Raw genomic sequence first — 57,671 nt, 5'->3', positions numbered from 1 at the left:
GATTTAGATCGTTGAGGGCAAATCAGACCTATACGAACAATTGCAAGCAATGGTTAACTGTTAATCAGAAAGCTGTCATAATAGAAGTAAGGTTCAACTGATTTAGCCTTATATTTCAGTATCATTTAGCCAGATTGAATACATATTCATCGAGCTCAGCTTAAGTTGGAAATAAAAATGCCTGACTATCGTTCGAAAACATCAACACACGGAAGAAATATGGCGGGTGCACGTGGCTTATGGCGTGCAACTGGAATGAAAGACGAAGATTTTGGCAAACCAATTATTGCAGTAGTCAACTCATTCACACAATTCGTACCGGGTCATGTGCATCTTAAAGACTTAGGTCAGCTTGTTGCACGTCAGATTGAACAAGCGGGTGGTGTAGCTAAAGAATTTAATACAATCGCAGTAGACGACGGTATTGCAATGGGTCACGACGGAATGTTGTATTCATTACCATCGCGTGACTTGATTGCTGACTCAGTTGAATACATGGTCAATGCACACTGTGCAGATGCAATGGTTTGTATCTCGAACTGCGACAAAATCACACCGGGAATGTTGATGGCGGCAATGCGCTTAAACATTCCTGTTGTGTTTGTTTCAGGCGGTCCAATGGAAGCTGGTAAAGTCCAAATTCGTGGTGGTGAACAAGCAATTGACCTTGTGGATGCCATGATTGTTGCTGCAGATGACAACTACACAGATGAAGAAGTAAAAGCATACGAACGTTCTGCATGCCCGACTTGCGGTTCATGTTCAGGGATGTTTACTGCAAACTCAATGAACTGTTTGACAGAAGCATTAGGTTTATCATTACCGGGTAATGGTTCAACACTTGCAACGCATGCCAACCGTAAAAAACTATTTGAGAGTGCGGGTCAGTTGATTGTTGAAATCACAAAACGCCATTACGAACAAAATGATTACAGCGTATTACCACGCAACATTGCCCCTAAAGCTGCTTATGAAAATGCCATGACTTTAGATATCGCGATGGGTGGTTCTACCAATACAGTACTTCACTTATTAGCGGCTGCGCATGAAGCAGAAGTTGATTTTACAATGGATGATATCGATCGTTTATCACGTAAAGTGCCTGTACTGTGTAAAGTTGCTCCTGCGGTTAAAAATGTTCACATGGAAGATGTCCACCGTGCAGGCGGTATCATGTCGATCCTTGGCGAACTTGACCGTGCAGGTTTACTCGATACGTCTGTACCAACCGTACACGAAAAAACATTAAAAGACGCTTTAGATAAGTGGGACATTATTCGTACTGAAAATGAAGAGGTATATAACTTCTATAAATCAGCACCGGGCGGTGTACCAACACAAACAGCATTCTCACAAGACCGTTACTACACACGTCTTGATGGCGACCGTGAAAATGGCGTGATTCGTAATGCAGAACATGCTTTCTCTAAAGACGGCGGTTTAGCAGTTCTTTACGGTAACATCGCACTTGATGGCTGTATCGTAAAAACGGCTGGCGTTGATGACTCAATTTTGAAATTCAACGGTACAGCACGCGTATTTGAAAGCCAAGATGATGCAGTTGAAGCAATCTTAGGCGGCAAAATCGTAGCAGGTGACGTGGTTCTGATTCGTTACGAAGGTCCACAAGGTGGTCCGGGTATGCAAGAAATGCTGTATCCAACAAGCTACTTAAAATCAAAAGGTTTAGGTAAAGACTGTGCGCTTGTGACTGATGGTCGTTTCTCGGGTGGTTCATCAGGTCTTTCAATTGGTCACGTGTCTCCAGAAGCGGCTGAAGGCGGTGCAATTGCATTAGTTGAAGATGGCGATCGTATCGAAATTGATATTCCAAACCGTACGATTCACTTAGCAGTTGCTGATGATGTATTGGCAGCGCGCCGTGAAGTGCAAGAAGCTAAAGGTTGGAAGCCTGCGAAAGAGCGTCCACGTAAAGTATCTAAAGCACTGAAAGCGTATGCAATGCATGCAACAAGTGCTGCAAAAGGTGCGGTACGCGATATCTAATCTGCTTATAAACTAGATCAATCATGATTCAAAAGCATCCTTCGGGATGCTTTTTTAATCACGAAAAGTTTGAATTTCATCTGAAAGCGTCAATTACATTAATGACAATATTTGATAGAAAGGTCATAAATATTGATCAATTCTCTTTGTCTTGATATAAGTTTTGCTCGCGTTCAAACTTTTTTAGTTTTAGAAAAAGCGATGAATTCGATACTTTGAGCACATAATTTACCAGTAAAATCATCTGAGGCACATCTCATGTCATTGTTACGCCGTTGGTTTGATCCGCTACGATCGAGTTGGTTTTATCAGAAACCAAATCGTCAAGAGGTCTTGTCAACTGAGCAGGGTTTAACGATCTATCTTCGTTTAGATGATGTGTATAGTTATCTTGCAGTCCAGCAATTGGCACAATTAAATGACATTTTAAAAGATGAAATTAAGCCTTTAAAAATTGTTATCTCAGATACTGCTGCTGAAGCTCCAAATGATATGAGTCCTGAAGAGTGGCAAGATTACAGTCTACGTGATGCCCAAATTTTAGCGTACCAGCATCGTTTCGGATTCGATAATGATAAGCCTGAAATACCAAGTGCTGAAGCGATTCAACAGGCAGAAACGATTTTACGAAATACCCCATTAACAGGTGAAAATTTTCTCTATTTATTGGAAGATGTCTTCCATATGTTGTGGCAACAGCAGTATGGAAAATTACGTACTTTGTATGTCATGGCTAGTCGACATCGAAAAGAACAACAAATCGCTGAGCGAACTTTTGATCACACGCCAGTTTTAGCAAGTTTTTTTGAGCTCGGTAATCGTCGGTATCATGCGGTAGATGATTTATTAAGATTGACCCGCCGTTTAAAACAACAAAGACTCTTGACCGGTAATCCTATTTTTCTCATCAATCATATTGAGTGGCGGGAACACCTAATGAATGATGCTGAAGAATTATCTGAGATTCAGGCGATGAATCCTGAGTTAGACCTCTATATTGCATTAGAAGATCCGATCTCTTGGTTATTATTAGCTTATATTAAAGAAGAACTTGCCGATTATTACGATATCCAACTTACCGTTTATCCATTGCAATATCAGGGACGAGATTTATTTGATTGGAGTTTGGCAACGCGTTTATCTAAACGAACAGAAGTAAAATTTACGCCGTTTTGCCGACCGACTCAGCAGGCGACATATGAAATAGCACGATTGTTTTACAGTGTGCCTGAGGATCAACGTCTTGATGCAATGTATGAAATCTTGCAGGCTGTTTGGAGTAAAGGGAAAGATCTATCGTATCGACCTCATATTCAAGCCTTAAAACAGAGCTTGAATATCACGACGCTCACTGAAGAGTCGATCAGTCAAAAGTTAGAAGAAAATCAATTACTCTGTGAGATGAAATCACAACCTGATTTACCAGTGCTTGAGCTTCGTATCGATGGAAAGAGTTATGTGTTTAATAGCTTATATCGTGTATGGATGATTGAAAGTATTTTCAGTAATGTGTTAGAACAAAAGTACAAAAGTGAAAATGAATCTGAACACAGGGATACCGAATCAATTGAAAATCAATAAAGAAAAATGCGAAACCCTTCAGCAAGCTCGAGCACAAATAGATTCAATTGATCAAGCTATAACAGAATTAATTGGTTTACGCCAATATTACGTAGATCAGGCAGTGCGATTTAAAAGAACTATCCAAGATGTACAGTCACCTGAACGTGTTGAAATAGTGATTGAAAAAATACGTGAATTGGCTACAAAGAATGGTGTGGATCCATTACTGATGGAAAAAATATATCGAGAGATGATTCAACACTTTATTCAAAGAGAGTTAAAAGAAATACGACCATAACAGTCGGAATTCTTAATAAGAATGAGGAAATTAGTTTCCTCTTTTATTCATTGAAATTTACAAAATATATAGCCGATTTGTGAACTGGTTCAACAAAGCTTAGTGTTACAAAAAATAATATTAAGTTAACATTTGGATACATCACTTTTTAGACTGACGGTCGAAGGCGCTATGGATACCCAGTTACAATTAGAAAAAATAGTCAAGGATCTTGAAAACTATAAAGTAGCCATTGATGCACATTCAATTGTAGCCATAACAGATGCACGTGGCGTCATTACTCATGTCAATGAGAAGTTTTGTAATATCTCACAGTATTCTTATGAAGAGCTGGTCGGATCAACACATAAAATTATTAATTCAGGCTATCACCCGAGAAGTTTTTTTAAATATATGTGGAAAGCCATTTCGAGTGGAGAAATTTGGAAAGGCGAAATTTGTAACCGAGCTAAAAATGGTTCTTTATATTGGGTTGAAACCACGATTGTGCCGCTTAAAGATAATAATGGCGTTTTACAAAACTATATCTCCATTCGAACTGATATCACACAGCTAAAAAATTCCGAAGACCATGCACGTTATATGGCATTACATGATGAATTAACGGGATTGCCTAACCGCCGTTTTATGCAAGAACGCATGTTGGAGGTGATTGAATCATGTAAACAAAATGGTACACATAGTGCACTCATGATGTTGGATTTGGATAACTTCAAAAATATTAATGACACGTTAGGACACGATCGTGGAGATGACCTACTCAAAATGGTCTCGGTGCGCCTTATGGAGTGTGTGGCACAGCAGAATGCAATTGTCCGTCTTGGTGGAGACGAGTTTTTAATTATTCTTTCAGATTTAGATCCAGATGAAACGATTGCTAATCAAGCAGTGATGCAAATCGCTGATAAAGTTCGTGCTGCATTAAATGAGCCTTTCGTATTAAAGGATAATAAAATCCATACTAGCTCTAGTATCGGAATTTTTATTTTCCGTAATTCAAAATTGCCAAAAAATGAGTTGCTTAAGTACGCCGACATGGCGCTGTATCAAGCTAAAGAAAATGGTAAAAATTGCATATGTGTTTTTGATCCTGAAATGGAACAAAGTGTTATTGCTAAAGCTGCTTTATTAAATGATTTAAGATTAGCTTTATTACGAGATGAGTTCCAACTTTATTATCAGATTTTAGTAAATCGTGAAGAGGAAGTGATTGGGTATGAGGCCTTGCTACGTTGGAGTCATCCTGAACACGGTTTGATTTTACCAGGTCGATTTATTGAAGAAGTGGAGAAAACTGATCTCATACATGATGTTGGTAATCGTGTATTAGTATTAGCATGCCAACAGTTAAAAGATTGGAGCCAATACCCAGAATCTTCAAACTGGACGATTTCAGTCAATATTAGTGTTGAACAATTCCGTAAGACTGACTTTGATAAAAATGTGCTTCGGATTATTGATGAAGCAGGAATTGATCCAACATTATTACGTTTAGAACTTACTGAAAGTATGTTCTATACCGATATGCATAACTCAATTGAGAAAATGAAAAAGCTCATCGAGCGTGGATTAAGATTCTCTATGGATGATTTTGGAACAGGATATTCTTCATTGAATTACCTCAAAATGCTTCCACTGGATCAACTCAAAATTGATCGTTCATTTGTAGAAAATATTGTCGGTAATCCACGCGATATTGCTATTGTGAAAACGATTATTGATTTAGCACAAATTCTCGATCTGAATGTGGTGGCAGAGGGTGTAGAAACTGAAGAGCAGTTCCAAGTTCTGAAAGAAAATGGCTGTAATACGTTTCAAGGCTATTATTTTGGTCGACCTCAACCGATTGAAAAAAATCTTAAAATACTTAATTAGAATAAAAAATTAAAAAAGAGAGCATTAAGCTCTCTTTTTTTATATGCGATAGATTTTTAGTTAGACTTTCCACCTAAGCTAAAGAACCAATTCAGGAATAATGCAGCAAAGGTAGCCGTTCCAATACCACCTAAATTGAAGCTACCAAATTGAAGCGCAAAGTCACCAGTACCTAAGATCAGCGTGATCGCAGCAATCATGAGGTTTTTATTTTTAGAGAAATCGACACGATGTTCGATCCAAATTTTAGCACCAGCTATGGTAATTAAACCAAACACCACAATTGATGCACCTGCAAGAATCGCAGTTGGAATGGTTTGAATAATTGCACCAAATTTTGGTGATAAGCCAAGGAAAATTGCGAATACACCTGCGATGGCGAAAATAATCGTGGAATAGACACGTGTCACAGCCATCACGCCAATATTTTCCCCATAAGTGGTCATGCCTGGAGCACACCACCGGCTAATGATGTTGCAACACCATCGGCTACAAACGCTTTACCAATATGTGGGTCTAGATTTTCACCAGTCATGGCAGAGACTGCTTTGATGTGACCTAAGTTTTCAGCCACTAAAATTAAAGCTACAGGAGCAATGATGAGCATCGCGTCCGTACTCAACTCAGGAGCATGAAAGTTAGGCAGACCAAACCATGCAGCTTGTGTAATCGGCGTGAAGTTAATTGGAGTACCGTAACCCATGATATTCGTAATAACAAAGTATACGATATAAGACAGCACCAAACCCACAAGTAAAAGTAGGCGTTGTAGCATCCCTTTGGTGAATACTGCAATTGAAGCCATACACATGACAGTAATCAATGCCATCCACATATTAAATGGATTACCCGCGACACTTTTTACCGTTACCGGTGCAAGATGCAGACCGATGATCATGACCACAGAACCTGTTACGACAGGAGGCATGAGCTTTTCAATCCATCGAGTACCTGTTGCCATCACCAGAAAACCAATTAAGGCATAAAGGACACCACAGGCAATAATTCCCCCAGCAGCTAATGCAATATTCGCATTTGCTCCAGCACCGGCATAGCCCGTTGCCGCGATGACTACACCAATAAAAGCAAAGCTTGAGCCTAAATAACTGGGCACTCGACCGCCAGTGATGAGGAAAAATAACAGGGTACAAATACCTGACATTAATATAGCAAGATTAGGATCAAAACCCATTAATAATGGTGCTAAAACTGTCGCACCAAACATGGCAAAAGCATGTTGAATGCCAAGAACTACACTTTGCGCAGGAGGTAAATATTCGGTCGTGCCAACAGGACGCGTATCAATATCATCCGTGAAGGGACGCCATTTAGGAAACCAACTGGTCATAAAGTGAGCACTCAATAGTTAAATTGTGCACATCATACGCCTGTTTTATGAGAAATCATCTGTTTCTTGAAAAATTATTAAAACTAATGGTCTGACTTTTATTGAATTTTTACCCATCGGTAAAAAAAATATGTTTTAAAAATAAAGTAAAATCAGCCTATTGCAATTCAGCTATATCAAAAAAATCTATATCCATATTGAGTAAAAAATTTATAGGTGCTTTGTTGTTATTACTGAAAATTAGAATAAAGTCTTTAAATTGCTCAAGCCCATAAAGGTACTTGAGCATAGACAGTCGTGAAATCAACCCGTATTACGTAATCCAGCAGCAATACCTGCAATACTTACCATTAATGCATGGTCAACCTCAGTTTGTTCGACAGTTCGTTCAGCTAAATATTCGCGACGTCTTTTCATGAGTTCTGCTTGTAACAGGTGTAATGGAAGAAGATAGGGTTTACGAATCTTCATGGCTTGATCAAGAACTTCATTAGAACTGAGTAATTTAGATTCACCTTTCATTGCCAATAAAGTTTGTACTGCGTCATGTAAGCGTTGGCGTAGTTCCGCACCCAATACTTTAAGATTTTCATCTTGGGTGAGATGAGATTCATAATACAATGCGACATTGCTATCTGATTTAGATAGCACCATCTCCAACATATCAATTAAAGTTTGGAAATAAGGCCATTGTTCTAACATTTCATCTAGCTCAGCTTTGTGACCTTCTGAAATGACTTGATTGATGGCTGCACCAGTACCTAACCATGCTGGAAGCATTAATCGAATTTGAGTCCATGCAAATACCCATGGAATTGCACGTAAGGATTCAATACCACCGCTGATTTTTCGTTTCGCTGGTCTTGAACCCAAAGGTAGCATCTGTAATTCAAGCTCTGGCGTCACGGTTCTTAAGTATTGGACAAAATGAGGGTTTTCGCGGACTGTTTGACGGTAAACATTCACAGAGAGTTCCGTCATTTTGTGCATCAACTCGCGCCATGCTGCCTTGGGTTCTGGTGGTGGGAGTAAAGTCGCTTCTAAGGTAGCTGCGGTATAAATTTCTAAATTTTGCAGTGCGATTTCTTCTAATCCAAATTTGAATCGGATCATTTCGCCTTGTTCGGTCACACGGATTGCACCTGAGATTGAGCCAGGTGGTTGTGAAAATAGTGCTTGTTGGGTTGGAGCACCACCACGACTAATTGAGCCACCACGACCATGGAACAAAGTGAGTTGTATACCATGTTGTTTGGCAATAGCTGTTAACTCTTCTTGTGCACGGTACTGAGCCCAATTCGCAGACATGAAACCTGCATCTTTTGCTGAGTCAGAGTAACCAATCATGACCTCGTGCTTGTTTTGAATATGTTGTTTGTACCAATGCATACTGAATAAAGTATTCATGGTCGAAGCTGCGCCATCTAAATCTTTTAACGTTTCAAATAATGGAACTACACGCAGAGGTTGCTTAATACCTGCTTCTTTTTGGAGTAATAGAACCGCCAAAACGTCACTTGGATATTCTGCCATTGAAATAATATAAGCACCTAGACTTTCAGCAGGTTGTTCTGCCAAAGTTCGCATGGTAGCGAATACTTCTTGAACATCAGGATGCTCAATAAGACTTTGAGCAGATTCATTAAGATGTTTAGGAAGTAAAGGGCGTTTGCTTTGCAGTTCTTGTAATAAGAAGTTTTGACGGGCTTGTTCAGTCCATGTCTCAAAATTGCCAAGTCCAAGATACTCAGTAATCGCTGAAATTGCTTGACGATGACGACCTGACTCTTGGCGAATATCTAGTTTTAATAACTCAATACCGAAACAATTCACACGATAAATAAAATCGAGTAACTTTCCTTGAGCGATACCAGAAAGGTTTGAATCGACTAATGAGCGATAACATAACAATAATGGCTGCAACAACTCATTTTTGTGATGAATAATCTGGCTACGATCCACATCAGAATGTTGACCTTGTAATTTTGCAGTGAGCCATTCTCTGGTAATTTTTAAGCGTTCACGTGTTGTTCTTAAATATTCACGATAAGGCTCTGGATGAGGCTGACCTAAGGCAGTCTTTAGTTCATCACTGCACGCCTGAACAGAAAGCTCCCAACGTAAATCTTCAATATCTCGGAGGTAGAGATCCGCGGCTTTCCATCGAGATAACCATAAAACTTCTTGAGTCACTTTGTGTGTGACATTTGGGTTTCCATCTCGGTCACCACCCATCCAAGATGCAAACCGCACAGGTGCAATATCTAAAGGTAAAGCTTGAGAACAATGCTCTTGAACCAATTGATTCAATTCACGGACAAACTTAGGAATAGCGTTCCATAAAGTTTGCTCAATGGTGGTAAAACCCCATTTTGCTTCATCAATTGGGGTTGGACGATGTTGGCGAATTTCATCGGTTTGCCATGCTGAACAAACCAATTGTTTTAATTCAGAAAGAACTTGAGCGCGCTGTTTGGGGGTCAGCTTTTGCTGATCAAACTTAGATAAACACTCGTTGATCCCATCATATTTTTGGATCAAGGTGCGACGACTAACTTCCGTAGGATGTGCGGTGAGTACAAGCTCAATATTTAGCTCACAAATTTGTTGATAAAGGGTTTCCGCTGAAATCAGCTGTTGTTGAAATTTTTCAAAAAGGGGAATAAGGACATTCGCTGCAGCACCGTTTTCATCAAACTCATTTTGGCGACGGCTACGTACTACATGATATTGTTCTGCAATATTGGCAAAGTTCAGAAAATGTGAAAAAGCGCGTGTGAGTGGAAGAATCTCATCATCTTTTAAACTTAAAAATAAACTTTCTAATTGTTTTTCAGCTTCGCTATCACCATCACGTGCACCTTTCGCGAGTGCACGAATTTGTTCAACTTGATTAAACAAATCTTGTCCAGCTTGTTCTTTTAAAGTCTCTCCTAAAAGATTACCGAGTAAGCGTACGTCTTCACGTAATGGAGCATCAATTTGTTGAATCATTTTTTTCTCCTTTTCTTGTTCTTTTGACTATACCGCTTATTCATGACATGCCAAGCGATTGCAAAATAATTTAAAGAAAATTAGGTGAAAAATACGCCATTTAAGAATGGAGAGAGCTATTTTTTTGTATTTCAGCATAAATAATTCGATGGCTTGATGAATAATTTCATCACATTCTGCTTCACTGGGAACCTGACGAACACCTAATAATACTTCATGATGTCGATGCCCTAAGAGTAAAGAAAGGAGCAAATGTGTTTGCTTTTCAGCATCATCTTTCTGGATAAATCCGTGCTCAATCGCTTGAGCAAAAAAATCAGTCCATACCACAAATAACCGCTTATGAGATGCATTATAAAAAGGTTCAGCCAAAGGATTTTGCTCTGCTGCCAATTCTAATAATAAATGCTCAAGCTTAATGGCTTCAGGAAGATTGACAATTTGCAGCGCTAAACTACATACCTGATAGAAGTCTTCTAAAAAATTGGATTCAGGGTGTAATTGGATTCGCCGAGCATTGATTGATTCTTCGCACGTTTCTGCAATTGCATAGGTAAATAACGATTCTTTATCTTGAAAATGGTTATACACCGTCAGTTTAGTCACGCCAGCTTCTTTGGCAATTTGATTCATGCTTGAACCATGAAAGCCCTGTTTTAGAAACAAACGTTTAGCTGCCTCTAATATTTGTTTCTTTTTAACTAAATCCTTAGGACGTCCAATATTCATTTGCACAAAAAAATCCAAAAAAAACAGTTTAGGTCATACCTTGAAAAATGATTTTTAATTACTGTACCATGCGGTATATTAATTAAAAAATAATCAAATTAATATCCCTAATTTGATTTGCCTAAAAATTGACATAAGAGCAGTGCACATGAGTCCTCAAAAATTTGCCACATACAGTCTAATGCTCATTTGTAGTGTGATACTCACCGCGTGTAGTAAGGATAAACCCACAGAGGAACAAATTCCATTTGTGATGGTTGCCCAGCCGAATACTTCCCAAGATGAACTGAAAAGTTATGCAGGAGAAGTTCAGGCGAGACAGCAAACGGCATTGGCTTTCCGTGTTGGAGGACAAATTACTGAACGCTATGTTGATGTAGGGGATCGAGTCAAAGTCGGGCAAGTCTTAGCAAAATTAGATGTGAAAGATGCTCAACTGCAGTTAAATGCTTCAAAAGCTCAGTTAGAAAGCGCGCAATCTGCAGCCAAAATTGCCGAAGAAGAATACAAACGCTTTAAGCAGTTATTACCTATTAATGCGGTGAGTCGTTCGCAATATGATGCCGTAGAAAATCAATATAAATCGGCCATGTCCAATTTAAAACAAGCACAATCAAATTATGCAGTGAGTAGTAATCAGACGGGATATAACCAACTCATTGCCAATAAAAATGGCGTCATCACTGAGCGTAGTATTGAAGTTGGTCAAGTGATCGCAGCAGGGCAGGCAGCATATCAACTGGCGATAGATGGTGATCGTGAAGTGGTGATTGGTGTGCCAGAACAAGCAGTATCAGAAATTAAAACAGGTCAAAAAGCTTGGGTTACGCTATGGTCAAAACCAGAGGAGCGTTTCGCCGCATATGTGCGTGAAATTTCACCTGCTGCCGACCAATCTAGAACATTTAGTGTCAAAGTTGCTTTGACTGAAGGGCGTTCAGCAATTCAACTTGGACAAAGTGCGCGAGTATTTTTTTCAAATACCAGTTCAAATGTGATTAATGTTCCTTTGACCAGTGTATCTGCAACAGAAGATCAGCCTTATGTTTGGGTTGTGAATCCAGATCACAGTATCCGTAAGGTGAATGTTCAAATAGGTGCTTATGGTCGTGATACGGTACCTGTGACCCAAGGTTTAAAAGCTTCTGATTGGATCGTGGTTGGCGGTGTACACTTACTGCGAGATAAACAAAAAATTAATCCGATTGACCGTCAAAACCGTGCAGTCAATGTGAAAGCAGGACAAGTTGGAGCGAAAATATGAACTTTAACTTGTCAGAATGGGCGTTAAAAAATAAGGGACTGATCCTTTATTTCATGATTTTGATGGGAATATTGGGTGTTTATTCCTACTCAAAACTATCACAAAGTGAAGACCCTCCATTTAGTTTCAAAGTAATGGTGGTTCAAACCTATTGGCCAGGTGCGACAGCGGAAGAAGTTTCATTGCAAGTAACTGATCGCATTGAAAAAGAATTAATGAGTACGGGGCTCTATGATCGTATTGCAGCCTATTCTCGTCCTGGTGAATCAATGGTGACCTTTGTTGCCAAAGACTCGCTGCGTTCCCATGAATTACCGAATGTTTGGTATCAGGTTAGAAAAAAAATTGGAGATATCAAACACCAACTTCCTAGCGGTGTTCAAGGTCCATTCTTTAACGATGAATTTGGTGACACCTTTGGGAACATTTATGTCTTAACGGGTAATGATTTTGATTATGCCGTGATGAAGGAATATGCCGATCGCTTACAGCTGCAACTACAACGTGTACAAGATGTCGGTAAGGTTGATTTAGTTGGCTTGCAAGATCAAAAAATTTGGATAGAAATTTCAAATACGAAAACCGCTCAATTGGGTATTCCAGTTTCTGCAATTCAAGAAGCACTACAAAAACAAAATACCATGGCGAGCGCAGGTTTCTTTGAAACAAGCTCAGATCGTATTCAAGTGCGTGTCAGCGGACAATTGAAATCAGTCGAAGATCTCAAGAACATGCCATTACTGGTTGGTGATAAGACCATTCAATTGGGCGATGTGGCTGAAGTTTACCGTGGCTTTAGTGAGCCAGCTCAACCACGTATGCGCTTTATGGGCAAAAATGGTATTGGTATTGCGGTGTCTATGCGTAAGGGTGGTGACATCATTGCGCTAGGGAAAAATCTAGAAAAGACCTTTAATGATCTACAACAAACTTTACCTTTAGGGATGGAACTTAAAAAAGTTTCAGATCAGCCTGTAGCGGTGCAACGCAGTATTCACGAATTTATCAAAGTGCTCGCAGAGGCCGTGATTATTGTCTTATTGGTCAGCTTCTTCTCTTTAGGTTTCCGTACAGGATTAGTGGTCGCTTTCTCTATTCCCTTGGTCTTGGCAATGACGTTCGCAGGCATGAATTTCTTTGATGTTGGACTGCACAAGATTTCTTTAGGCGCATTAATCTTAGCACTTGGACTTTTGGTCGATGACGCCATCATTGCAGTTGAAATGATGGCCATTAAAATGGAACAAGGATATAGCAGATTAAAAGCCGCAGGTTTTGCTTGGAAGTCGACCGCATTTCCAATGTTAACGGGGACGCTGATCACTGCAGCTGGATTCTTGCCGATTGCCACTGCTGCGTCGAGCACAGGTGAATATACTCGCTCAATCTTCCAAGTTGTAACCATTGCTTTGGTGGTGTCATGGTTTGCAGCGGTACTGTTTGTTCCTTATTTAGGTGACAAATTACTGCCTGATTTTAATCAAATGAATCAGAAAGCCCCGTGGTATCAACGCTTATGGGCAAGATTACGTCAACAACCAGAGCCACAACCCGTCGTTCAACACCATGGTGAGCATCACGATCCATATCAAACCAAGACGTATCAAAAATTTAGATCTTGGGTTGAGTTATGTATTACTTATCGTAAAACCGTTATTGCTGCGACGGTTGCAATATTTGTCTTGTCAATTTTGATGTTCAAACTTGTTCCACAACAATTTTTCCCACCATCAAACCGTGCTGAAATTTTAGTAGATCTAAAACTAGAGGAAGGCGCTTCACTAACAGCGACAGAAAATGCGGTTAAAAAAGTAGAAAAATTCTTGTCGACTCAAAAAGGGATCGATAATTACGTCGCTTATGTTGGTACAGGTTCTCCACGTTTCTATTTGCCTCTTGATCAACAATTACCTCAGGCGAGTTTTGCACAATTTGTGGTTTTGGCTTCCTCATTAGATGAGCGAGATGAGATTCGCAAGAATCTGAGTGAAGAAATTAGCAAGTTATTGCCTGAGGTACGGACGCGTGTATCGCTATTGGAAAATGGACCACCAGTCGGTTATCCAATTCAATACCGTGTTTCTGGTGAAGATTTAAATACTGTTCGCCAACGAGCACAATTAGTGTCACAAGCAATCAGTGAAAATCCAAATACCACCAATGTTCATTTAGATTGGGGTGAGCCGAGTAAAATTATTTCACTTGAAATTGATCAAGATCGAGCGCGTCAGTTAGGCGTATCTAGCTTAGATTTGGCGAATTTCTTAAATAGTTCAATTACGGGTGCTGCGATTAATCAGTATCGTGAGAAACGGGAGTTGATTGATATTCGTTTACGTGGCGATCAAGCGGAACGTGTTGATGTGGCATCGTTACAAAGTCTCGCTGTACCGACGAGTCAGGGTACAACAGTTCCATTGGCACAGATTGCGAATATCCAATATAAGTTTGAAGATGGTCTGATTTGGCATCGTAATCGCTTACCGACGATTACTGTGCGCGCAGATATTCGGACTAAACTCCAACCAGCTACTGTGGTTGGTGAATTAACTGAATCTATTGAGAAAATTCGTGCCGAACTTCCAAGTGGTTATCTGGTAGAAGTGGGAGGCACTGTGGAGGAATCTGCACGTGGACAAACTTCAGTAAATGCTGGCATGCCGTTATTTTTGGCTGTGGTCTTTACCTTGCTCATGATTCAGCTCAAGAGTATTTCACGTTCGTTTATTGTTTTCTTGACCGCGCCTTTGGGTTTAATTGGCGTGGTATTGTTCCTGTTGATATTCAATAAGCCTTTCGGATTTGTGGCGATGCTAGGTACCATTGCTTTATCTGGAATGATTATGCGTAATTCGCTTATCTTGATTGATCAGATTGAGCAAGATATCAAAGCGGGTCATTCTCAATGGGAAGCGATTTTAGAAGCGACAGTACGCCGTGCCCGTCCAATTATTTTGACTGCATTGGCTGCTGTGTTGGCGATGATTCCGCTTTCACGCAGTATCTTCTTTGGTCCAATGGCAGTAGCAATTATGGGTGGACTCATTATCGCAACGCTATTAACGCTGTTCTTCTTGCCAGCACTCTATGCGGCGTGGTTTAAAGTGAAAAAAGAGTCAAAAACCGCGTAGTTTTATGTGAATACTAGGTGCGAACCATTGAAAAATTCAATATAGTAGTCCCTAGTTTTTAACACAAAATAACACAGTGGGCTGAGTACATAAAAAAACTGAATGTGCACTCGGTTGAGGTATAAAAAAGCATCCATGGGGCGAGACAATTTAACAAGACATCGTCGATTAATTACGATGTCTTATGTATTCATGTTTCTTGCATTGTTCACTGGTATCAGTGCTGCAATCGCCTATTTTTTAGCGCAAAAAGTGGCTCAAGCGCAAGACGCTGAAGTCTGGATCCATGCTCAAGCGTTATGGATTGCACGAAATGTTGTGCTATTCATGATGATGGCTGCATTTGCTGCTCTTTGGTTTATTCCTGCCTGCTTTATCTATTGGGATAGTGTGTTATGGGTAAAAGGGTGTACGGTGATTGGTGTCATTTTTACCACAATTGCATGGCTATTTCTCCTAAATGCATGGCTTAAAGGCTTAGTGAAATATCTCCAGAAAAAAGCCGCTTTTTAAAATAATGATTTAATTTACTTGTAATCTCGGAATATGACCCCAACATATTCCGCAGAGAAGTCATATCAAATTTTTTTGTGGAGCATCGCCAGACATGGCTAAACGTGATTATTATGAGGTTTTAGGGGTTTCTAAAACAGCTAGTGATGATGAAATTAAAAAAGCCTACCGTAAGTTGGCGATGAAATATCATCCAGACCGTAACCCTGATAATGCTGAAGCAGAAGAAAAATTCAAAGAAGCTGCTGAAGCGTATGAAGTTTTATCTGATAGTGAAAAACGCAGCATGTATGACCGCATGGGACATAATGCGTTTGAAGGCGGCTTCGGTGGCGGCGGCGGTGGTTTCGGTGGCGGTTTTAGCGCTGAAGACATTTTTAGTCAGTTTGGTGACATTTTCGGTGGCGCGTTTGGTGGCGGCGGTCGCCAACAGCGTCAAAGACGTGGTTCAGACTTACGTTATGTGCTTGAGCTCAGCTTAGAAGAAGCTGTACGTGGCGTAAAAAAAACAATCACTTTTACTGCGCCAGCACCATGTGAAGTGTGTGATGGTAAAGGTTCTAAAAACCCGAATGATGTTGAAACCTGTAAAACTTGTCACGGGGCTGGCCAGGTCCGTATGCAACAAGGTTTCTTCTCAGTTCAGCAAACGTGTAGCACTTGTCGCGGACAAGGTAAGATTATTAAAAATCCTTGTGGCACTTGTCATGGTTCAGGTGTTAAAGATCGTCAACAGACACTTGAAGTTACCATTCCTGCAGGCGTAGATAATGGCGATCGCGTTCGTTTAACTGGAAAAGGTGAAGCGATTCGTGATGGTCAATCAGGTGATCTATACGTAGAAGTTAATGTTCGTGAACATGAAATCTTCCAACGTGATGGCGCGGACTTGTATATGGATGTGCCGATTAGTATCGCTGATGCTGCATTGGGTAAAGAAATTGAGATTCCAACCCTTGATGGTCGTGTGAACTTGAAAGTACCTGAGGGAACACAAACAGGTAAAATGTTCCGTCTACGTGGCAAGGGTGTAAAACCAGTACGCACAAGTATGCAAGGTGATTTACTTTGCCGTATCGTGATTGAAACACCAGTCAACTTAACTGCACGTCAACGTGAACTTTTAAAAGAGTTACAAGAATCTTTAGATGGTGCGGACAGTAAATCTTCACCTAAAAAGAAATCATTCTTCGATCGTTTATTTGACTGATCAGAATGAAATAAAAACCCGACATTATTGTCGGGTTTTTTATTGAGTGATATAAGTTTCAGATATTTAAAGCTAGATAAGTGATACTACCATTAGATAATTTCTTAGTTTATGGGTGTATTCAAAAGTTGTTGAGACTTATTTGTTTAAGCTTTTAAAATCTAAAGGTAAATTTTTTAATAGGTTTTGTTAGAACTATAATTTAAAAAAAGAGGATCTGACGATCCTCATCATGTAATTTTGAAAAAACTAATCCTGAGCATCAATACTCTGACCATTCATACCTATACTGTCTTCGCCCATTAAATATAAATAAGCTGGCATGATTTGTTCAGGCGTTGCCAATACTTTCGGATCTTCATCAGGATATGCTTTAGCACGCATAGCTGTTCGTGTTGCACCAGGATTAATGCAGTTATAACGGATATTTGGATAGACATTTTCTTTTGCAAAAATTTGACTGACCGCTTCAATGGCAATTTTTGAAACTGAGTATGCGCCCCATTTCGCACGTGCTTCACGACCGACACCTGAGCTTGCAAAAACAACAGAGGCATTTTGAGATTTTTCTAATAATGGAAGTAAATGTTGGGTAAGAACAAAAGGTGCTCTTAAATTTACAGCCATTACATCATCCCACACTTCAGCAGGGTAGTGGGCCAATTCAACGCGCTCACCTAAAATCCCAGCATTGTGCAAAATCCCATCTAAACGACCAAATTGTTGGTCAAGCGTTTCCACAAGACGTTCGTAATCATATGCTGTTGCAGTAGAAAGTTGCAGTGGCAAAATTGCAGGTTGAGGAGCACCTAAACTTTCAATTTCGTCATAGATCACTTCTAACTTGTTCAGCGTTCTACCATGAAGAACGACGGTCGCACCATGTAAAGCATAGCTCAACGCTGCTGCGCGTCCAATGCCATCACCTGCACCCGTAATTAAAATTACTTTATCTTTCAATAAATCTGGGCGAGGCTGATATTCTGAATATTTCATGTGCGACCTCCTTCATTGTTCTAATTAAGCTGTTTTTTGGTGAGATTCGATCAATTCGATTAAGTGTTGATGTAATTCTTGTACATCATTCACTATACAATCTGCCTGCCAAGAATCTAAGTCATCTTTGTGTTCTAATGGTAAATATCCGTAAGCAGCCAAAATCGTGTACATATTTGCGCTTCGACCTGCATCAATATCACGTGGATGATCACCAACATAAATGCATTGTTCAGCTGGAACATTAATTTGTTGAGCAGCGAGATACATTGGTTCTGGGTCAGGTTTAGTGTGCTTAACATCTTCTGGGCATACGAGAACGGCACAACGTTCAGTTAAGTTTAAGGCTTGAAGTAGTGCCTCACTCAGCCAACGAGGTTTGTTTGTCACAATTCCCCATGGAATATCCCGTTGTTCCAAGTCCTCAATTAAAGGATACATTCCTGCAAAAAGGTCTGTATCCACAGCAATATCAGCACCATAGATATCTAGAAAGCGCTGACGATGTGCAAGGAAAATAGGATCATCAACCTGTAATTCAGGATAAACCAATTTCACCATCGCCCGAGCCCCCTCGGAGACCTGAGTTCGGATCAGGGCTGCATCTAAGATCTCTCGACCTTCTTCACGACACATTGCTTGAATAATACGAATAAAATCCGCAGCAGTGTCAATTAAAGTCCCATCTAGGTCGAAAAGTACGGCCTTCATTCATTCACCTCATTATGGGTGTAAACCATATAGTTCACATCGACATTTGGGGCTAACCAATAATGTTTAGTTAATGGGTTGTAATGTAAGCCTGTCATATCTTTAAGTTTTAAACCTGCGTTACGAATATCATGCGCTAATTCAGAAGGTTTAATAAATTTATGATAGTCATGAGTTCCTTTTTTCAAAAGACGTAACACATACTCTGCACCGATAATCGCAAATAAATATGATTTTGGATTACGGTTAATTGTGGAGAAGAATACATGACCGTTTGGTTTCACCAGTTTTTGGCATGCTTGAATGATTGACGCTGGATCTGGTACATGTTCCAACATTTCCATACAAGTTACGACATCGTATTGACCAGCTTGTTCTTCAGCCAATTGCTCAACTGGAATTTGACGATATTCGATATTGGTTACGTTTTCTTGTTCTGCATGCAGACGTGCGACATTTAATGGTGCTGCGCCCATATCGATACCGAGGACATCGGCACCACGGCGTGCCATACTTTCGGCCAAAATACCGCCGCCACAGCCCACATCTAGGACTTTTTTGCCACTAAGACCACCTGCATGTTCATCAATCCAATTCAATCGTAATGGATTGATTTGATGGAGAGGGCGAAACTCAGAGTGTTGATCCCACCATACTGCAGCAAGTGCTTCAAATTTAGCAATTTCTTGTGGGTCAACATTCAGTTGAGTCATTACAGCCACCTTAGCAAAGTTCGTTTTAATGGGTAGAATTTATATCAGATCTTAGTGTATCGCTAATTCCAAAAAAAGCGATAAATCTTGTAAAAAAGTTCACAGAATCAAAACGATTTTCTCATATTTGTTTTATAGTGAAACCATATGCTAATCAGAATGATTTAGAGGATAAAAACTTAATGAAAAAGGTGGTTTTTAGTGGCGTTGCCGCTGCGGTGCTGATGGCACTTTCAACAGGTGCAATGGCGAACTTTGTTGAAGGCAAAGATTATACGGTCGTGCAAAACCCAGGAAAGGTTGATGTCGCTGGTAAATTGGAAGTACGTGAGTTCTTTTGGTATGGCTGTGGTCATTGCTTTACTTTAGAACCTCATATGCAATCTTGGTTACGTAAAATTCCAAAAGATGTGAATTTTGTCCGTACACCTGCTGCAATGAACAAAGTATGGGAACAGAATGCACGTGGTTACTACATTTCTGAAGCACTTGGTGTTCGTAAACGTACCCATTTGCCTTTATTCCACGCGATCCATGACAAAGGTCAGCAGATTTTTGACCAAAAATCACAAGCACAATTCTTTACGAAGTATGGTATCCCAGAAGCGAAATTCAATAGTTTATATAATTCTTTCGCAATTACTGCCAAAGTCTCTCAAGCGAATAAATTAGCGCAGCAATATCAATTGACGGGTGTGCCAGCTGTTGTAGTAAATGGGAAATATGTCGTACAAGGTGATAATGGCCGCGTGTTACAAGTGGTCGATTATCTATTGGATAAAGAGCGTAAAGCTAAATAATAGAAAACCCGCATTGAGCGGGTTTTTTTATGCCTCAGTAGTATTCCAATTCAAAATCCCTTTAAAGATTAATCGTATTTGGGTAATGGACTGTTTTTTGAGTACCAGTTTTTGTAATTCAAGCTCCATACCTGAATATTGACGGCCCAAGCTAATCCAAGACATTGCCCATGTGAAACATAAATTAATTAAAATATTCGACAACATTTTTAGGTCACCAGCATGATGAAAATTTTGTACGATTTCGAATTTTTGTAGGTCATTGGCCAAATCAGAATTTAGAAACTCAATTTCACGAGCAATCGCACGTCTTACCACTTCAGAACCCCCCCAGCGCTCTGCGATCATAAAAATCCAAGGTTGGGTATTTAAATCGATGGCTTCAAAAAAAAGTTCCATGCTGGTTTCGGCTTTCGCATCAGGGTGGGCCAAACCTTGACCGAGCTGATGAAGTACGGTTTTCAAATATAACGCGACTTGATCCACCAACTCTTGGCCTAATTCATCCATATCTTGAAAATGTCGATAAAAGGCTGTTGGCACCAAACCAACCTCACGTGCAACTTCACGCAGACTAATACTGCTAAATGAACGGCCAGATGTGCTTAAGCGCAAAGCGGCATCCAGTAAAGCCTGACGACTTTGTTGTTTACGTTCATCGCGTATAGACATCTTAAAACCTGAGAAGTGAAGTCGAGATGAGTCTATCAAAAAAATATAAAAATTAAACGACGAATGTCAGTGAACATGTGTTGACTCAATTTCAAAATCAATATAGTGTACACATGTTCACTATTAGAACACTTGTTCACTCAATTAAATTGAAATACAAAAGAGGAACGTTTGAGATGAGTAGTTATCTGTCATATCGTCCTGAATGGATTCGAGAAGATTTCGTCGATTTTATCGCTGAAAAAATACATCCCACTTTGGCTTGGAAAAAAGTCAAAGCATCGCTCGTGAGTCGTCAGGCACTTAGTCACGATTTCTATGAGATTCATTTATGTCCAAATCACAATTTCGATTTTCAACAGATTGAGGCAGGGCAAAGTGTTTTAGTGACAGTTGTAATTGCAGGCGTGCGTCTACAACGTAGTTATTCGATTGTGGAAATTTCTGCGACAGGTAATCTGGTGATTGCTGTCCGAGCTCAAGGAGTAGTGTCGAATTGTTTAAGCCAATTGGCGATAGGTTCTGTTGTGGAAATTTCTCAAGCGCAAGGTGAATTTACGCTTGAGCCGACTCAACAGCCAATTGTGTTATTGGCGTCGGGGAGTGGCATTACCGCCATTTATGCATTGCTTACGAAGGCTTTAAACACATTATCTGTACCTATCTATTTGATTTATTTCTGTCGAGATGACGCGTTCCACGTGAAACTACAACAGCTCGCTTCAAAACATGATCATTTTAATTATCACTATTTTAATACACGCCAACATAAACAATATCTGACATTGGCGTTGTTAGAGCAGTTAATGCCAAGTTTTAGGCAAGCACAGATTTATGCATGCGGTGCAACTTCGATGATGCAAGCTGTAAATCAAATTTGTCATGAAGAGGGGATCAGCAATCAGCTCAAACAAGAGTTTTTTCAAATCCGTGTAGATGAAGAAATTGAAAAACAATCTGTCACGTTTATCCGCAGTCAGAAATCGTTTGAAGCTCAAAAAAGTTTGTTGGTGAGTGCTGAAGAGGCTGGATTAAGACCCGCTCATGGATGCCGAATGGGTATTTGTAATGCATGTGTCTGTAACAAAGTGAGTGGCGCTACTAAAAATATGCTCACAGGTGAAATTGAACATGAGCCAAATCGACAAATTAAATTATGTATTAGTCAGGCAGTAAGCCCTGTTGTGATTAATTTGTAATTTAACGGTATCGTATAAGACTGGAGAAAAATAATGAATATGTCACTTAATACAACATGGCAATCAAAATCTAAACATCTGACCGCTGAGCAAATTGAAGCATTTGGACAACGCGTTGAGCAGATCCGACTCAGTATTATGAATGATTTGGGTGAACAAGATGCCAAATATATTTATAAGATTCGTAACTTTGTTCGCTATAGCGAGATTGGCTCACGTGCATTGCTGATGTTTGGTGGTTGGATTCCACCTGTTTGGTTGGTAGGTACAGGATTACTGGGCGTGTCCAAAATTGTTGAAAATATGGAGCTTGGACATAATGTGATGCATGGTCAATTTGACTGGTTGAATGATCCTAGTTTAAACGGTGCGACATATGACTGGGACACCATCTCAACAGGCGATGACTGGAAATATACCCATAACTATGTACATCACACCTATACCAATATTGTGGGTATGGATCATGATGTGGGTTATGGTCTACTTCGTGTTTCAGCATCTCAACCGTGGGAACCAAGATTTTTGTTTAATATTCCATTAGCAATTCAATTGATGGTGTTTTTTGAATGGTATGTCGGTGTTCAAAACCTACACTTGGAAGACGCGCTTGTTTATAAAACCAAATCTTGGAAACAAGTGTGGAAAGATGCTGAAAAATTAAGAAAAAAAGTACGACGTCAGGTGGTGAAAGATTATGTCTTTTTCCCGATTATCGCTGGTCCAAATGCGCTTCCTGTCTTCGTAGGCAATGCAGTTGCAAATGTGATTAGAAGTTTATGGTCATCTGCAGTGATTTTTAATGGTCATTTTACTGAAGATACAGAAACATTTGAGATGGATAACACCGAAAATGAAACGCGAGCAGAATGGTATTTACGTCAAATTCGAGGTTCAAGTAACTTTACCGGAACATCATGGCTGCATATTTTGAGTGGTAATTTGAGTCATCAAATCGAGCATCATTTATTCCCTGATATGCCTGCAAATCGCTATGCAGAAGCTGCGCCAAAAATTAAAGCGTTATGTGAGGAATATGGCATTCACTATAATGAAGCAAACTTTATGAAACAATTCTGGAGCGTTTGGGTTCGTTTAGCTAAATGTTCTTTACCAAATGATAAGACAGCTAAAATTTCTCAATCTATAAGAAAATTAAGAGGAATATTTGCTTGAGTACCACTATTTAGTTTAATTCATGAAAGGCATGGAGCATTGAACAAAGTTTTAAGCGTGGAACGTGAAGAGTCAACAAAAAAGCCCGATTGGTGAGGATCGGGCTTTTGAATCAAATAAAGGTACTTAAATTAAAAAATGGGTATTACGTTAATTGTAAGAAATCTAAAGTTACTCAGAAGACAAAAATATTATTCCAACATCTAGTTGTTCTAACTTATTAGGATCAGAATTAGAAACTTGTTCCTGAAGTTTTTCAGAATAATCATATATTTTCGTTCTATAACCAGGAAATTGAATATAAATATGTGCAGCACTCATATTCCAATCTTTTAAACTTGGTTTTATCAAATAATATTTTAGTGTTTCAGGAGAAATTTTAAACTTACCTTTGCTATCGGTTGTAATAGAATTATGACTATCTCTAGCTGTATCATATCCAATATAGCCATGATAATTGGCAATAGGTTTTTTGCTTTCAATACTATATATATAGCCTGTAGTTTCAGGAGTTAAATATAAAGTCTTTTGAGTGCAAGCTACTAAAAAAGTGGATATAAATATTATAAGCAAATGACTAAAAAAAAATTTCATTTTGTAATTCCAGAAATAAATAAAAGCCCAGCTACGTCTTCTTGACTTGCTACAGATCGTTCATGAAATAGAGTTATATTATTTTCATTTTCATCTGCATATTTCATTAAATCAATTTCTCCACTTTTTGGATAAGTAGTACCTGCTTTTGGACTTTGATTAATAATTCCAGAGGTGGATTTATGCCCTTTTGAATGCTTTTGACCGCTATAAGCTAACAATAATTCATGTCCCATTTCATGTGCAAATGTAAGTCTAAATTGTTTATTTGCTTTTGATGCATCCCAAAATTGCCATATAGCCCCTCTCGATGTGTTAAATAACATATAACCAGTATTATAAAATGTACTCCTGTAAAGCTCCCAATTAGCACTTCTACTTGGACGCCAATTAGTAGCAAATATTAACTTCATCATAGGCATCATATTTACTGTTGACTCTTGAGCAGTTAGAAAAACCTCATAATTTTTTCCATCTAACAATATACTTTTTCCAACTGGATGAGAGCCATTTCGACTCCAGTAATATTTCATTCCATCTAAAGCCATTGTTTTTAATTGTTCATAGGAAACATTCCTTGACCGATATGGAGGTTTTCCTATGAGAATCTGATTTGGTGGGATATATTTCCAAGAATCAATACCTTGTTCCCCCCCATCTGACAGACCAATTCTTAATATAATTGCTATCTTTAAGGTTTTTTTATTAATTAAAATGTCTATCCAATCTTTATCTTTATACTTAAATTTTACATTTTTAGTCTGACTACATTGCTCTTTATCAAAGGCATAGCCTTTTATTCTAAAATTAATGCCATCTTTTGAAGTAAATTTTTTGCTATCATAGATATCATTTACGAACCCGTCCCAATCAACTTTTATTTTTTTTCCTGGGTGATGTGGGCCTGAAATTCTTTTTATTAACTGATATTTCCCAGGTTCCATCTCTATCTCTAATTTTAGATATTCAAAAATTCCAGCCTTAATTTTGATTTCATAATCAATTTTATCATTTGATTTTTTTCCTTGATAAGAAGGAACACCACAAGGTATAAATAAATCTGTTTTAATACTGATTTTACTCAACTCAATATCGAAATTATTTTTGTCAGACAAAAAGTTATTAGTAAGTTGGTTATTAGTCGTTTGCAAATTAGAAATGGTCGAACTACTGGAACCATTTCCACTTGTCCCAACAACATGAACTTGTTTTGGCATCAAAGTAGCACCACACGTGAACTTATCACCGACATAAGCGACTGCTTTACCATCAAAAATTACATGGTCATTACTCTTAATCAAAGTTGACCACGTTTTACATTTTGGACAAGCAAAACCATCTCCCGCACGAAGAAATAGGTTTCCCATTTGAGAACTTCGCGATTGAGTGGATAACACTGTTCCACCATGACTTGTTGTAGAACCATGTATGCCAAAACCTTTAGACACTCTTTGATCCTCCAATCATTGAAATCATGAAATCTTTGGGTAAAGCGGCATCATGATACAAACGTAAGACATGAGCTGTTATTGGACTATCGATAATTTCATCACCATTTTCTAATAGTGAGCCAATAAGTGCTGCGGATCGATTATGAACAGTGATGGCACTACCAGCACCAGAGATAATTTTTGCTGTTGAACCATCAGTGTATATCGCTTCATCACCTACTAAAGCTAAAGAAATACCTTTGACCTTATAGGTATCAGTAGAGGCTCTTACTAAACCACCTTTTTTCGTTTTAGAACCATTAAATGCAGCATAAACTTTGGTATACGGCTTATTATTCCAGTAGAGTTGCTCTGCTTGGTGAATCTTTTGAATATCATCTTGGGAAAGCTTTTTTAGCTGCTCTTCTGGCAGTTCATGCAAAAAAATAGGGCTAGTCATGCTAGATCCAATTATTCTAATTCAATAAAGAATAACAAAATACAGAATGAAGAAAAAGTTCAAAATGTAATCACACATTATCAAGAATAGTGATCATTTTACATATGGGCGTTATACGAAGTCTGATCATTTTTTATGTCAACTCAGTTCAAACCAATGTATGTTTTTAAATGAAACTGCAATTTTAAAACACGGACTTATAACAAAGTTAGATGCCATCAATCTGCTATAATGTGCCCAATCTTTTTTTAAGTAAAAATTAGGACGTATTATGCGTATTGACCAGCGTGCATTAGACCAGTTACGTGACGTTAAAATTACTCGAAACTATACACGTTATGCAGAAGGTTCAGTTTTAGTTGAATTTGGTCATACCAAAGTTCTTTGTACTGCCAGTGTTGATAATTCAGTACCGCGCTTCTTGAAAGGAAAAGGCCAAGGTTGGGTGACTGCTGAATATGGCATGTTGCCACGTTCAACCCATACACGCAGTGACCGTGAGGCAGCTCGTGGTAAACAAAGTGGACGTACTCAAGAAATTCAACGCTTAATCGGTCGTAGTCTACGTGCCATGGTGGATTTGAAGAAATTGGGTGAGAACACGATTACAATCGATTGTGATGTTATTCAAGCCGATGGTGGTACACGTACAGCGTCTATTACAGGTGCTGCGGTAGCCTTGATTGATGCTATGAATTCATTACTTGAGAAAAAGAAAATCAAACAAGATCCACTCAAAGGATTGGTGGCTGCAATTTCTGTTGGTATTTATCAAGACGAAGTACTACTCGACTTATGTTATGAAGAAGATTCAAACTGCCAAACAGACTTGAATGTGGTGATGACTCAGGCGAGTGAGTTTATTGAAATTCAAGGTACTGCAGAAGATAAACCGTTCACGCGCACGCAATGTAACGCAATGCTTGAAATGGCTGAGAAAGGCATTCAAGAGTTAATTCAAAAGCAACAACAAGCACTAGGCTGGTAATTCGCATTTGATTGCATGCGTTGATTGTAAAAAAGCACCTTGATAGAGGTGCTTTTTTTTATTTCATAGATTTGCAATTGAAGCTTCATTGCAGCGTCACGAAAAAAGCGTATCACTGAGTTCGCATAAAACGAGAAGGATAACTACATGCGAGCTTATTTTTTTATACTCATCCTTACACCGAGTATTTTGTTAACAGCTTGTGGGGGAGATGATGATCACCAAACATCCAAACCGCAACCTTCAGATCCAAGCTGTGAAATCCACTGTGCTCCATAACCATAACAAGAATAAAAACAGGATAATTGTATGAACCGTCGTGACTTTATTTTAAATTCGACCAAGACATTATTGGGTGCATCTGCATTAGCGAGTTTTCCGCTGAGTATTCAAAAAGCTTTAGCAATTAATGCAAAAGTCGAAACTGGCACTATTCAAGATGTGAAACATGTGGTGATTTTGACTCAAGAAAATCGTTCTTTTGATAACTATTTTGGAACATTCAAAGGAGTACGTGGTTTTGGTGATCGATTCACCATTCCATTGAGTGGCAAAAGAGCGGTGTGGGAACAGTATGATGCCAACAAAAATAAAATTTTGCCTTATCACCTAGACAGTTCATTGGGCAATGCTCAACGTGTTTCGGGCACACCTCATTCATGGAAGGATGGTCAAGCCGCTTGGGATTGTGGGCGTATGGGCAATTGGGTGGAACATAAACAACCCCAATCCATGGGCTATTTTAAGAAACAAGAGCTCGAGTTCCAGTTTGCACTAGCAGAAGCATTTACTTTATGTGATGCCTACCATTGCGCTATGCACGCGGGAACTAATCCCAATCGTAAATTTATTTGGACAGGGACCAACGGGCCAACTGCTGCAGGTGTCGCGAGTGTAGTCAACGAGTTTGATAGTATTGGCTCATCAATGATCGGCTACGACTGGACCACGTATCCTGAACGATTACAGCAAGCTGGGATCAGTTGGAAGGTTTATCAAAATATGCCCGATAATTTTACGGATAATCCTTTGGCTGGATTTAAGCAATATCGCAAAGCCAATGAATTATCTGGTAAGCCGGTTAGCCATGCCAATATTTTGTCGCCTGAATATGATGAGCGTATTGATCAACGACAACCTCTCTATAAGGGTATTGCCAATACGATGCCTAAGGACGGCGGTTTATTAGGACAATTTAAACAAGATATCTTAGAGGGTAAATTGCCACAGGTGAGCTGGGTGGTCGCACCGGCAGCGTATAGTGAACATCCGGGACCATCAAGTCCTGTTCAAGGCGCGTGGTACATTCAAGAACTGTTAAACACTTTAACGGCAGATCCAGAGTTATGGAGTCAGACGGTTTTACTGGTCAATTTTGATGAAAATGATGGTTTCTTTGATCATGTACCATCGCCCTCTGCACCATCAAGAGAAATCAATGAAGTAGGTGATATCGTTAAAGTTCATGGTAAAACCACGTTATCAGAACAAGAGATATCATATGAATATTTCAATCACCCACCTGTATCAGGTTCGATAGCACAGCCTGAATTAAAATTTAAAAATGGTAAGAATGAAAACTTCTGGCATGGTGTGTATGGTCCAGGAGTACGTGTTCCAATGTATATCATTTCACCGTGGAGTCGTGGGGGATGGGTCAACTCTCAAGTCTTTGATCATACTTCAATTATTCAATTTCTTGAGCAACGTTTTGGCGTGCAAGAGCCTAATATTAGCCCTTATCGTAGAGCAGTCTGTGGTGACCTTACGTCGGCGTTTGACTTTAAGACACCTAACTTTAATGTTCTGCCAACACTCCATGGGCAAAGAACAAAACAAGAAGCTGACAATACGCGTCGTTCGCAAGAGCAACTTAGTAAGGTTCCAGTCCCATCAAATCAACAATTTCCTCTGCAAGAAACTGGAATACGTCATTCTCGAGCATTACCTTATTTATTACATACCAGCGCGCGCGTACAGGTTGCAACCCGAAATATTCAACTGATTTTCGCAAATGGTGGAGAACAAGGTGCGGTTTTCCATGTCTATGACAAACTGGATTTAAATGCCATTCCTCGACGTTTTATGGTGGAGGCTGGAAAACAACTTGAGGATGTTTGGGAGCTAGCAGATGATCAATATGATCTTTGGGTGCTTGGGCCAAATGGTTATCATCGAGCATTCAAGGGAAATCTTCACCATCAAATTGAAAGAGATCATTTGCCAGAAATTCGAATTTGCTATGAAGCTTGTCAACCTAAAATAATTTTAAAAATACGGCATGATGGGGCTGAAACTGTGGAGATGATGGTCAAGGACAATGCGTACTACAATCAAAAAGTGTGGACTGTCAAAACTCAATCGAATGAGGCTGAACTTCATCTCGATTTAACGGAGTCTTGGGGATGGTATGATTTTAATGTGGTAATCGCCCAACAGCAGGGAGAGCAGGCTTATGAACGTCGATTTGCTGGACGTATTGAAACAGGGCAGCATACATGTACTGATCCTATGATGGGATTATTGCAACCTAAATCTTAAACACGAAGTAAAAAAGCCGTGAATGTTCACGGCTTTTTTCAGAATTGAAAAATTCAGGTATTAAGACAGTTGAAATGAATTAGAGATCCAACCCTTCGGAAGTTGAGGCATTATAAGCTCCTCAGGGCGATTTGGATCTTCATCCAGTTGTTTACCACCATAAATGACATCATTAATCTGCCCATTTTGATTTTGATAGGTTAACCAAGGATAGGTTTTACCAAACCCAACAGGATCTTGGGTGTAATCACAAACACCATCTGGAAAAACTTTTTGTAATCGAGTCCATTGCTCATCTGTAAAGTTAATATTGGGGTAAAGACGACGTGTGAGTGGTTGTAGTTTACATTTATTGGCGTAGGTACTAATTTGATCACCTGCTACCATTCGCGGTGTTTTATAGACCGGTACACGAAGGTTATTGCAGAACCCAGATCTTCGAATCGTTCCTAATGTGATACATGAGTCGTTAAGATTTACTTTATTGCGTGTGAGTTTCTGTGGCAGAGGTAAATTGCTTGTATCATTTTTTACGCGATCCAACCATTGGTTCATATCATTGAAACTGATTTCTAAACATTTAAGATCGCCAATCATAATGGTATCACCTCCATACAGAAGCTGATTGTGATGATGTCCGTGTGCTTTGTCTAAACGTGCTCTAATCGCGAATGCTCGGTAAGCATCATGGAAGATCGCTGGATCTGGACCACGACAATCAATAATCGCCACTTGATCTAAATTATTGGCAACATTGATTAAACCAGTTCGATAAGCATTTTTTAAACCTTGCTCCGTGGCATATAACCGTTCGGGAATTGGATTAATATCAATATCAACTCCACCGAGGCGTTCATTTAATAAAACAAATTTTTCAGCATTGATCACACCATCAAATAAGGTTTGAAGCCCGTATTGCACACCGACATTATCAATTGGTAGGTTAGCAAACCCAATATTTCGCTGGTTTTCGACAGGACTCCAAATTTGTCTAAGCTGTTGTGTATTTGGATCAACTTCAGTTGGATTTCTGAGACCCAACAAATTTACAGCAGCCTCTTGAATTGAACAGCGTGTCCCATTCGGATTTGAGGTGGCATTGTACAGTTGTGTTTCTGATATTCCGCTACAAATGGTATTTGGTCGAGCAACATCGAATTGCGCAAGTTCACTGACATAACCATTAATCTCAGAAATATGACCTTGAATATGGTTAATTTGATGAGGGAGGAAAGAGCGGCCTTCTGCTGTTTTAAAATAATTGATCATAATATGATAATCAGCAAACTGAGACGCTGTACTCCATGCATCAGGGAAGGAGCAGGTTACTAACAAACCTTGGTATACACCTGGATAAGCGTTAGCTACCCATTGAGATGCGAGCGCGCCACCTGAACAGCCTTGTCCAATCGTGTAGTCTAAAGTGCCGTATTGTTCGATAAAACGTTCTTTGGCCATAATGATTGATTCAGCTTGAACCGCCAAATTACAGTTATGTCCACTGTTGGATAGCGCCGTAGACATGACGCCATAACCTTTGCCCAAAGCCTTGATGGTAATATCTGGCAAAATAGAAGTTGATGTCGCAACCACGGTAGGTGCAGTTGCAGACTGATAATCATTTCCGCAACTTTGCCCATGGGTTACTAACAGCTTATTATTAAATTGGGGTTGTGGATTCAGCGCAGTCCAAGGCTGATTAGGATTAAACAATACAGCAAACCGATATTCATCACGATTTTGATAGCCGACCTCCTCTCGAATGATAAATGGCACTTCTACGCCTGTATCGGTCTTAATTTTGGAAATCAGACCCGCCGAAGGTGGTTTATCAGGATTATAGGTTTGTAAAGTTCCGATTAAATTCCGATAGTAGTAATTATATTGAATAGGTTTACGGCAAAATAAATCAGTCGAGCCGTTGGTACAGGTCCATGGATTAATTTGAGGTCCAGATAAAAGAGGACCTGTGGTACTGAAATTTTTTAAATATAAATTTTGAATTGCGTTTGGTGTTTCAATTTTTAGTAGATTTTCCCCTAACTGTAATCCATCCAATAGCACTCTATTTTGAGCATTGGAAAAGCGAGATTTGATGTCCTGTCCATTTAAATGAATGCTTATATTTGCGTCATTAAAATTAATCGATGAGTCTAATTCGATCAATACATCATTATCTGTCACAAGATCGGGGCGAGTAGATAAAACAGTCACGAATTCTTTTTCAAGTTTATTCGTTGGATTGTCAGGATCAGTTGGATTGGTCGGAGTTGGCTGTGATCCATTACCACCGCCTGAATTCCCCCCAGATTCGTTGGAGCTTTTACAACCGACGAGTAAGCTGCTACTAATCGCGACGCTTAAAAGCGTATAGATCATTTGCGTTTTCATGTGATTTCCCTAATGTACAACATGGTGGATGCAATCGATCCGATGACTGCATTTCTTTTTATTTATTCACTGACATTCAGCATGGTCTATGCTCTGACACCCTCCTATTATTTAGACAATGCGAACTCATGGGATTAATTGTATTTATTGGCTTCACTATGAATGAAAATCGAACAGTATTCCATGACAGAAAATTGAATAATTGTAAAATTACGGCAAATAAATAATTGAAATTTAATGATTTATTTTGCAATTTATTTGTTTAATATGATTTTGATTAAAAAATAATCTTAAAGCGCGGAAGGTATCAATAAGTTCTACATAAATTCAAATTTTTTTGTATTTATGAAATAAAGTTAATGTAGCATCACAGTTTTAAGCAAATAAAAAAGGAGCAAAGCCCCTTTTTTATTGAGAGATAGGATTGAATCGATTAAGCGTTAAAGCGCATAGATAAATCGATGGCTTTGACATCTTTAGTCAGTACACCCATTGAAATAAAGTCGACGCCTGAAGTAGCAACTTCACGTAAGTTGTCGATGGTAATATTACCTGATGCTTCCAGTTTACAACGACCAGCCACATGCTTGACTGCATCAATCATTTGTTGTTGGCTGAAATTGTCCAACATGACGATATCGGCACCAGCATCTAAAGCTTGGTTTAATTCATCCCAAGTTTCAACTTCGACTTCCACAGGTTTACCTGGTGCAATGGCATGTGCTTTGTCGATTGCTTGCTGAATACCACCTGCAGCCATAATATGGTTTTCTTTAATTAAAAAAGCATCGAATAAACCTAAACGATGGTTTTGACCACCACCTACACCCACCGCATATTTTTGCGCAATACGTAAGCCTGGTAATGTTTTACGTGTATCAAGCAGTTTGGTATTTAAACCTTCCAAATGTTTCACATATTCAGCCGTTTTTGTAGCAACAGCAGAAAGGGTTTGTACAAAATTAAGTGCTGGGCGTTCAACGGTTAACAGACTGCGTGCTGAGCCGGCAAGTTTTAAAAATGCCTCATTGGCTTGAACTTGATCGCCATCTTGCTTTAACCAAATCACATCAACGCTTGGATCATAGGCTTTAATTAAAGCATTCACCCACGGTTGCCCTGCAAGAATCATCGTTTCGCGACTGATAATGGTTGCTGTTGCTTGTTCATCTTCAGGTGTCAGCAATGCGGTGATATCACGCTCACCAATATCTTCTTGCAATGCTTGTTGGATATTGATTTGAATTGATTGTTCAAGCAAAGATTGCGGTATGCTCATAAAATCCCTATTGTAGGCACCAGAAAAATGAGCAATATATTACCATTGCACCTCAAGTAATGGTGCTGTTTTTTTCGTCCAAGTCTTTTCCAAAGATGAGCGTGGATGAATTGTCATAAGTTGCAAACACGGATTGAGATCACACATGTCGAATGTACCCAAGCTTCAAGTGGTAGATGGTGTATTACAAGGTGCAAGATTTATTGCTTCACCAAATTTTAATCAAAGACCAGACCATACTGACATTCAACTGGTGGTCATCCACAATATTAGCTTACCGCCCTCACAGTTTGGAGGAGGCTATATTGAGCAGTTTTTCCAAAATAAATTAGATTGGAATGCACACCCTTATTTTAAAACCATTGAAGGGATGCAGGTCTCAGCACATTTATTGATTTTAAGGTCAGGCGAAATTTTACAGTTTGTTAATTTTAAAGACCGTGCTTGGCATGCGGGACGCTCTACGTACATGGCAAATCCAGAATGCAATGATTATTCGATTGGCATTGAACTCGAGGGTAGTGATGATCAAGATTTTACGGAACAACAATATCAAGCTTTAGTTGAGGTCGTGGCAACACTTCAACACGCTTATCCTAAAATTAAAAGTCATATCGCAGGGCATTCAGATATTGCACCTGGACGAAAGACCGATCCAGGACCGCATTTTCAATGGTCTTATTTTAGAGATCAATTAAAACAACGAAAAATATGATGCTTTGTCGAATGAAATAACAATTTAAAAGCGAAGTTTTATTACAATATCGTCAATCTTTTTAAGTGGTGAATATGATGGCGCTTTGGCGATCCACCTTTATTGTGAGTGCAATGACCATGTTGTCTCGTGTCATGGGGCTTATTCGAGACATGGTGCTGTTAAATGTGTTCGGGGCAGGTAAAGACTTCGATACTTTTGTTGTAGCGTTTCGTATTCCCAACTTTTTTAGGCGTCTTTTTGCCGAAGGTGCATTTTCCCAAGCATTTATTCCTGTTCTCACAGAATATAAAACCACCAAACTCCATGCTGAAGTTCAGATCCTAATTAGTCGGGTATTTGGATGTTTGCTTACCGTGATGACTGCATTAACTTTGCTGTGTATGATTGTTGCACCTGCGATATTGTATGTTTATGCGCCAGGATTTCATGCCGATGCAGCCAAATTTGATTTGTCAGTCGACTTATTCCGTCTCACCATTCCCTACCTGATGTTTATGTCGCTGACGGCATTTGCCAGCAGTATCTTAAACAGCTATGGCTCATTTACCACACCCGCATTTGCGCCAGTGTTGTTGAATATTGCAATGATTGCAGGGGCTTTGTGGCTGTCTCCATATATGGAAACACCCATTATGGCATTGGGTTGGGCAGTGGTGTTTGCTGGCATTTTGCAATTAGCCCTACAAATTCCGGAACTGTGGCGCAAAAAACTCCTGATCCCCCCTAAAGTTGATTTTAAGCACGAAGGTGTCGAGCGTATTTTAAAATTAATGTTGCCTGCACTGTTTGGGGTTTCAGTCACACAAATTAATTTACTGCTCAATACCATTTGGGCGTCTTTTATGCAAAATGGTTCTGTGTCATGGCTTTATACTGCAGAGCGGATGACCGAATTGCCTTTGGGCTTAATTGGTGTAGCCATCGGAACGGTGATTCTACCTGCACTCTCTGCGCGTAAAGCGGAACAGGATCAAACTAAATTTAAGGCCATGTTAGATTGGGCTGCACGTGTTATCGTATTTGCAGGTATCCCAGCCAGTATCGCTTTATTTATGTTGTCTACACCGATTATTCAAGCGCTGTTCCAACACGGTGCTTTTGATGCACGAGCGACAGAAATGACCGCTTTGGCATTACAATGTATGAGTGGTGGTGTCTTGGCATTTATGTTGATTAAAGTCTTTGCTCCTGGATTTTATGCGATTCAAGATACCAAAACCCCAGTACGTGTTGGCCTAATGGCAGTTGCAGCAAACGCCATCCTCAATGTGGTTTTTATTGGTATCTTCAAATGGATGGGCTGGGAAGAACTCCATATGGCATTGGCGTTGTCATCTACAGGTTCTGCTTTAGTCAATGCAGGGATGCTATATTTCTATTTACACAAACGTGAAATATTCCGATTTGGTCCGCACTGGAAAAAATTATTTTTCCAATTTATGGTCGGTAACGCCGTGATGATCGCAGCTTTATGGTATGGTCTAAGCTGGTATAACCCAGATGTAGCACCGTGGATTCGTGTATTTGAAGTGCTTGGTCTCTGTGTATTGGGTGTGGTTGCTTATGTATTGGGTTTATTTACGACTGGCTTTAGACCAAGACAGTTAAAACACGGCTAATGCTTCAAACAGACTCTCAATAAAAACATAAAAAAAACATCGCGGAAGCGATGTTTTTTTATAAGTCATGTGAACATTAAGGCAAAACTTTTAAAAGTTCGACATCAAAGATTAAGGTGCTGTTCGGCTCAATCGCATCGCCCGAACCGATCTCACCATAGGCCAAATCAGCAGGAATAAAGAAGCGGTATTTAGCACCTTCCTTCATGAGTTGTAAGCCTTCAGTCCAACCCGGAATGACTTGACTCACTTGGAATTCAACCGCTTGATTACGCGCGATCGAACTATCGAATACTGTGCCATCGATCAAACGCCCTTCATAATGAACTTTCACTTTTGACGTCGCTTTAGGTGTTTTGCCTTGACCTTGCTGAATCACTTGATATTGCAGCCCTGTTGGTCGTGTGACAATACCTGCTTTTTTGGTATTCTCTTGTAAAAATTGCTGCCCAGATTTTAAATTTTCTGCAGCCAATTTTTGAAATTCGATCAGCTGTTTGGATTCACTCTGCTTTTTGTATTTGGTTAAAGCCTGCGCCATTTCTTGATCGGTTAAACTCGATTTTTGACCAGTTGAGCCTTGTTTCAATCCTTCAATAAAGGCATCTAAATTGATATCTTTTAATGTATCCGCATTAGTGCGTCCCATCACATAGCCATAGCTATATCCGAGCTGATCTTTCTCAGTACTTTTATTGCTAATGTTTGCCGCAAATGAGCCAGAGCTGAGGATTAGCAGACTGCTTAATATAGAGATTTTTTTCATCTTTCAAATCCAAAAAAGGAGAGCTGAAGGCTCTCCTTTTGATTAATTTATTTGACTTCGATTAATTCAACATCAAAAATGAGTGTGCTGTTTGGTGGAATCGTACCAGGAACACCCTGTTCACCATAAGCCAGATTCGATGGAATATATAAGGTTGCTTTACCGCCTTCCTTCATCAATTGTAGGCCTTCTGTCCAACCAGGGATGACCTGATTCAACGGAAATTCAATTGGTTCGCCACGTTCAACCGAGCTATCAAAGACTTTGCCATCAAGTAATTTACCGGTGTAATGCACTTTAACCACAGAACTTGCAGCAGGTTGTTTGCCTGTACCTTCTTTGCTGACGAGATACTGCAAACCAGAGGCAGTTGTTTTAACATTCGGTTTTTTGGCATTTTCAGCAAGGAAGCTATTGCTTTGTGCATTGGCAGCTTTAGAGTCTTCGACTTTCTTTTCTTCTAATTCTTTTTGTAAAGCGACGTAGGCAGTTTGCAGTTCCTCATCGGTATAGGCACGTTCTTTTTTAGCATGCGCTTCACGGACACCGACAATAAATGGATCAATCGCGACTTCAGGAGGAGTTTGGCTGGCAACTTCATAACCGAGTGCATAACTGATTTTATCAATCGGTTTTGCATCAGCAGTCATGCTAGAAACTGTCGCAGATGTTGGATGTTGACTTGCATAATAAACAGGGACGAGCGCAGCACCGCCTAAAACGACAGCAACAGCGATGGGTAAAGCTTTACTCATGAGATTTCCAATTTTTTTCAATTATACGTGCGACATTCTAAAATCGCGGAACCAAAACAGCATAGCGTCAATTCACTTTCAGCGATATAGAATTTCAATGAAATCAACAAAATTTCACAAATATACAGTGCTTGATCGGCATAAAAAAAGCCTGAATAGATCAGGCTTTTAATCGACAATAATTAATCATTGTCCTTTGACGCTTTATACGCATACGCATAGTTATAACCATAGCCATAACCTGCCGCATTACGTTGAATGTCATTTAAAATAAAGCCATTTACTTTCACACCGGCTTGTTCGAAGCGATTGACTGTGATTTCGAGTTCTTTCATTTGTGTCTTCGCATAGCGAGCAATGACGATATTCACACCTGCATATTGCGAAATGATAATACCGTCAGTCACTGCAAGCACAGGTGGCGTGTCAATAATCACATGATCAAACTGTGTTGAAAGTTGTTCAAGCAATTGTTTGAATTTTTCAGAACTCAACATCTCAGATGGATTGCTCGGACTCTTACCACGAGTGATCACACTTAAACCAGCGACTTCAGTGTCTCGAATAATATTTTGTAGAGAATGCTGATCAGTCATGTAATCAGTCAAACCTGGCTGTGTGTCAATATTGAAATATTTGTGTAGATAACCACGACGTAAGTCAGCATCAATAATCAAAACACGTTTGTCGGCTTGCGCTAATATTGTTGCTAAATTGGTTGAAATAAATGATTTACCCACTTCAGGTGCAGGACCAGAAATCATAATCACATTATTTCGAGCTGAACTCAGCGCAAAATGAATCGCCGTGCGCATACTGCGTAAACTTTCAATCGCAATATCATCGCTATTCTTAATCGCGAGAATTGGGATTTTCTTATGCTTTTTCAGCATCTTAATGCGGCTTTCTTGTACTGGCGAACGCGGTACTGTTGCATACACTGGCAGATCCAATTCATTTTCAATTTGACTTGAGTCTTTAATGCCTGAACGCATCATATTACGTAACAGCGCCAAAAGTGTTCCGAGGAAACCGCCGAGAAATATCGATAACACTAAAACAATCAGTTTCTTAGGTTTAATTGGTTCAATTGGTTCTACTGCAGTATCAACAATTCGAACATTACCAATTTCACCCGCTTTTGCAATGCGAAGTTGTTGGTATGAATTCAGCAAAGCTGTATATAACTGTTGTTTGACTTCAACTTCACGGAATAACTGTAGATAGCGACGTTGCAAGTCAGGGAGTTGTTTTAATGTGCCATCCAATTCATTAATTTTTTTATTGATCGCGCCAAGTTGAGCGTTCATCTGTTGCATGATTGGATGTTCATTGGTGTATTTAGCACCCGCTTCAGCCACTTTTTGCTCAAGTTCCGCTTTTTGTGTTTCTAAGGCAACACTTTGCGTGAGATACAATTCAGATTCTTTAGTGACATCAACCGTATTAAAGCCTTGACGGAATTTGTTAAATTCACGTTCGGCGACATCCAGTTGTTGTTTGAGTTCTGGGAGTTGTTCATCCAAGAATTTGAGCGTTTGCGCAGTTTCGGCAGAACGACGTTCTACATTTTGCTGACTATACGCATTTAAAATCGTATTCAGGACTTTTGTAATATGCTCTTTATCTTGACCTTGATAGTTTAATCCTAAAACACCAGTCATTTTCCCTTTTTCAGCCACTGAATAGTTAGCCAAAAGTGATTTCATCGCAGCAGGCAAAGACTGCTTGGTGATGATATAGCGGTCATTTAATTGATCTTGTGTGCGAATCTCAACTTTCCATACGCCATCACGGGTAGAACGTTGATTGAGTTGGTTCAGTGAACCTTGGAGGACCACTTCTTCAGTTCTTAAATCCGTCAGGGTAAATTGTTTCTCCGTAAAATTAAGTTCTAATGCACGGTCACGAAATTTCTGAGGAACATGGAAATGGGGAATAGCAAAAGATTTTTCGTCATCGTTAAAAATTACGGATTGACGTGAATAACTGGTTGAATAGTCATGTGGTGAAAATAAACGATCAAAGAAAGAGTTTTGCGTACCAGACACTCTAAGATCTAAATTTAAATTCTCAATCACTGAACCGAGGACTAATCGAGATTTCAAGATTTCAATTTCTGCTTGAGCAGGTTGTTTCTGCTCAATCATACTTGAGAGATCACCCAAAAGTGCTGCTGAAGTCCCTTTACTTTCTTCAACTTGGACCAAAGCATCAACAGCGTAGGTGTCTGGTGTTGTACGCAAGTAGAGTAGGGCACAGACCAGACTCAGAATTACACACAGGGCAATCAATTTCCATTGTGCGATTAATGAAAAAAATAATTCTTTTAAATCAATTGTATCTTCGGTATTCGCGGTTTGACTCATAATCTTTATTCAAAATATTAAAGGTGTTTTTTCCAATCAGCGATACAATCCTGAATCAACTGACAGGTGTCATTAAAGAATGCTTGATCGTGTTGGTAAGGATCCGCAATATTTTTTTCGCGCCAGTGCCCCAAGCGAAAGGTTTTTCCTTTTGCGTATGGCCATGTTTGTTCGATATGCTTCTGTTGGTTCTGGCTCATGACAAGAATCAAATCGGCATTTTTGACCAATTCAGCATTCAATTTGCGCGCCACATGATCTTGCATATTTATACCGAAATTTTGCATACATTGTAATGCTTTATCATCTGCTGGATGGCCAACTAGACCAGAAATACCAGCAGAGTGAATTTTTCGATCAGGGTATGCATCTTTTAGGAAATACTCTGCCATCGGACTTCGACAGATATTGCCAATACAGACCACTAAAATATTTTTAAAATTCATCAATTCCCCAAACGATCTAAATTATATAATGCATTTGAGAAAGGAATAACCTGGTTGACCACACGTTGCCAGCGCGTTAGACCCGTTGCATCGACATAGACAATATCATTACTTTGCATTTTAAACTGATTGGCGAGACCAAAATTGGCAATGCTAGACAGATCCATATGGAAGATTTCAGTTATCGGAGAGTCAGCTTGACTTCTGACGACGTAAATTTTACTACTGCTTGCAGATAATGGATTTAGCCCTAAGCTCTCCCCAATCACATCACTTAAAGTCATACCTTGATCACGCATTGGTAGAGATTGGTTTTTACCTGACTCACCCATGACATAGATTTTTTGGTTTTCACGCGAGTTTACATAAATCGTATCATTGGCTTGTACCAAAAGATTGTGTAGTGAAAACCCAGCTTTTTCGAGCTCAATTGAATTTAAGTTATAGGTTTGACCATTGCGAACCAGACTAATCGACGTATTTGCACCAAATTGTGTGTTGACACCACCGGCTAAACCAAGCGCTGTATAGATACTGGTGGGTTGGTCATTCAGCGTATATTGACCACCTTTCATGACATTGCCTTGTACTGAATAGCGTTGACCTTGGTAAGACAAAACTCGCGCGATGACATCAGGTGTTTTTAAATAACGGGCAAGTAACTGACGAAGTTCTTGATTCACTTGATCTAAACTTTTGCCAGCCGCTTTATAACGTCCAATAATCGGAAATTGGATATAGCCACGAGAGTCGATTTGATAACCATTGGATTTAATCGCTTCTTCATTATTAATGGTATTGGTGGGTGGTGTAATTTCTGGATATGCCCATAGATAAATGGATAATACATCGCCAGGGCTGAGTAGATATTGTTTTTGATTTTGTAGAAACAAATGCCCCAAATCATGATGGACATTGACTTGAGCAGGTTGAACAGCAAAAAGGGACTCTTGAGTGAGTTTGATGACATTGACTTGAGTCCCCAAATCCGTCTGAAAAACACCTTCTTCTGGCAAATCATACGTTTGCAGACCTGAAGTTACAGCGCAACCTGTAAAACTTAAGCTGAGTGCTAATAATAAACTATAGCGGTAGTAACTCACTCGAATTCCTATCATTTTTTAATTAGTAGAATATTTAAAATAGATTCAAAAATCTAAGCTGATATTTGTTGAGCTATATTATAGGAATAAACCTATAACGCCTAGCGCCAATGTGAATATAAAACCCTTTTTTGTTGCTTGATTGTGATTAAGATCATGGAGTTATGTAATTATTTTTTTCAATTGTCATTATTTTACATCAATATTTAATCTGGGATCTGTTATATTAGGCGCCGTTAAATTGATATTAAATACTATAAGGTATAACGGATGCTGAATGTATCGAATTTAAAAATAGCAGTGATTGGTTTAGGTTATGTAGGCCTGCCATTAGCAGTAGAATTTGGAAAGAAAATACCTGTTGTAGGATTTGATATTCATCATAAACGCGTTGATGAGTTAAAAAGTGGTCAAGATCACACATTGGAAGTTTCACCACAACAATTATCGGAATCAAAACAATTAAGCTTCTCAGCGGATTTAGAAGACTTAAAACAATGTAATTTTTTTATTGTGACAGTCCCAACGCCGGTGGATGAAGCAAACCGTCCTGATTTAACTCCTCTAAAAAAAGCCAGTGCGAGTTTGGGGCAGGTGATTAAGAAGGGGGATGTAGTTGTCTATGAATCTACTGTTTATCCAGGAGCTACAGAGGAAGTTTGTATTCCAGTATTAGAGCAAGTGTCTGGCTTGAAATTTAACCAGGACTTCTTTGCTGGTTATAGTCCTGAACGTATTAACCCAGGCGATAAAGTAAATACGCTGACTAAAATTAAAAAGATTACCAGTGGTAGTACCCCTGAAGTAGCTGAATTTGTTGATCAAGTCTATTTGTCCATTATCACAGCGGGAACACATAAAGCATCAAGCATTAAAGTGGCTGAAGCAGCGAAAGTCATCGAGAATACACAACGTGATATTAATATTGCTTTGGTCAATGAGCTGTCAGTGATATTTGATCGATTAAATATTGATACTCTAGATGTATTAGAGGCCGCGGGAAGTAAATGGAATTTCTTACCTTTCCGTCCAGGTCTAGTTGGTGGTCACTGTATTGGTGTTGATCCATATTATTTAACACACAAAGCGGAAGAAGTGGGTTATAACCCGCAGGTGATTTTAGCGGGGCGTCGTATTAATGACGATATGTCTCGTTATGTTGCTCACTCTACGATTAAACGCATGATTCAAAATGGCATTGATGTCACTACAGCGACGGTTGGTGTTTTAGGTGTAACTTTTAAAGAAAATTGTCCCGATATTCGCAATAGTAAAATTGCAGATGTTATTAATGAGTTTAAACAATGGAATGTCAACGTGGTTGTTTGTGATCCTTGGGCGGATGCAGAAGAAGTTAAGCATGAATACGGTATTGAATTAGGAATGGTTAACGCTGAAAATCAGGTGGATAGTTTGGTTGTCGCTGTGGGACACAATGAGTTTCGTAATATGACAGCTACACAGCTTCGGGAGTATGTCCGTGGAGATAAGCCTGTTTTAGCAGATGTAAAAAGCTTATTTGATCGCGGGCAATTAACTGCTGAAGGCTTTACTGTATTCCGTCTCTAGTTTTACTTAAACGATTGAAAGAAGTTTATAGAATGAAAAAATTTGCCCTTATCGGTGCTGCTGGTTATATTGCTCCACGTCACTTAAAAGCGATTAAAGAAACAGGTAACACCTTGGCCGTTGCAATGGACGTAAATGATTCAGTAGGGATTATGGATAGTCATTTCCCTGAAGCTGAATTCTTTACTGAGTTTGAAGAGTTTGAAGCTTATGTAGAGGATCAAAAGCTCAAAGGTGAAAAACTGGATTATGTTGCGATTTGTTCACCGAACTATCTACATGCACCTCATATGAAGTATGCCTTAAAAAACGGCATCGATGTAATTTGTGAAAAACCATTGGTTCTTAATTCAGAAGATCTTAATTTATTGTCTGAATATGAAAAACAATATGGTGCTAAAGTAAATTCAATCCTTCAGTTACGTTTACACCCATCCATTATTGCTTTACGCGATAAAGTACAAGCTGCGCCAGCAGATAAAGTATTTGATGTTGATTTAACATATCTGACTTCACGTGGTAAATGGTACTTAAAATCTTGGAAAGGTGTTGATAATAAATCAGGTGGGGTAGCAACCAATATTGGTGTGCATTTCTACGACATGCTGCATTTTATCTTCGGTAAAATTGTAAAAAATGAAGTTCATTACCGTGATGAAAAAACTGCATCAGGTTATTTAGAATATGAACGTGCTCGTGTTCGTTGGTTCTTGTCTATCGATGCAAATAATTTGCCGTCGAATGCTGTAAAAGGTGAAAAGCTTACTTACCGTAGTATTACGATTGAAAATGAAGAATTAGAATTTTCAGGTGGCTTTACAGATTTACATACGCAGAGTTATCAACGTATTTTGGAAGGCAAGGGCTACGGTGTGGAAGAAAACCGAGCAGCAATTGAAACTGTGGAAGTCATTCGTGTCGCTCCTATTGTGGAAAATCCTGCCAACCCACATCCATTATTAGCTAAAGTAAAATAAATCAGGGAATGATTATGAGTTTTTATCAACATGAAACAGCGATTGTTGATGAAGGTGCGCAAATAGGAAGCGATTCTCGAGTTTGGCATTTTGTTCACGTATGTGGCGGTGCCAAAATCGGTCGTGGCGTATCTCTAGGACAAAACGTATTCGTTGGCAACAAAGTCGTGATTGGTGACCATTGTAAAGTTCAAAATAACGTGTCGGTATATGATAACGTGACTTTGGAAGAAGGTGTATTTTGTGGACCAAGCATGGTCTTTACCAATGTGTATAACCCACGCTCTTTAATTGAACGCAAAGACCAATATCGTAATACATTAGTTAAAAAAGGTGCCACACTAGGTGCAAACTGTACGATTGTTTGTGGTGTCACGATTGGTGAATACTCGTTTGTTGGTGCTGGTGCGGTAATTAATAAAGATGTACCAGCGTATGCATTGATGGTGGGTGTTCCAGCAAAACAAATTGGTTGGATGAGTGAGTTTGGTGAACAATTGGATTTACCTTTAACTGGTCATGCAGAATCTGTGTGTTCACATACAGGTGCAATATATCGATTGTCTGGTAGCACTGTAATCAAAGAACAGGCATAAACATGATTGAATTTATTGATTTAAAAGCTCAGCAAGCTCGCTTAAAAGATAAGATTGAAGCGGGTATTCAAAATGTATTAACCCATGGTCAATACATTTTAGGTCCTGAGGTAAAAGAGTTAGAAGAAAAACTTGCTGCTTATGTCGGTGCTAAATATTGTATTAGCTGTGCCAATGGTACAGATGCTTTACAAATTGCCCAAATGGCGTTTGGTATCGGTCCAGGTGATGAAGTGATTACGCCCGGGTTTACCTATATCGCAACCGCTGAAACAGTTGCAATATTGGGTGCGACACCCATATATGTTGATGTGAATCCAAAAACATATAATTTGGATGTTGAGCAACTAGAAGCAGCGATTACCCCGCGTACTAAAGCGATTATTCCTGTTAGTCTATATGGTCAATGCGCTGATTTTGATGCAATCAATGCAATTGCCGCAAAGTATAATATTCCTGTGATTGAAGATGCTGCTCAAAGCTTTGGTGCAACGTATAAAGGTCGTAAAAGCTGTAACTTAACTACTGTAGCGTGTACAAGTTTCTTCCCAAGTAAGCCTTTAGGTTGCTATGGGGATGGCGGTGCGATTTTTACCAATGATGATGAACTTGCTAAAGTCATTCGTCAAATTGCACGTCATGGTCAAGACCGTCGATATCATCATGTTCGTGTGGGAATGAATAGTCGTTTAGATACTTTGCAAGCTGCGATTTTATTACCAAAATTAGAAATTTTGGATGAAGAAATGCAAGCGCGTCAGCGTGTAGCTGAAATTTATACAAAGCTTTTTAATGAAGCGGGGATTAATACTACACCGTATATTGAAGACCATAATCAAAGTGCATGGGCGCAATATACGATCCAGGTTGAAAGCCGTGATGATGTGCAAGCGAAGTTAACAGAGCAGGGTATACCAACAGCTGTACATTATCCAATTCCATTGAATAAGCAGCCAGCTGTTATGGATTTAAATGCAGTTTTACCTATAGGTGATGCAATTGCAGAGCGTGTAATGAGTTTGCCAATGCATCCTTATCTAGCTGCAGAAGCACAAGCAAAAATCGTAGACTCATTTGGAGCTTTGAATGGGTGATAAGAACATTAGAGTTTTACTTGTAAGTGATATGAGTAAGGTGGGTGGGACTGAAATAGCTACATATATTACCGCAAAAGTACTTAAGCCTTGTGCTAAGGAAGTTTATGTCTTAGGTAGTAAAGGTCCATTGTCAGAATCGATTGAAAAATTAGGTATTGAGAACTTTGATGGTATATCGCATACAAAGAATCCTATAAAAATTTTTAAATTCATATTCAAGCTTATTCATCTAATAAATAAGTATGAAATTGATGTAATACATGCTCAAATGGCTAGACCTGTTCCTATGGCATGGTTAGCAAAAAAAATTTCAAAGCGAAAGAGATTAAAAATTTTTTGGACATCAAGAGGATTACATCATTCTACATATAAATATGTGGTACCTATATTTAATAAGATGAATGTTAGAGGATTAGGTAATTGTAAATTGGAACAGCAAAAACTAATTCGATACGGGTTTGAACCATTAAAAACGTCATATGTTTATAACGCATATCGTTTAAATCCAATAACTGCACCCAGACCTAAACTATCTAAAGAAAATATTACAATTGGTACTTTATCTGCTTTAAGACAAGATAGGTGCGTGGATTTATTTTTAGATATAGCCAAGTATATAAGTGAATCTAGTCAATTTCCACATAATATTGAATTTATTATTGGTGGTGATGGAGCTTATAAAAAAGAATTAGAAAGCTTAGCAAAAAAATATAATATTGAAAAAAAAGTTAAATTCTTAGGAAATATAGTTGATGTTGAAGAATTCATGCATAATATAGATATATTTGTAAGCCCCATTGTGGTTGATGGGGATTCTGGGGCAGGTATATCTAATGCAATTGTAGAAGCAATGTTAACGAAAACTCCTGTATGTGCATATGATGCTTCAGCTATTGGTGAAATTGTGATTAATAATCATACTGGATATTTGGTTGAGCCTAGAAATGTAGAAGCCATGGTTAATGCGATTTTTCAAACTATTGAAAATAAAATACAGACACAAGATTATGTGGAAAATGCATTTAATTTGGTTATAAAAGAATGTGATCCACAAAATTATGCAAAAAAATTAATTTTATTATATCGAGAGTTATAAATTTTTTGGAATTTATAAATTTATTATCAGGAATTAGATTTGATTAATATTGTTAGGAGTAAAATACACTCTTCAAATGCAATGTTGAAATCTGTAATGATTTTAATGAGTGGAACAGCATTTTCTCATATAATATTCATTTCTACATTGCCAATAATTACTAGGTTGTATACACCTGATGATTTTAAAGTATTGGCTATATATAGTGCAATTTTGAGTATTGTTAGTGTTTTAGTGTGTTTGAGGTTCGAAGTGGCTGTTCCTCTGCCTAAGTATGACAGTCATGCATGTATTCTAGTTGTATTGTCGCTTATAAGTACTGTAATAATTAATATTTTAATTTTTTTGAGTTTATTTATATTTCAGGATAATCTTAAAAGTTTTTTTAATGATAGTCTGGTTAATTATTTTTGGTTAATACCAATAGGTGGAGTTTTTATTGGTTTTTTTAATGCTTTTCAGTATTGGAACACTAGGAAAAAGGATTTTTTAATAATATCTAAAACTAGAGTTATTCAAACTAGTTTTAGTTCAATACTTCAAATAATCTATGGGTTGATTTCTCCAGCATCAATTGGTTTGATAATAGGGTATATAATTAGAATTAGTTTTGGATTTTTTATTACAGGTAGAAAATTTTTTAAAGAGAATTGGTATAATTTAAAACGTATTAATAAAATCAAGCTGATAGTAATATTTCGAAAATATAAAAAATTCCCAAAATATTCTGTATTGGAAGGATTGTTTAATTCTTCTTCAATACAAATTCCAGTTTTATTGATAGCATTTTATAGCGCGGGTCCAGAAGTTGGTTTTTTAATGCTTGCAAGTCAATTATTATCAGCTCCAATGTCTTTAATTGGTCAATCTGTTGCACAAGCTTACTTGAGCGAAGCTAGAAATGAATATCAAAGAAATAACTTAACAGAATTTACTCATAAAATAATTATTATACTTTTAAAGTCAAGTGTAATACCATTATTTCTAGGTTTTATTCTATTTCCATATCTTATACCCATATTTCTAGGTGATGAATGGTCTAGAGTTGGAGTAATGATGAGTTGGATGGTGCCGTGGTTTTTTATGCAGTTTATCACATCTCCTATTTCTATGTCTTTACATGTGACAAATAATCAAAGTACTGCACTTTTGTTGCAAATTTTTGGTTTTTTATTTAGGAATGGAATGGTAATTATTGCAGGATGTTTTTTATCTGAGTTTATATTTGAAATTTATGCTGTTACAGGGTTTATATTTTATTCTATTTACCTGTTTGTTGTATTACGTGTGCTGGGTAAGAGTTGATTGAAAGATGATTAAAGAAAATAATGTTATAAATAGTTGTTCTAGAGGAAATAGAAGCGACTATTTAGGTTTAACTTTAATTGTTTTGATACTCCCATTTAAGTTAGTTACTGATATTTTAGCTTATTTATTTAATTTATCAATTCCTTCTGGAACAATACTATCATTCCCTATTTTATTATTGATTTTCTTTTTTTTTCCATTAAAAGTTAGTAAAATTAACAAAAAACCAAAATTAATATTGATTTTCTTTTTTTCTTTTTTTCTTCTTTCTATTGTTTTTAATTTTATTATCCATCACTTTTCTAGGCTTAATCTTGTTATTTTTAATTTGTTTTTGTCGTCCTTTTGCATGTTTTTTTTATACTTTTTTTCTGGAATTTATTATATAAAATTCAATGAGACTTTAAACAGTATCTTTTTTTTCATTATTTTAATAATTACAAGTGTTATTTTATACACTCAGTTTTTTCTAAAGAATGTTTGGGAGCAGTTAAATGAATATGGTGCATATCTTAGAGTTGCTGATGTTTATGCTTTTATTTTATTATTTATTATACCGAATTTGAAATATAAAATCTTAAAATTTGGATTATTTTTTTTGGGTATCCTATCTCTATTGTATATTGGCTCAAGATCGTCTTTGATATTTTATTTGATGTCCTTTTTTCTATTTTTTATCTGTGGTTTATTTGGTCTAAAAATAAAAGTTGCATCTGTATTTTCATCATTGATTTTATTTTTGTCTTTGATTATTTTTTTGACTAGTCTAACAAAAAATTATATTTTTGATTATTTTGCTGATACGCGAATTGGTTATACTTTTACTTCTTCATCGGGAGGAGATGGGGCTAGAGATGATTTTTTTAATTCAGGATTAGAGCGTATTTATGCTAATCCATTGACTGGTAATATTTACTCTAGGCTACACGAAGATGAAGGTGGTGGTAATTATATTCACAATTTTTTATTTTTGCTAGATGATTATGGGGTATTTGTTTTTTTGCCTTTTATTTTTTTAGTTGTTTGGACATTAAAAAGAGGTTTGAGTGAAAAAAAACATTTTTATTTGCTTCTTCCTTTAATTTTTTGTTTACTATCGATGTCTTTTTCAAGAGCGTATGCTTTTCCATATTTTTTCTTTTTGTTGGGTATTTATATCAGCTTAAAACCCCAAAAAAATATTTAGTTGTCAATTTTTATAATGGTGTTGGGTTTAAAAATATCTTAAATTGAGGAATTTATGCAAGCAAGAAAAAAGGTTTTAATCGTTGCACCATATGTGACTTTCCCAGATGAGCCAGGGGCTAATCGTTTTATAACGATTGCAAAAATGTTAAGTCAGAAGCATGATGTAACTTTAGTAACGAGTAGGTTTTGTCATATTTTAAAATCTAGGCGTATAAGAAGTAAAAATTTAGATGGGATAAGTGTAATTTTTCTAGATGAGCCTGGATACAAGTTAAATGTTGGCTTTGAAAGATTAAAAAGTCATCACGTATTTTGTAGAAATTTTGAAAAATTTATTTTAGAAAATCATTTTAAGTATGATTTGGTCTATTCCGCTTATCCATTGATAAAAACAAATTATATTCTCGGAAAAATGAAAGAAAAATTAAATTTTAAATTAGTTATAGATATACAGGACATTTGGCCTGAGTCAATATTTGGTCCAATGCCATTTTTGTCAAATAATTTTGGAAAATTAATTTTATTTCCTATTTCTAGATATGCAAACCAAGCTTACGCTTATGCTGATGCATTAGTTGCTGTGTCTGAAACTTATATCAATAGGGCTGATGTAAATCAATTAGATAGTAAATATAAAGAAGTAGTTTATATTGGTGCTGATAGTTTACATTTTAACTTAAAATCCGATAAATTACATCGTGAAAAAATTATGGCTACTTATATAGGAACGATGGCTGGAAGTTATGATTTGGAAACAATAGTCAGAGCATCTACTATATGTAAAGATCAAGTAGAAATCCAATTTATTGGGACTGGGCCCCATGAAGAACGTTTAAAAAAATTAAATTCAGAATTAGGTGGATATGTAAATTTTAGAGGTACTCTGCCTTATGATCAAGCAATGATGAGTTTGAAATGTTCAGATATTGCTATAAACCCGATTGTTTCGACGGCCCAACAATCAATTACTAATAAATTATCAGATTATTTTTGTTGTGGTTTGCCGATCTTAAGTTGTCAGGAAAATTTAGAGGTCAAGCAATTATTAGCAAGTGGAGGAGGAGTTCATTATCAATCCGGTAATTTTAAAGATTTAGCCCAAAAATTAATTTTACTTGCGGAAGATAGAGTCAAATTGAGTAGAATGTCTAATATCAACAAAAAAATTGCACAAGAATTTTTTCTACGTGAAAAATCTTACATGAAAATTATTTGCTTGGTTGAGAGATTACTTAGGTGAAATATCTCTTTAAATTTATAATATTAAATTTGATATATATTAATTTAGGATAACCATGCTTAAACGCTTTCTCGATATAACTATTGCTTCAATTGCCTTAGTTCTGCTTTTTCCTTTATATGTACTTGTTGCTTATAAAGTGAAAAAAAATCTAGGCTCTCCGGTTTTATTCCGTCAAGTTCGGCCTGGCCTAAATGGCAAGCCTTTCGAGATGATTAAATTCCGCACCATGAAAGATGCTGTAGATGAGCAGGGTGATCAATTACCTGATAGTGAGCGTTTAACGCCTTTTGGAAAAATGCTGCGTTCAACCAGTTTGGATGAAATGCCCGAACTATGGAATGTCATCAAAGGCGATATGAGTATTGTTGGCCCGCGTCCGCTATTGATGGAGTATTTGCCTTTATATAGCGAAGAGCAGGCGAAGCGCCATAATTTACGCCCTGGGATGACAGGTCATGCGCAGGTCAATGGTCGTAATGCTATTAGTTGGGAAGAAAAATTCAAACTTGATACATGGTATGTAGAAAATCAATCGACCTTACTCGATTTTAAAATCATGTTTAAAACAGTACATAAAGTCTTGGCAAAAGATGATATTAGTGCTGAAGGTGAGGCGACGATGACCAAATTTACAGGTACACCGGAACATAAAAATGACTAAGCTTTATGCCATTTACGGCGCTGCAGGATGTGGACGTAGTCTGATGCCTGTAGCTCGTCAACAACTGGTACGTGAAGAAAATGCATCCGAAATAGTATTTATTGATGATTCTTTAACAGAAATTAACTTGATAAATGGTCATCGTGCAATGAATTATCAAGTTTTTTTAAATGAATCTGCTCCTGAAAAATATGTACAAATTGCAATTGCCAATAGTTATATACGTGAAAAAATTGCAAAGCGATTAGAGATGGATGGCATTAGACTTTGGTCGATCTCGGCAGATAACATCATTTGCATGGACGGCATTGAAATAGCTGAAGGTGCCGCATTAAGCCCTTTTGTCTCAATTACATCTAATGTAAAAATCGGTAAATGTTTTCATGCTAATTTATATAGTTATGTTGAGCATGACTGTGTGATTGGGGATTTCGTTACTTTTGCGCCAAGCGTAAAATGCAACGGTAATATTCATATTGAAGATCATGCTTATATAGGAACAGGTGCTGTCATCAAACAAGGTACACCAGACAAGCCTTTAGTGATTGGAAAAGGGGCGATTGTCGGTATGGGTGCTGTCGTAACGAAAAGCGTACCACCAGGTGTCACAGTTGTTGGTAACCCTGCAAGAATTTTAGAGAAAAAATAATTTTTAGCTTTTGAACAATACTAGGAATCATCATGTTAAACACTGCATTTGAACCGTGGCCAAGCTTTACGCAAGAAGAGGCAGATGCTGTATCAAGAGTATTACTGTCAAATAAAGTAAACTATTGGACAGGGCAAGAATGCCGTGAGTTTGAAAAAGAGTTTGCACAATTTGCCGAGACTCAATATGCAGTGGCACTGGCTAATGGTACCGTCGCGCTCGATGTTGCATTAAAAGCATTAGGCATCGGGGCAGGGGATGATGTGATCGTAACATCACGTACGTTTTTAGCGTCTGCAAGCTCTATTGTGACGGCTGGTGCAAACCCTATATTTGCAGATGTAGAGCTAGATTCACAAAATATTTCACGCCGTACCATTGAAGCAGTACTCACGCCAAACACCAAAGCGATTATTTGTGTGCATTTGGCAGGTTGGATGTGTGATATGGATCCGATTATGAAATTGGCTGCCGAGAAAGGCTTATTTGTGATTGAAGATTGTGCACAGGCACATGGCGCAAAATATAAAGGTAGATCTGCGGGTTCAATTGGTCATATTGGTGCTTGGTCTTTCTGCCAGGATAAGATCATGACAACTGGCGGTGAGGGTGGTATGGTCACTACCAATGATGAAGTGTTATGGAAAAAAATGTGGTCTTATAAAGATCATGGCAAAAATTTCGACAGTATTTATAACAAACAACACCCACCAGGTTTCCGTTGGTTACATGACTCATTTGGCACCAACTGGCGCATGATGGAAATGCAAGGCGTTATTGGCCGTATACAGTTAAAGCTAATGCCAGAGTGGACTGCAAAACGTACGGCAAATATGCAAAAAATTTATAGTGCTTTTGCCAACAGTCCATATTTTACAGTGTATCAAGCCGCAGAAGATTATGTACATGCTGCATATAAGTGCTATGTTCAAGTGAATAGCGAACAATTGCCATCAGGTTGGTCGCGTGATCGTATTATGGCAGAAATCAATGCACTGGGTGTGCCGTGCTTTAGTGGTTCATGTTCTGAGGTGTATTTGGAGCATGCATTTGATGATACACCGTGGCGCCCTGAGACTCGATTAGAAAATGCGAAGAAGCTAGGTGAAACGAGCTTAATGTTCTTGGTACATCCAACCTTGAGTGAGGATAGTATGGCCAAAACAGTAAATGCCATTAAAGACGTAATTAAAAAAATATCGGGATAAAAGTGATATTGTAATATCTAAATTTGAAGGCATGAAGGGATATTCTCAATACCCCTCCTAAATAGCGATCATATAGAGTGATAAGATCTAGACTGTGAAATCAACGATTATAAATTTAGCATCAGCACCAAGGGGGACCAAACAACTTTTTCTAGTCTGTTTGGATTTTTTAGTATTTCCAATTCTGATTTGGCTATGTTATGCCATTCGCCAATTTGACTTGGGTGCTGAAGTAGTGCCGAATCTGGCTTTTGGATCTCTTTGGGTGTCGTTGATTGCGGTCAGTGCACTCGGTTTAGCACGAATCTATAGTTTTATTGTAAGAGCTTTTAACGAAGCCTTCATTTTTCAGTTGGGTTTAGCGACAACACTCACTGTTTTGGCACTTTATGCTTTAGCTTATTTTACTCATGCATTTATTCCGACCTCAATTCCGTTGATGTTTGGGTTTATGATGTTCGCATGGATTTGGTTCAGTCGAGGGATCATTAGAGCTTTAGTTAAATATGTATTGCATGCAGATATTCCGCGTAAAAGAATTGCGATTTATGGAGCTGGTTTTGCGGGTCAACAAGTCGCAGCTATGCTGAATAATTCTGATGAACATTTACCTGTGCTATTTTTGGATGATGATATTACGCTTGCAGCAAAAAATATTGGTGGATTGAAAGTCTATCATGCAGCGGATGCACAAAAAGTGCTGAATAAGCATCAAGTCAATGAAATTTTGATTGCTTTGCCTTCGGTGGGTCGTCAACGTAAAACTGAAATTATTAAAAATTTAGAACCCGCACATTTAAAAATTACTGAGATTCCAGGCTTAACAAAACTGGTTGATGGTGAAATACGACTGTCGGATATTCAAGAAGTTGATATTATTGACTTGCTTGGACGCGATCCTGTGCCTCCTGTTGCCCATTTACTTTCAAAAAATATCACCAATAAAATTGTGATGGTCACTGGTGCGGGCGGATCGATTGGGTCTGAACTATGTCGTCAAATTATCAAAAACCAACCTAAGCTGTTGGTGTTATATGAACTGACAGAATTTGCATTGTATAGTATCGACAAAGAATTACGTCAAAAAACAGAGTTAACCATTATTCCAATCTTAGGCACAGTACTGGATCAGCAGAAGCTCGAGCGTGTCATCGCACAATATCAAGTACAAACTGTTTATCATGCAGCGGCTTATAAACATGTCCCTTTGGTGGAATGTAACCCGATTGCGGGTGTGAAAAATAATGCAGTCGGTACAGCCTTTAGTTTAAATGCTGCTGTACGCAATCAAGTGGAAACATTTGTCCTGATTTCAACGGATAAAGCGGTTCGTCCTACCAATGTGATGGGGGCTACCAAACGTATGGCGGAGCTCTATTGTCAAGCGATGGCAGCAGCTCAAGATCATACTCAGGTAAGTATTGTGCGTTTTGGCAATGTGCTCGGCTCATCGGGTTCAGTGGTTCCGCTTTTCAAGCAACAGATTGCGAAGGGTGGTCCAATTACAGTGACGCATCCTGATGTTACGCGATACTTTATGACCATTCCAGAAGCTTCTCAGTTGGTGATTCAAGCTGGCGCTTTAGGTGAGGGTGGAGATGTATTCTTGTTGGATATGGGAGAGCCAGTCCGTATTCAAGATTTGGCGCGACAAATGATTTCACTCAGTGGATTAACGGTTCGTGAAGAAGGATCACAAACAGGTGATATTGCGATTCAGTATTCAGGTTTACGTCCAGGTGAAAAGTTATATGAAGAACTATTGATCGATCAAGAAGATACACAGATTACCGAGCATAGTCGGATCCTCAGATCGTTTGAAAAATCGTATCCTTTGGATGAAATTTTACCTGTATTTGACCGTTTCTATGATTTAACCGCAACTCATGAAGATGTTGATTGGGTATTATCTCAATTAGAATACTATGTAGATGGGTATCAACGCGGTGCTGAAATTCGCGTTAACTAATTAAGTAAATTAAAAATTTTGTAGAGCTTTAAATATGTCGATTAAAAAAGCGATTCTTCCCGTAGCTGGTCTTGGCACACGTTTTTTACCTGCGAGCAAATCGATTCCTAAGGAAATGGTGACAGTAGTCGATCGTCCTGCAATTGAATATGTGGTCAAAGAAGCGATTGCTGCGGGTATTGAACAAATTATTTTAGTCACACATTCTTCAAAAGCATCGATTGAAAACTATTTCGACCGTAGCTTTGAGCTGGAAACAACATTAGAACAAAAAAAGAAATTTGATTTACTAAAAGAAATTACCGAAATTTTGCCCGCGCATGTGAGTGTGATCAGTGTACGTCAGCCACAGCCTTTAGGTTTAGGCCATGCTGTGATGTGTGCAAAAGATGTGGTAGGTAATGATGATTTTGCAGTGCTACTCCCTGATGTGTTAGTAAAAGATACAGCTGAAACCAATGACTTGAGCTTGATGATTCAGCGTTATAACGAATCAAAAGCATCACAAATTATGGTTGAAGCTGTCCCTGACCAGATGGTCGATCAATATGGGATTGTGGATGTGGCTGAGTCACCGCTTGAGGGACAAAGTATCCAAATGCAAGGTATTGTAGAAAAACCTGCAGTGGGTACAGCACCATCGAACTTATCTGTGGTAGGACGTTATATTTTGCCTGCGAAAATCATGCAATTGCTTGAACAAACACCAAAAGGTGCGGGCAATGAAATCCAACTCACCGATGCGATCGCGATGCTTCAACAAACAGATGTGGTAGAAGCCTATCGTATGAAAGGTCAAACCTTTGACTGTGGAAGCAAGTTGGGTTATTTAAAAGCGGTATTGCATTACGGTATGGATCACCCAAGTTTAGGTGAAGCTTTTAAAGTCATGATTAAAGACTTAAAACTTTAAAACGAGTATCGCTATGAATATTGCAGTATTTGGTCAGACCTTGTATGCAGGGGTTATGGCAGCATTGTTGGCTGAATATGGCCATCAAGTCTTCTGGTGTGATCTTTTAAAAAAACCAGCATCGGAACAGGTATATGCTCAGGATCAATCTGTACAAGACTTGCTTGAGAAATTACATCAGACTGGTGCAATAAAATACTGCACATTTGCAGCGATTCCCCTTGATGTGGATGCCTATTTTTTTAGTTTTAATCCGACTGAGCAATTGCAAGGCATTGAAATACTCAAAGCCCTTAAACAACGTCTGATCCGTCATCCTAAATTAATGATTAATGCATCTACATTGGGTTTACATGGAACTCAAAAGTTTGCTGAACTATTGCCTGAAGATGATTGGGTCTATGTACCCGATGTGATCCAAGAAGGAAATGCATTACGTAGCCTGACGCAAACCTCACAACTGGTCGTTGGTTGTGAGAGTGATCGTGCTAAGCGTGTATTACAAGAGTTATTACGACCATTCTTTCCACGTGAGCAACAATATTTATTTATGCCTGTGTTAGATGCGGAATTTACCAAGTTAAGCGTATCTGGCATGCTGGCGACCAGAATCAGCTATATCAATGATTTAGCTGTGGTCGCCGAGAAATTAGGCATCGATATCGAGCATGTACGCCAAGGCTTAGCGGCAGATAGTCGTATTGGTCCTTCTTATTTATATCCAGGTGCAGGGTTTGGTGGGGAAAATTTCTCGCATGATGTACAAACCTTGGCCAGTACTGTTTCTGGTACTGGGGCTAAGAGTCAGCTCTTAGCACAAGTCTGGGAGATTAATGAACAACAAAAGGAAATCCTCTTTCGAAAATTATGGAATCATTTTCAGGGGGATCTGAAAGACAAAGTCGTGGCGATTTGGGGGGCTTCTTTTAAAGAAAATACGGCCCGTATTCAACAATCCCCGATTCATGCCATGTTAAAAGCTTTATGGGCACAAGGGGTGATCGTGAAACTACATGATCCACAAGCCTTGAGTGAAATTGAAAAGGTATATGGTCAGCGCGATGATTTAATTTATTGCCAAGATCAATATGAAGCAGTAGATGATGCACACGCGCTATGTATCCTCACCGCGTGGAAACAGTATTGGTGTCCAAACTATCAAATCCTTAAGAAAATCATGCAACATGCTTTAATTTTAGATGGTCGTAATATTTTAAATCCCGAATATGTGAAGTCGCAGGGCTTTGCTTATAAAGGAGTAGGGCGTTAATGGAACAGCCAAATCAGAAATTGAATTCAGGCGCTGTTGAACAAGCGCTTTCCAATCTAGAGCTTTTTAAAAAACAAATTACACGTCAACATTTACGTGATTTTTTTCAGCAAGATTTTAATCGCTTTCAAAATTGTGCGATTCATTTCGAGCCACTCATTTTCGATTATAGTAAGCAGCGTGTTGATCGCTCTGTGCTGGATGCCTTGGTCAATCTAGCTCAAAGCTGTGACTTAGCGGGTTGGATTAAGCGCTTATTTTCTGAAGAGCGGATCAACTATACTGAAAGTCGAGCAGCCATGCATTGGGCATTACGCTTGCCGCAAGATCATGCTGAGCATTCACAGATCGCCAATCAAGTGCATCAGCAACTTGATCGTATGTATGCTTTGGTTGAGAAGATACATATGGGGCAGTATCGTGGTGCATCAGGTGAAGTGATTCAAGATGTTGTCAATATTGGAGTGGGTGGATCGGACCTAGGTCCATTGATGGTCAGCCATGCGCTCTCGGATTTTAAACAAACCACTCAAAAACCTCTGAATGTGCATTTTGTATCGACTATGGATGGAAGTCAGCTGTCTGACTTATTACACAAACTTCGTCCTGAAACGACGTTGTTCATTATCTCTTCCAAGTCCTTTGGCACCATTGATACTTTATCCAATGCACAAACGGCGCGCTTGTGGCTTGAAAAAGCATTGGGTGAAGAGCTTACTATTCTAAAACACCATTTTATTGGGGTGTCAACCAAGCCTGAGAAAATGACCGAATGGGGAATTTCCCCTGAAAATCAACTGCTCCTTTGGGATTGGGTGGGTGGTCGTTATTCATTATGGTCATGTATTGGATTACCAATCGCATTAAGTATTGGCGTTGAGGGGTTCAAGCAACTGCTCGCAGGGGCCTATGCAATTGACCAGCATTTTCAAAGCACCGCTTTTTCACACAATATTCCGGTGTTGATGGGATTGCTGGGAGTATGGAATAGTAACTTTCTAGCAATGAAAACCCATGCAGTTTTACCCTACGATGGACGACTCAAATATTTTGCTGCGTATTTGCAACAATTAGAAATGGAGTCTAACGGTAAGTCTGTGCAACGCAATGGTGAGAAGACTACGTTAGATACCTGCCCGATTGTATGGGGTGAAGTTGGCCCCAATGCGCAACATGCTTTTTATCAGTTACTGCATCAGGGTACACAAGCGGTCAGCAGTGATTTTATAGCACCCATCAAACGTTATAATGGTGACCAATATACCTATG

Annotated in this window: 45 protein-coding genes and 2 pseudogenes (1 of these 47 only partly in view); 30 read left to right on the top strand and 17 right to left on the bottom strand. The window is 38.6% G+C overall.

Annotated features, from left to right (window positions below; translation table 11 throughout):
* The first annotated feature begins 177 nt into the window (after window positions 1-177).
* The 4 genes from ilvD to BMW42_RS11490 all read left to right on the top strand — a co-directional run bounded on the left by ilvD (window position 178) and on the right by BMW42_RS11490 (window position 5,743).
* Window positions 178-2,007 (top strand): dihydroxy-acid dehydratase, encoded by a 1,830-nt coding sequence (ilvD, locus tag BMW42_RS11505; RefSeq protein ID WP_092768005.1) that lies wholly within the window; start codon window positions 178-180, stop codon window positions 2,005-2,007.
* Between the two features lie 258 nt (window positions 2,008-2,265).
* On the top strand, window positions 2,266-3,588 hold the full coding sequence (locus tag BMW42_RS11500; protein ID WP_092768003.1) for a hypothetical protein: 1,323 nt from the start codon (window positions 2,266-2,268) through the stop codon (window positions 3,586-3,588).
* A complete protein-coding gene (locus BMW42_RS11495; protein ID WP_035270424.1) occupies window positions 3,581-3,868 on the top strand; it encodes a chorismate mutase in 288 nt (95 codons plus the stop codon). Before BMW42_RS11500 ends, BMW42_RS11495 begins: the two co-directional genes overlap by 8 nt.
* A gap of 171 nt (window positions 3,869-4,039) precedes the next feature.
* Window positions 4,040-5,743 (top strand): putative bifunctional diguanylate cyclase/phosphodiesterase, encoded by a 1,704-nt coding sequence (locus tag BMW42_RS11490; RefSeq protein WP_092768001.1) that lies wholly within the window; start codon window positions 4,040-4,042, stop codon window positions 5,741-5,743.
* A gap of 56 nt (window positions 5,744-5,799) precedes the next feature.
* Here the strand turns inward: BMW42_RS11490 and BMW42_RS11485 are convergent.
* From BMW42_RS11485 to BMW42_RS11475, 3 genes and pseudogenes are all read right to left on the bottom strand, one after another.
* Window positions 5,800-7,091: pseudogene (locus tag BMW42_RS11485) on the bottom strand (solute carrier family 23 protein).
* Window positions 7,092-7,394: 303 nt separating this feature from the next.
* Window positions 7,395-10,085, bottom strand: a complete 2,691-nt coding sequence (gene ppc / locus BMW42_RS11480; protein ID WP_092767999.1) for a phosphoenolpyruvate carboxylase — start codon at window positions 10,083-10,085, stop codon at window positions 7,395-7,397.
* Window positions 10,086-10,121: 36 nt separating this feature from the next.
* Complete coding sequence (locus BMW42_RS11475; protein WP_092767997.1) at window positions 10,122-10,820, bottom strand: TetR/AcrR family transcriptional regulator; 699 nt, start codon at window positions 10,818-10,820, stop codon at window positions 10,122-10,124.
* A gap of 142 nt (window positions 10,821-10,962) precedes the next feature.
* Between BMW42_RS11475 and BMW42_RS11470 the strand changes: the two genes are divergently transcribed.
* The 4 genes from BMW42_RS11470 (at window position 10,963) to dnaJ (ending at window position 16,932) form a co-directional block, all read left to right on the top strand.
* A complete protein-coding gene (locus BMW42_RS11470; protein ID WP_035268798.1) occupies window positions 10,963-12,078 on the top strand; it encodes an efflux RND transporter periplasmic adaptor subunit in 1,116 nt (371 codons plus the stop codon).
* The gene (locus BMW42_RS11465; RefSeq protein WP_092767995.1) at window positions 12,075-15,209 is read left to right on the top strand and encodes an efflux RND transporter permease subunit; all 3,135 of its coding nucleotides are present in this window, start codon (window positions 12,075-12,077) and stop codon (window positions 15,207-15,209) included. The genes BMW42_RS11470 and BMW42_RS11465 overlap by 4 nt, the downstream gene beginning before the upstream one ends.
* A gap of 135 nt (window positions 15,210-15,344) precedes the next feature.
* A complete protein-coding gene (locus BMW42_RS11460) occupies window positions 15,345-15,722 on the top strand; it encodes a hypothetical protein (RefSeq protein WP_035268802.1) in 378 nt (125 codons plus the stop codon).
* 94 nt (window positions 15,723-15,816) lie between these two features.
* Entirely contained in the window at window positions 15,817-16,932 is a 1,116-nt protein-coding gene (gene dnaJ / locus BMW42_RS11455) for a molecular chaperone DnaJ (RefSeq protein WP_035268804.1), read from the top strand.
* Between the two features lie 249 nt (window positions 16,933-17,181).
* Here the strand turns inward: dnaJ and BMW42_RS11450 are convergent, their stop codons facing one another.
* Genes BMW42_RS11450 through ubiG form a run of 3 tightly spaced genes read right to left on the bottom strand, consistent with a single transcriptional unit; the run spans window position 17,182 to window position 19,352 of the window.
* The gene (locus BMW42_RS11450; protein ID WP_035268812.1) at window positions 17,182-17,928 is read right to left on the bottom strand and encodes a YciK family oxidoreductase; all 747 of its coding nucleotides are present in this window, start codon (window positions 17,926-17,928) and stop codon (window positions 17,182-17,184) included.
* A 24-nt stretch (window positions 17,929-17,952) separates the two neighbouring features.
* Complete coding sequence (locus BMW42_RS11445) at window positions 17,953-18,639, bottom strand: HAD family hydrolase (RefSeq protein ID WP_092767993.1); 687 nt, start codon at window positions 18,637-18,639, stop codon at window positions 17,953-17,955.
* Window positions 18,636-19,352: a bifunctional 2-polyprenyl-6-hydroxyphenol methylase/3-demethylubiquinol 3-O-methyltransferase UbiG gene (ubiG, locus tag BMW42_RS11440; protein WP_035268814.1), complete on the bottom strand. Its 717-nt coding sequence runs from the start codon at window positions 19,350-19,352 to the stop codon at window positions 18,636-18,638. The genes BMW42_RS11445 and ubiG overlap by 4 nt, the downstream gene beginning before the upstream one ends.
* A gap of 182 nt (window positions 19,353-19,534) precedes the next feature.
* Between ubiG and BMW42_RS11435 the strand changes: the two genes are divergently transcribed.
* On the top strand, window positions 19,535-20,152 hold the full coding sequence (locus tag BMW42_RS11435) for a thiol:disulfide interchange protein DsbA/DsbL (protein WP_092767991.1): 618 nt from the start codon (window positions 19,535-19,537) through the stop codon (window positions 20,150-20,152).
* Window positions 20,153-20,179: 27 nt separating this feature from the next.
* On the opposite strand, the gene BMW42_RS11430 is transcribed toward BMW42_RS11435, so the two are convergent.
* Window positions 20,180-20,824, bottom strand: a complete 645-nt coding sequence (locus tag BMW42_RS11430) for a TetR family transcriptional regulator (protein ID WP_092767989.1) — start codon at window positions 20,822-20,824, stop codon at window positions 20,180-20,182.
* Between the two features lie 176 nt (window positions 20,825-21,000).
* On the opposite strand from BMW42_RS11430, the gene BMW42_RS11425 reads away from it, so the two are divergent.
* Both BMW42_RS11425 and BMW42_RS11420 read left to right on the top strand, forming a co-directional pair.
* Window positions 21,001-22,023, top strand: a complete 1,023-nt coding sequence (locus BMW42_RS11425) for a flavin reductase family protein (protein WP_092767987.1) — start codon at window positions 21,001-21,003, stop codon at window positions 22,021-22,023.
* 33 nt (window positions 22,024-22,056) lie between these two features.
* Window positions 22,057-23,199: a fatty acid desaturase family protein gene (locus BMW42_RS11420; protein ID WP_092767985.1), complete on the top strand. Its 1,143-nt coding sequence runs from the start codon at window positions 22,057-22,059 to the stop codon at window positions 23,197-23,199.
* A 171-nt stretch (window positions 23,200-23,370) separates the two neighbouring features.
* Here the strand turns inward: BMW42_RS11420 and BMW42_RS11415 are convergent, their stop codons facing one another.
* The 3 genes and pseudogenes from BMW42_RS11415 to BMW42_RS11405 form a co-directional block, all read right to left on the bottom strand.
* Entirely contained in the window at window positions 23,371-23,793 is a 423-nt protein-coding gene (locus BMW42_RS11415; RefSeq protein ID WP_092767983.1) for a hypothetical protein, read from the bottom strand.
* Window positions 23,794-24,956: 1,163 nt separating this feature from the next.
* Window positions 24,957-25,241, bottom strand: a pseudogene (locus tag BMW42_RS14875) (PAAR domain-containing protein); the annotation flags it as partial.
* Window positions 25,234-25,683 (bottom strand): PAAR domain-containing protein, encoded by a 450-nt coding sequence (locus BMW42_RS11405; protein ID WP_092767979.1) that lies wholly within the window; start codon window positions 25,681-25,683, stop codon window positions 25,234-25,236. The pseudogene BMW42_RS14875 and the gene BMW42_RS11405, both read right to left, overlap by 8 nt.
* Before the next feature lie 271 nt (window positions 25,684-25,954).
* On the opposite strand from BMW42_RS11405, the gene rph reads away from it, so the two are divergent.
* Window positions 25,955-26,671, top strand: coding sequence for a ribonuclease PH (rph, locus tag BMW42_RS11400; protein WP_092767977.1), 717 nt, complete (start codon window positions 25,955-25,957; stop codon window positions 26,669-26,671).
* A 309-nt stretch (window positions 26,672-26,980) separates the two neighbouring features.
* Window positions 26,981-29,212 (top strand): phosphocholine-specific phospholipase C, encoded by a 2,232-nt coding sequence (locus BMW42_RS11395; protein ID WP_092767975.1) that lies wholly within the window; start codon window positions 26,981-26,983, stop codon window positions 29,210-29,212.
* Between the two features lie 60 nt (window positions 29,213-29,272).
* Here the strand turns inward: BMW42_RS11395 and BMW42_RS11390 are convergent, their stop codons facing one another.
* Window positions 29,273-31,603 carry a DUF6351 family protein gene (locus BMW42_RS11390; protein WP_092767973.1) on the bottom strand — a complete coding sequence of 777 codons (2,331 nt, stop codon included), beginning with the start codon at window positions 31,601-31,603 and terminating at the stop codon, window positions 29,273-29,275.
* Between the two features lie 433 nt (window positions 31,604-32,036).
* Window positions 32,037-32,882 (bottom strand): carboxylating nicotinate-nucleotide diphosphorylase, encoded by an 846-nt coding sequence (nadC, locus tag BMW42_RS11385; RefSeq protein ID WP_092767971.1) that lies wholly within the window; start codon window positions 32,880-32,882, stop codon window positions 32,037-32,039.
* A gap of 145 nt (window positions 32,883-33,027) precedes the next feature.
* On the opposite strand from nadC, the gene ampD reads away from it, so the two are divergent.
* A complete protein-coding gene (ampD, locus tag BMW42_RS11380) occupies window positions 33,028-33,597 on the top strand; it encodes a 1,6-anhydro-N-acetylmuramyl-L-alanine amidase AmpD (RefSeq protein WP_092767969.1) in 570 nt (189 codons plus the stop codon).
* Window positions 33,598-33,665: 68 nt separating this feature from the next.
* Window positions 33,666-35,219 carry a murein biosynthesis integral membrane protein MurJ gene (gene murJ, locus BMW42_RS11375; protein ID WP_171260721.1) on the top strand — a complete coding sequence of 518 codons (1,554 nt, stop codon included), beginning with the start codon at window positions 33,666-33,668 and terminating at the stop codon, window positions 35,217-35,219.
* A gap of 76 nt (window positions 35,220-35,295) precedes the next feature.
* Here the strand turns inward: murJ and BMW42_RS11370 are convergent, their stop codons facing one another.
* From BMW42_RS11370 to BMW42_RS11350, 5 genes are all read right to left on the bottom strand, one after another.
* A complete protein-coding gene (locus BMW42_RS11370) occupies window positions 35,296-35,985 on the bottom strand; it encodes an FKBP-type peptidyl-prolyl cis-trans isomerase (protein WP_092767965.1) in 690 nt (229 codons plus the stop codon).
* A 47-nt stretch (window positions 35,986-36,032) separates the two neighbouring features.
* On the bottom strand, window positions 36,033-36,740 hold the full coding sequence (locus tag BMW42_RS11365; RefSeq protein ID WP_092767963.1) for an FKBP-type peptidyl-prolyl cis-trans isomerase: 708 nt from the start codon (window positions 36,738-36,740) through the stop codon (window positions 36,033-36,035).
* A gap of 182 nt (window positions 36,741-36,922) precedes the next feature.
* Window positions 36,923-39,109, bottom strand: coding sequence for a polysaccharide biosynthesis tyrosine autokinase (locus tag BMW42_RS11360; RefSeq protein ID WP_092767961.1), 2,187 nt, complete (start codon window positions 39,107-39,109; stop codon window positions 36,923-36,925).
* Between the two features lie 17 nt (window positions 39,110-39,126).
* Window positions 39,127-39,555, bottom strand: coding sequence for a low molecular weight protein-tyrosine-phosphatase (locus BMW42_RS11355; RefSeq protein ID WP_092767959.1), 429 nt, complete (start codon window positions 39,553-39,555; stop codon window positions 39,127-39,129).
* Complete coding sequence (locus BMW42_RS11350) at window positions 39,555-40,658, bottom strand: polysaccharide biosynthesis/export family protein (protein WP_213032615.1); 1,104 nt, start codon at window positions 40,656-40,658, stop codon at window positions 39,555-39,557. Before BMW42_RS11350 ends, BMW42_RS11355 begins: the two co-directional genes overlap by 1 nt.
* A 270-nt stretch (window positions 40,659-40,928) precedes the next feature.
* Between BMW42_RS11350 and tviB the strand changes: the two genes are divergently transcribed.
* The 15 genes from tviB to pgi all read left to right on the top strand — a co-directional run.
* Window positions 40,929-42,227: a Vi polysaccharide biosynthesis UDP-N-acetylglucosamine C-6 dehydrogenase TviB gene (gene tviB, locus BMW42_RS11345; RefSeq protein WP_416224327.1), complete on the top strand. Its 1,299-nt coding sequence runs from the start codon at window positions 40,929-40,931 to the stop codon at window positions 42,225-42,227.
* A 32-nt stretch (window positions 42,228-42,259) separates the two neighbouring features.
* A complete protein-coding gene (locus BMW42_RS11340) occupies window positions 42,260-43,204 on the top strand; it encodes a Gfo/Idh/MocA family protein (RefSeq protein ID WP_092767955.1) in 945 nt (314 codons plus the stop codon).
* Window positions 43,205-43,218: 14 nt separating this feature from the next.
* Window positions 43,219-43,800 carry a UDP-2-acetamido-3-amino-2,3-dideoxy-D-glucuronate N-acetyltransferase gene (gene wbpD / locus BMW42_RS11335; RefSeq protein ID WP_092767953.1) on the top strand — a complete coding sequence of 194 codons (582 nt, stop codon included), beginning with the start codon at window positions 43,219-43,221 and terminating at the stop codon, window positions 43,798-43,800.
* Between the two features lie 2 nt (window positions 43,801-43,802).
* Window positions 43,803-44,894 (top strand): DegT/DnrJ/EryC1/StrS family aminotransferase, encoded by a 1,092-nt coding sequence (locus BMW42_RS11330; RefSeq protein ID WP_092767951.1) that lies wholly within the window; start codon window positions 43,803-43,805, stop codon window positions 44,892-44,894.
* Window positions 44,887-45,993, top strand: coding sequence for a glycosyltransferase (locus BMW42_RS11325; protein WP_092767949.1), 1,107 nt, complete (start codon window positions 44,887-44,889; stop codon window positions 45,991-45,993). Before BMW42_RS11330 ends, BMW42_RS11325 begins: the two co-directional genes overlap by 8 nt.
* A 105-nt stretch (window positions 45,994-46,098) precedes the next feature.
* Entirely contained in the window at window positions 46,099-47,298 is a 1,200-nt protein-coding gene (locus tag BMW42_RS11320; RefSeq protein ID WP_171260720.1) for a lipopolysaccharide biosynthesis protein, read from the top strand.
* Between the two features lie 7 nt (window positions 47,299-47,305).
* A complete protein-coding gene (locus BMW42_RS11315; protein ID WP_092767946.1) occupies window positions 47,306-48,487 on the top strand; it encodes a hypothetical protein in 1,182 nt (393 codons plus the stop codon).
* Window positions 48,488-48,541: 54 nt separating this feature from the next.
* On the top strand, window positions 48,542-49,729 hold the full coding sequence (locus BMW42_RS11310) for a glycosyltransferase (protein ID WP_092767944.1): 1,188 nt from the start codon (window positions 48,542-48,544) through the stop codon (window positions 49,727-49,729).
* A 55-nt stretch (window positions 49,730-49,784) separates the two neighbouring features.
* Window positions 49,785-50,393 carry a sugar transferase gene (locus BMW42_RS11305; RefSeq protein WP_092767942.1) on the top strand — a complete coding sequence of 203 codons (609 nt, stop codon included), beginning with the start codon at window positions 49,785-49,787 and terminating at the stop codon, window positions 50,391-50,393.
* Entirely contained in the window at window positions 50,386-51,042 is a 657-nt protein-coding gene (locus BMW42_RS11300) for a NeuD/PglB/VioB family sugar acetyltransferase (RefSeq protein ID WP_092767940.1), read from the top strand. Before BMW42_RS11305 ends, BMW42_RS11300 begins: the two co-directional genes overlap by 8 nt.
* A gap of 32 nt (window positions 51,043-51,074) precedes the next feature.
* Complete coding sequence (locus BMW42_RS11295; RefSeq protein ID WP_092767938.1) at window positions 51,075-52,250, top strand: DegT/DnrJ/EryC1/StrS family aminotransferase; 1,176 nt, start codon at window positions 51,075-51,077, stop codon at window positions 52,248-52,250.
* 94 nt (window positions 52,251-52,344) lie between these two features.
* A complete protein-coding gene (locus BMW42_RS11290; RefSeq protein ID WP_092767936.1) occupies window positions 52,345-54,219 on the top strand; it encodes a polysaccharide biosynthesis protein in 1,875 nt (624 codons plus the stop codon).
* A 34-nt stretch (window positions 54,220-54,253) separates the two neighbouring features.
* Window positions 54,254-55,132: a UTP--glucose-1-phosphate uridylyltransferase GalU gene (galU, locus tag BMW42_RS11285; RefSeq protein ID WP_035267695.1), complete on the top strand. Its 879-nt coding sequence runs from the start codon at window positions 54,254-54,256 to the stop codon at window positions 55,130-55,132.
* Window positions 55,133-55,145: 13 nt separating this feature from the next.
* Window positions 55,146-56,402 carry a nucleotide sugar dehydrogenase gene (locus tag BMW42_RS11280; RefSeq protein WP_092767934.1) on the top strand — a complete coding sequence of 419 codons (1,257 nt, stop codon included), beginning with the start codon at window positions 55,146-55,148 and terminating at the stop codon, window positions 56,400-56,402.
* Window positions 56,402-57,671, top strand: partial view of a glucose-6-phosphate isomerase gene (gene pgi, locus BMW42_RS11275; protein ID WP_092767932.1) — the 5' portion only. 404 nt of this gene lie beyond the right edge of the window; 1,270 of the gene's 1,674 nt are visible here — the first part of the coding sequence; it begins with the start codon at window positions 56,402-56,404; the stop codon falls past the right edge of the window. Before BMW42_RS11280 ends, pgi begins: the two co-directional genes overlap by 1 nt.

Source organism: Acinetobacter sp. DSM 11652 (assembly GCF_900109815.1).
Taxonomy (GTDB): domain Bacteria; phylum Pseudomonadota; class Gammaproteobacteria; order Pseudomonadales; family Moraxellaceae; genus Acinetobacter.
This window is presented reverse-complemented; position numbering and strand designations above follow the sequence as displayed.

Excerpts from the sequence above, each read along its gene's own strand:
- ilvD (WP_092768005.1), top strand. The coding sequence starts at position 178 with ATGCCTGACTATCGTTCGAAAACATCAACACACGGAAGAAATATGGCG.
- BMW42_RS11500 (WP_092768003.1), top strand. The coding sequence starts at position 2,266 with ATGTCATTGTTACGCCGTTGGTTTGATCCGCTACGATCGAGTTGGTTT.
- BMW42_RS11490 (WP_092768001.1), top strand. The coding sequence starts at position 4,040 with ATGGATACCCAGTTACAATTAGAAAAAATAGTCAAGGATCTTGAAAAC.
- ppc (WP_092767999.1), bottom strand. The coding sequence starts at position 10,085 with ATGATTCAACAAATTGATGCTCCATTACGTGAAGACGTACGCTTACTC.
- BMW42_RS11470 (WP_035268798.1), top strand. The coding sequence starts at position 10,963 with ATGAGTCCTCAAAAATTTGCCACATACAGTCTAATGCTCATTTGTAGT.
- BMW42_RS11465 (WP_092767995.1), top strand. The coding sequence starts at position 12,075 with ATGAACTTTAACTTGTCAGAATGGGCGTTAAAAAATAAGGGACTGATC.
- BMW42_RS11460 (WP_035268802.1), top strand. The coding sequence starts at position 15,345 with ATGGGGCGAGACAATTTAACAAGACATCGTCGATTAATTACGATGTCT.
- dnaJ (WP_035268804.1), top strand. The coding sequence starts at position 15,817 with ATGGCTAAACGTGATTATTATGAGGTTTTAGGGGTTTCTAAAACAGCT.
- BMW42_RS11450 (WP_035268812.1), bottom strand. The coding sequence starts at position 17,928 with ATGAAATATTCAGAATATCAGCCTCGCCCAGATTTATTGAAAGATAAA.
- BMW42_RS11445 (WP_092767993.1), bottom strand. The coding sequence starts at position 18,639 with ATGAAGGCCGTACTTTTCGACCTAGATGGGACTTTAATTGACACTGCT.
- ubiG (WP_035268814.1), bottom strand. The coding sequence starts at position 19,352 with ATGACTCAACTGAATGTTGACCCACAAGAAATTGCTAAATTTGAAGCA.
- BMW42_RS11435 (WP_092767991.1), top strand. The coding sequence starts at position 19,535 with ATGAAAAAGGTGGTTTTTAGTGGCGTTGCCGCTGCGGTGCTGATGGCA.
- BMW42_RS11430 (WP_092767989.1), bottom strand. The coding sequence starts at position 20,824 with ATGTCTATACGCGATGAACGTAAACAACAAAGTCGTCAGGCTTTACTG.
- BMW42_RS11425 (WP_092767987.1), top strand. The coding sequence starts at position 21,001 with ATGAGTAGTTATCTGTCATATCGTCCTGAATGGATTCGAGAAGATTTC.
- BMW42_RS11420 (WP_092767985.1), top strand. The coding sequence starts at position 22,057 with ATGAATATGTCACTTAATACAACATGGCAATCAAAATCTAAACATCTG.
- BMW42_RS11415 (WP_092767983.1), bottom strand. The coding sequence starts at position 23,793 with ATGAAATTTTTTTTTAGTCATTTGCTTATAATATTTATATCCACTTTT.
- BMW42_RS11405 (WP_092767979.1), bottom strand. The coding sequence starts at position 25,683 with ATGACTAGCCCTATTTTTTTGCATGAACTGCCAGAAGAGCAGCTAAAA.
- rph (WP_092767977.1), top strand. The coding sequence starts at position 25,955 with ATGCGTATTGACCAGCGTGCATTAGACCAGTTACGTGACGTTAAAATT.
- BMW42_RS11395 (WP_092767975.1), top strand. The coding sequence starts at position 26,981 with ATGAACCGTCGTGACTTTATTTTAAATTCGACCAAGACATTATTGGGT.
- BMW42_RS11390 (WP_092767973.1), bottom strand. The coding sequence starts at position 31,603 with ATGAAAACGCAAATGATCTATACGCTTTTAAGCGTCGCGATTAGTAGC.
- nadC (WP_092767971.1), bottom strand. The coding sequence starts at position 32,882 with ATGAGCATACCGCAATCTTTGCTTGAACAATCAATTCAAATCAATATC.
- ampD (WP_092767969.1), top strand. The coding sequence starts at position 33,028 with ATGTCGAATGTACCCAAGCTTCAAGTGGTAGATGGTGTATTACAAGGT.
- BMW42_RS11370 (WP_092767965.1), bottom strand. The coding sequence starts at position 35,985 with ATGAAAAAAATCTCTATATTAAGCAGTCTGCTAATCCTCAGCTCTGGC.
- BMW42_RS11365 (WP_092767963.1), bottom strand. The coding sequence starts at position 36,740 with ATGAGTAAAGCTTTACCCATCGCTGTTGCTGTCGTTTTAGGCGGTGCT.
- BMW42_RS11360 (WP_092767961.1), bottom strand. The coding sequence starts at position 39,109 with ATGAGTCAAACCGCGAATACCGAAGATACAATTGATTTAAAAGAATTA.
- BMW42_RS11355 (WP_092767959.1), bottom strand. The coding sequence starts at position 39,555 with ATGAATTTTAAAAATATTTTAGTGGTCTGTATTGGCAATATCTGTCGA.
- tviB (WP_416224327.1), top strand. The coding sequence starts at position 40,929 with ATGCTGAATGTATCGAATTTAAAAATAGCAGTGATTGGTTTAGGTTAT.
- BMW42_RS11340 (WP_092767955.1), top strand. The coding sequence starts at position 42,260 with ATGAAAAAATTTGCCCTTATCGGTGCTGCTGGTTATATTGCTCCACGT.
- wbpD (WP_092767953.1), top strand. The coding sequence starts at position 43,219 with ATGAGTTTTTATCAACATGAAACAGCGATTGTTGATGAAGGTGCGCAA.
- BMW42_RS11330 (WP_092767951.1), top strand. The coding sequence starts at position 43,803 with ATGATTGAATTTATTGATTTAAAAGCTCAGCAAGCTCGCTTAAAAGAT.
- BMW42_RS11325 (WP_092767949.1), top strand. The coding sequence starts at position 44,887 with ATGGGTGATAAGAACATTAGAGTTTTACTTGTAAGTGATATGAGTAAG.
- BMW42_RS11320 (WP_171260720.1), top strand. The coding sequence starts at position 46,099 with ATGAGTGGAACAGCATTTTCTCATATAATATTCATTTCTACATTGCCA.
- BMW42_RS11315 (WP_092767946.1), top strand. The coding sequence starts at position 47,306 with ATGATTAAAGAAAATAATGTTATAAATAGTTGTTCTAGAGGAAATAGA.
- BMW42_RS11310 (WP_092767944.1), top strand. The coding sequence starts at position 48,542 with ATGCAAGCAAGAAAAAAGGTTTTAATCGTTGCACCATATGTGACTTTC.
- BMW42_RS11305 (WP_092767942.1), top strand. The coding sequence starts at position 49,785 with ATGCTTAAACGCTTTCTCGATATAACTATTGCTTCAATTGCCTTAGTT.
- BMW42_RS11300 (WP_092767940.1), top strand. The coding sequence starts at position 50,386 with ATGACTAAGCTTTATGCCATTTACGGCGCTGCAGGATGTGGACGTAGT.
- BMW42_RS11295 (WP_092767938.1), top strand. The coding sequence starts at position 51,075 with ATGTTAAACACTGCATTTGAACCGTGGCCAAGCTTTACGCAAGAAGAG.
- galU (WP_035267695.1), top strand. The coding sequence starts at position 54,254 with ATGTCGATTAAAAAAGCGATTCTTCCCGTAGCTGGTCTTGGCACACGT.
- BMW42_RS11280 (WP_092767934.1), top strand. The coding sequence starts at position 55,146 with ATGAATATTGCAGTATTTGGTCAGACCTTGTATGCAGGGGTTATGGCA.